The organism is Burkholderia semiarida (assembly GCF_029268935.1).
Lineage (GTDB): Bacteria > Pseudomonadota > Gammaproteobacteria > Burkholderiales > Burkholderiaceae > Burkholderia > Burkholderia semiarida.
The window spans coordinates 599289-655247 of record NZ_JAHLCL010000003.1 but is presented as its reverse complement, the minus strand read 5'-3'; the positions used below and the strand labels follow the sequence as shown (position 1 = coordinate 655247).

53 protein-coding genes, 2 tRNA genes and 1 pseudogene (2 of these 56 running past the window's edge) are annotated in these 55959 nt (G+C 67.5%); 35 read left to right on the top strand and 21 right to left on the bottom strand.

What is annotated here, in order from left to right; genetic code table 11:
• On the top strand, positions 1-947 hold the 3' portion of the coding sequence (mnmE, locus tag KPB06_RS06770; protein ID WP_226094317.1) for a tRNA uridine-5-carboxymethylaminomethyl(34) synthesis GTPase MnmE. 448 nt of this gene lie to the left of the window's left edge; only the last 947 of its 1395 coding nucleotides appear in the window; its start codon lies beyond the left edge, outside the window; the stop codon is at positions 945-947.
• A 300-nt stretch (positions 948-1247) separates the two neighbouring features.
• Here mnmE and KPB06_RS06765 read toward each other — a convergent pair whose 3' ends face one another.
• The 4 genes from KPB06_RS06765 to KPB06_RS06750 all read right to left on the bottom strand — a co-directional run bounded on the left by KPB06_RS06765 (position 1248) and on the right by KPB06_RS06750 (position 3526).
• Positions 1248-1373, bottom strand: coding sequence for a hypothetical protein (locus KPB06_RS06765; RefSeq protein ID WP_256097665.1), 126 nt, complete (start codon positions 1371-1373; stop codon positions 1248-1250).
• A gap of 149 nt (positions 1374-1522) precedes the next feature.
• Positions 1523-2881: a sensor domain-containing diguanylate cyclase gene (locus KPB06_RS06760; protein WP_275905539.1), complete on the bottom strand. Its 1359-nt coding sequence runs from the start codon at positions 2879-2881 to the stop codon at positions 1523-1525.
• 109 nt (positions 2882-2990) lie between these two features.
• On the bottom strand, positions 2991-3239 hold the full coding sequence (locus KPB06_RS06755; protein ID WP_060966488.1) for a DUF2795 domain-containing protein: 249 nt from the start codon (positions 3237-3239) through the stop codon (positions 2991-2993).
• 116 nt (positions 3240-3355) lie between these two features.
• A complete protein-coding gene (locus tag KPB06_RS06750; RefSeq protein WP_006489933.1) occupies positions 3356-3526 on the bottom strand; it encodes a hypothetical protein in 171 nt (56 codons plus the stop codon).
• Between the two features lie 149 nt (positions 3527-3675).
• Between KPB06_RS06750 and speG the strand changes: the two genes are divergently transcribed.
• The 3 genes from speG to KPB06_RS06735 all read left to right on the top strand — a co-directional run bounded on the left by speG (position 3676) and on the right by KPB06_RS06735 (position 5816).
• Complete coding sequence (speG, locus tag KPB06_RS06745; RefSeq protein ID WP_059573584.1) at positions 3676-4233, top strand: spermidine N1-acetyltransferase; 558 nt, start codon at positions 3676-3678, stop codon at positions 4231-4233.
• Positions 4234-4723: 490 nt separating this feature from the next.
• Positions 4724-5071 (top strand): surface attachment protein Sap1, encoded by a 348-nt coding sequence (sap1, locus tag KPB06_RS06740; protein WP_059573585.1) that lies wholly within the window; start codon positions 4724-4726, stop codon positions 5069-5071.
• Positions 5072-5261: 190 nt separating this feature from the next.
• Complete coding sequence (locus tag KPB06_RS06735; RefSeq protein ID WP_059573586.1) at positions 5262-5816, top strand: YaeQ family protein; 555 nt, start codon at positions 5262-5264, stop codon at positions 5814-5816.
• A gap of 21 nt (positions 5817-5837) precedes the next feature.
• Here KPB06_RS06735 and KPB06_RS06730 read toward each other — a convergent pair whose 3' ends face one another.
• Positions 5838-6251: a VOC family protein gene (locus KPB06_RS06730; RefSeq protein ID WP_059573587.1), complete on the bottom strand. Its 414-nt coding sequence runs from the start codon at positions 6249-6251 to the stop codon at positions 5838-5840.
• Between the two features lie 429 nt (positions 6252-6680).
• Here KPB06_RS06730 and ada point away from each other — a divergent pair, with 429 nt between their 5' ends.
• The 3 genes from ada (at position 6681) to gshA (ending at position 10805) form a co-directional block, all read left to right on the top strand.
• Positions 6681-7772, top strand: a complete 1092-nt coding sequence (ada, locus tag KPB06_RS06725) for a bifunctional DNA-binding transcriptional regulator/O6-methylguanine-DNA methyltransferase Ada (protein ID WP_099316939.1) — start codon at positions 6681-6683, stop codon at positions 7770-7772.
• Positions 7769-8728 carry a DNA-3-methyladenine glycosylase family protein gene (locus tag KPB06_RS06720; protein WP_060010883.1) on the top strand — a complete coding sequence of 320 codons (960 nt, stop codon included), beginning with the start codon at positions 7769-7771 and terminating at the stop codon, positions 8726-8728. The genes ada and KPB06_RS06720 overlap by 4 nt, the downstream gene beginning before the upstream one ends.
• 463 nt (positions 8729-9191) lie before the next feature.
• On the top strand, positions 9192-10805 hold the full coding sequence (gshA, locus tag KPB06_RS06715; RefSeq protein WP_060010885.1) for a glutamate--cysteine ligase: 1614 nt from the start codon (positions 9192-9194) through the stop codon (positions 10803-10805).
• 72 nt (positions 10806-10877) lie between these two features.
• On the opposite strand, the gene KPB06_RS06710 is transcribed toward gshA, so the two are convergent.
• Entirely contained in the window at positions 10878-11195 is a 318-nt protein-coding gene (locus tag KPB06_RS06710) for a DUF4148 domain-containing protein (protein WP_060010887.1), read from the bottom strand.
• Positions 11196-11600: 405 nt separating this feature from the next.
• On the opposite strand from KPB06_RS06710, the gene KPB06_RS06705 reads away from it, so the two are divergent.
• Both KPB06_RS06705 and KPB06_RS06700 read left to right on the top strand, forming a co-directional pair.
• Positions 11601-13241, top strand: coding sequence for an L-lactate permease (locus tag KPB06_RS06705; protein WP_059573592.1), 1641 nt, complete (start codon positions 11601-11603; stop codon positions 13239-13241).
• Between the two features lie 290 nt (positions 13242-13531).
• Positions 13532-14257, top strand: a complete 726-nt coding sequence (locus KPB06_RS06700; protein WP_059573593.1) for a phosphonate utilization associated transcriptional regulator — start codon at positions 13532-13534, stop codon at positions 14255-14257.
• Positions 14258-14431: 174 nt separating this feature from the next.
• Here the strand turns inward: KPB06_RS06700 and KPB06_RS06695 are convergent, their stop codons facing one another.
• From KPB06_RS06695 to KPB06_RS06685, 3 genes and pseudogenes are all read right to left on the bottom strand, one after another.
• Positions 14432-14797 carry a hypothetical protein gene (locus KPB06_RS06695; RefSeq protein WP_179231734.1) on the bottom strand — a complete coding sequence of 122 codons (366 nt, stop codon included), beginning with the start codon at positions 14795-14797 and terminating at the stop codon, positions 14432-14434.
• Between the two features lie 691 nt (positions 14798-15488).
• A complete protein-coding gene (locus tag KPB06_RS06690) occupies positions 15489-16877 on the bottom strand; it encodes an FAD-dependent oxidoreductase (protein ID WP_060010889.1) in 1389 nt (462 codons plus the stop codon).
• A gap of 90 nt (positions 16878-16967) precedes the next feature.
• Positions 16968-17190 (bottom strand): annotated as a pseudogene (locus tag KPB06_RS06685) (2-aminoethylphosphonate--pyruvate transaminase); the annotation flags it as partial.
• Positions 17191-17332: 142 nt separating this feature from the next.
• On the opposite strand from KPB06_RS06685, the gene phnA reads away from it, so the two are divergent.
• The 5 genes from phnA (at position 17333) to KPB06_RS06660 (ending at position 22468) form a co-directional block, all read left to right on the top strand.
• Positions 17333-18571, top strand: coding sequence for a phosphonoacetate hydrolase (gene phnA / locus KPB06_RS06680; protein ID WP_059573646.1), 1239 nt, complete (start codon positions 17333-17335; stop codon positions 18569-18571).
• 29 nt (positions 18572-18600) lie between these two features.
• The gene (gene phnY / locus KPB06_RS06675) at positions 18601-20055 is read left to right on the top strand and encodes a phosphonoacetaldehyde dehydrogenase (protein ID WP_060010891.1); all 1455 of its coding nucleotides are present in this window, start codon (positions 18601-18603) and stop codon (positions 20053-20055) included.
• Positions 20056-20235: 180 nt separating this feature from the next.
• On the top strand, positions 20236-21018 hold the full coding sequence (locus KPB06_RS06670) for an amino acid ABC transporter substrate-binding protein (RefSeq protein WP_060010892.1): 783 nt from the start codon (positions 20236-20238) through the stop codon (positions 21016-21018).
• Positions 21019-21032: 14 nt separating this feature from the next.
• Entirely contained in the window at positions 21033-21713 is a 681-nt protein-coding gene (locus KPB06_RS06665; RefSeq protein ID WP_059573598.1) for an amino acid ABC transporter permease, read from the top strand.
• Entirely contained in the window at positions 21710-22468 is a 759-nt protein-coding gene (locus KPB06_RS06660; protein WP_059573599.1) for an amino acid ABC transporter ATP-binding protein, read from the top strand. The genes KPB06_RS06665 and KPB06_RS06660 overlap by 4 nt, the downstream gene beginning before the upstream one ends.
• A gap of 25 nt (positions 22469-22493) precedes the next feature.
• Here the strand turns inward: KPB06_RS06660 and KPB06_RS06655 are convergent, their stop codons facing one another.
• On the bottom strand, positions 22494-23309 hold the full coding sequence (locus tag KPB06_RS06655) for an alpha/beta fold hydrolase (protein ID WP_059573600.1): 816 nt from the start codon (positions 23307-23309) through the stop codon (positions 22494-22496).
• Positions 23310-23390: 81 nt separating this feature from the next.
• Between KPB06_RS06655 and KPB06_RS06650 the strand changes: the two genes are divergently transcribed.
• Positions 23391-24005 (top strand): CGNR zinc finger domain-containing protein, encoded by a 615-nt coding sequence (locus KPB06_RS06650; protein ID WP_060010894.1) that lies wholly within the window; start codon positions 23391-23393, stop codon positions 24003-24005.
• 39 nt (positions 24006-24044) lie between these two features.
• Here KPB06_RS06650 and KPB06_RS06645 read toward each other — a convergent pair whose 3' ends face one another.
• Both KPB06_RS06645 and KPB06_RS06640 read right to left on the bottom strand, forming a co-directional pair.
• Positions 24045-25097 carry a DUF3592 domain-containing protein gene (locus tag KPB06_RS06645; protein WP_060010897.1) on the bottom strand — a complete coding sequence of 351 codons (1053 nt, stop codon included), beginning with the start codon at positions 25095-25097 and terminating at the stop codon, positions 24045-24047.
• Positions 25098-25283: 186 nt separating this feature from the next.
• Positions 25284-25359 (bottom strand) — tRNA-Lys (locus KPB06_RS06640).
• A gap of 190 nt (positions 25360-25549) precedes the next feature.
• Between KPB06_RS06640 and KPB06_RS06635 the strand changes: the two genes are divergently transcribed.
• Both KPB06_RS06635 and KPB06_RS06630 read left to right on the top strand, forming a co-directional pair.
• Positions 25550-25954, top strand: a complete 405-nt coding sequence (locus KPB06_RS06635; RefSeq protein ID WP_059573603.1) for a PaaI family thioesterase — start codon at positions 25550-25552, stop codon at positions 25952-25954.
• 8 nt (positions 25955-25962) lie between these two features.
• A complete protein-coding gene (locus tag KPB06_RS06630; RefSeq protein WP_059573647.1) occupies positions 25963-26829 on the top strand; it encodes a patatin-like phospholipase family protein in 867 nt (288 codons plus the stop codon).
• A 48-nt stretch (positions 26830-26877) separates the two neighbouring features.
• On the opposite strand, the gene KPB06_RS06625 is transcribed toward KPB06_RS06630, so the two are convergent.
• Positions 26878-27891, bottom strand: a complete 1014-nt coding sequence (locus KPB06_RS06625) for a D-2-hydroxyacid dehydrogenase family protein (RefSeq protein ID WP_059573604.1) — start codon at positions 27889-27891, stop codon at positions 26878-26880.
• A gap of 428 nt (positions 27892-28319) precedes the next feature.
• On the opposite strand from KPB06_RS06625, the gene KPB06_RS06620 reads away from it, so the two are divergent.
• The gene (locus tag KPB06_RS06620; protein WP_059573605.1) at positions 28320-29369 is read left to right on the top strand and encodes a LysR family transcriptional regulator; all 1050 of its coding nucleotides are present in this window, start codon (positions 28320-28322) and stop codon (positions 29367-29369) included.
• A 127-nt stretch (positions 29370-29496) separates the two neighbouring features.
• Here KPB06_RS06620 and KPB06_RS06615 read toward each other — a convergent pair whose 3' ends face one another.
• The 3 genes from KPB06_RS06615 to dprA form a co-directional block, all read right to left on the bottom strand.
• Positions 29497-32094, bottom strand: coding sequence for a DNA topoisomerase III (locus KPB06_RS06615; protein WP_059573606.1), 2598 nt, complete (start codon positions 32092-32094; stop codon positions 29497-29499).
• Positions 32095-32287: 193 nt separating this feature from the next.
• A complete protein-coding gene (locus KPB06_RS06610; protein WP_060312278.1) occupies positions 32288-32668 on the bottom strand; it encodes a thioredoxin family protein in 381 nt (126 codons plus the stop codon).
• 36 nt (positions 32669-32704) lie between these two features.
• A complete protein-coding gene (dprA, locus tag KPB06_RS06605; protein WP_257220446.1) occupies positions 32705-34018 on the bottom strand; it encodes a DNA-processing protein DprA in 1314 nt (437 codons plus the stop codon).
• 192 nt (positions 34019-34210) lie between these two features.
• On the opposite strand from dprA, the gene def reads away from it, so the two are divergent.
• The 14 genes from def (at position 34211) to KPB06_RS06535 (ending at position 47056) form a co-directional block, all read left to right on the top strand.
• Positions 34211-34714: a peptide deformylase gene (gene def / locus KPB06_RS06600; protein WP_059573609.1), complete on the top strand. Its 504-nt coding sequence runs from the start codon at positions 34211-34213 to the stop codon at positions 34712-34714.
• Positions 34715-34748: 34 nt separating this feature from the next.
• On the top strand, positions 34749-35741 hold the full coding sequence (gene fmt, locus KPB06_RS06595) for a methionyl-tRNA formyltransferase (RefSeq protein ID WP_060010902.1): 993 nt from the start codon (positions 34749-34751) through the stop codon (positions 35739-35741).
• Positions 35742-35861: 120 nt separating this feature from the next.
• Positions 35862-36503, top strand: coding sequence for a LysE family translocator (locus KPB06_RS06590; RefSeq protein ID WP_275905538.1), 642 nt, complete (start codon positions 35862-35864; stop codon positions 36501-36503).
• A 100-nt stretch (positions 36504-36603) separates the two neighbouring features.
• Positions 36604-37461, top strand: a complete 858-nt coding sequence (gene htpX / locus KPB06_RS06585) for a zinc metalloprotease HtpX (RefSeq protein ID WP_006485774.1) — start codon at positions 36604-36606, stop codon at positions 37459-37461.
• 233 nt (positions 37462-37694) lie between these two features.
• A complete protein-coding gene (gene rsmB, locus KPB06_RS06580) occupies positions 37695-39086 on the top strand; it encodes a 16S rRNA (cytosine(967)-C(5))-methyltransferase RsmB (RefSeq protein ID WP_275905537.1) in 1392 nt (463 codons plus the stop codon).
• Positions 39083-39673 (top strand): DUF4390 domain-containing protein, encoded by a 591-nt coding sequence (locus KPB06_RS06575; RefSeq protein ID WP_060312271.1) that lies wholly within the window; start codon positions 39083-39085, stop codon positions 39671-39673. The genes rsmB and KPB06_RS06575 overlap by 4 nt, the downstream gene beginning before the upstream one ends.
• Positions 39663-42077: a sensor histidine kinase EsaS gene (esaS, locus tag KPB06_RS06570; RefSeq protein WP_059573612.1), complete on the top strand. Its 2415-nt coding sequence runs from the start codon at positions 39663-39665 to the stop codon at positions 42075-42077. Before KPB06_RS06575 ends, esaS begins: the two co-directional genes overlap by 11 nt.
• Positions 42078-42779 carry a response regulator transcription factor EsaR gene (esaR, locus tag KPB06_RS06565; RefSeq protein WP_059573613.1) on the top strand — a complete coding sequence of 234 codons (702 nt, stop codon included), beginning with the start codon at positions 42078-42080 and terminating at the stop codon, positions 42777-42779.
• A 60-nt stretch (positions 42780-42839) separates the two neighbouring features.
• Positions 42840-42915, top strand: a tRNA-Phe gene (locus KPB06_RS06560).
• 351 nt (positions 42916-43266) lie between these two features.
• A complete protein-coding gene (gene queC / locus KPB06_RS06555) occupies positions 43267-44001 on the top strand; it encodes a 7-cyano-7-deazaguanine synthase QueC (RefSeq protein ID WP_059573614.1) in 735 nt (244 codons plus the stop codon).
• Positions 44002-44077: 76 nt separating this feature from the next.
• On the top strand, positions 44078-44710 hold the full coding sequence (gene queE / locus KPB06_RS06550) for a 7-carboxy-7-deazaguanine synthase (protein ID WP_006482565.1): 633 nt from the start codon (positions 44078-44080) through the stop codon (positions 44708-44710).
• Between the two features lie 18 nt (positions 44711-44728).
• Positions 44729-45181 (top strand): 6-carboxytetrahydropterin synthase QueD, encoded by a 453-nt coding sequence (gene queD, locus KPB06_RS06545; RefSeq protein WP_059573615.1) that lies wholly within the window; start codon positions 44729-44731, stop codon positions 45179-45181.
• A 346-nt stretch (positions 45182-45527) separates the two neighbouring features.
• On the top strand, positions 45528-46313 hold the full coding sequence (locus KPB06_RS06540) for an HpcH/HpaI aldolase family protein (RefSeq protein WP_059573616.1): 786 nt from the start codon (positions 45528-45530) through the stop codon (positions 46311-46313).
• On the top strand, positions 46310-47056 hold the full coding sequence (locus KPB06_RS06535) for a tetratricopeptide repeat protein (RefSeq protein WP_059573617.1): 747 nt from the start codon (positions 46310-46312) through the stop codon (positions 47054-47056). Before KPB06_RS06540 ends, KPB06_RS06535 begins: the two co-directional genes overlap by 4 nt.
• Before the next feature lie 85 nt (positions 47057-47141).
• Here KPB06_RS06535 and rodA read toward each other — a convergent pair whose 3' ends face one another.
• The 5 genes from rodA to KPB06_RS06510 form a co-directional block, all read right to left on the bottom strand.
• Positions 47142-48290 carry a rod shape-determining protein RodA gene (gene rodA, locus KPB06_RS06530; protein WP_059573618.1) on the bottom strand — a complete coding sequence of 383 codons (1149 nt, stop codon included), beginning with the start codon at positions 48288-48290 and terminating at the stop codon, positions 47142-47144.
• Between the two features lie 11 nt (positions 48291-48301).
• Positions 48302-50581, bottom strand: coding sequence for a penicillin-binding protein 2 (gene mrdA, locus KPB06_RS06525; protein WP_059573619.1), 2280 nt, complete (start codon positions 50579-50581; stop codon positions 48302-48304).
• A 101-nt stretch (positions 50582-50682) separates the two neighbouring features.
• The gene (gene mreD, locus KPB06_RS06520; RefSeq protein ID WP_006477476.1) at positions 50683-51195 is read right to left on the bottom strand and encodes a rod shape-determining protein MreD; all 513 of its coding nucleotides are present in this window, start codon (positions 51193-51195) and stop codon (positions 50683-50685) included.
• Positions 51192-52256 (bottom strand): rod shape-determining protein MreC, encoded by a 1065-nt coding sequence (gene mreC, locus KPB06_RS06515; RefSeq protein WP_059573620.1) that lies wholly within the window; start codon positions 52254-52256, stop codon positions 51192-51194. Before mreC ends, mreD begins: the two co-directional genes overlap by 4 nt.
• Before the next feature lie 138 nt (positions 52257-52394).
• A complete protein-coding gene (locus KPB06_RS06510; RefSeq protein WP_004189550.1) occupies positions 52395-53438 on the bottom strand; it encodes a rod shape-determining protein in 1044 nt (347 codons plus the stop codon).
• Positions 53439-53804: 366 nt separating this feature from the next.
• On the opposite strand from KPB06_RS06510, the gene gatC reads away from it, so the two are divergent.
• From gatC to gatB, 3 genes are all read left to right on the top strand, one after another.
• Positions 53805-54104, top strand: coding sequence for an Asp-tRNA(Asn)/Glu-tRNA(Gln) amidotransferase subunit GatC (gene gatC, locus KPB06_RS06505; RefSeq protein ID WP_059573621.1), 300 nt, complete (start codon positions 53805-53807; stop codon positions 54102-54104).
• Between the two features lie 69 nt (positions 54105-54173).
• Positions 54174-55664 carry an Asp-tRNA(Asn)/Glu-tRNA(Gln) amidotransferase subunit GatA gene (gatA, locus tag KPB06_RS06500; protein ID WP_011546474.1) on the top strand — a complete coding sequence of 497 codons (1491 nt, stop codon included), beginning with the start codon at positions 54174-54176 and terminating at the stop codon, positions 55662-55664.
• Between the two features lie 4 nt (positions 55665-55668).
• Positions 55669-55959, top strand: the 5' end (the start) of a protein-coding gene (gatB, locus tag KPB06_RS06495) for an Asp-tRNA(Asn)/Glu-tRNA(Gln) amidotransferase subunit GatB (RefSeq protein WP_059573622.1). Its footprint extends 1185 nt past the window's final position; 291 of the gene's 1476 nt are visible here — the first part of the coding sequence; its start codon is at positions 55669-55671; its stop codon lies beyond the right edge, outside the window.

Sequence of the window (55959 nt, the reverse complement as noted above, 5' to 3'; positions counted from 1 at the left end):
CCGCGCGCTCGGCCGGGCGTTCGCTCGACGGCGCGTTCTCGCGGCAGATCCATGCGCTCGTCGACGACGTGATCACGCTGCGGATGCTGGTCGAGGCGACGCTCGATTTTCCGGAGGAGGAAATCGACTTCCTCGAAGCGGCCGACGCGCGCGGCAAGCTCGCGAAGATCCGCGCGCAGCTCGCGCACGTGCTCGGCGATGCGCGGCAGGGCGCGCTGTTGCGCGAAGGGCTGTCGGTCGTGCTCGCGGGGCAGCCGAACGTCGGCAAGTCGTCGCTGCTGAATGCGCTGGCGGGTGCCGAGCTGGCGATCGTCACGCCGATCGCCGGCACGACGCGCGACAAGGTGGCGCAGACGATCCAGGTCGAAGGGATTCCGCTGCACATCATCGATACGGCCGGGTTGCGCGAGACGGAGGACGAGGTCGAGCGGATCGGCATTGCGCGCACGTGGAGCGAGATCGAGCGTGCGGACGTCGTGCTGCATCTGCTCGATTCGCGCACGGGGATGACGCCGGACGACGAAACGATCGCGGCGCGGTTTCCGGCCGGCGTGCCGGTGGTGCGCGTGCTGAACAAGACGGATCTGACCGGCGTGCCCGCGTGCGTCGAGCATCCGGCGGCGGAAGGCGATCTGACCGAGGTGCATCTGTCGGCGAAGCGCGGCGACGGGATCGACATGCTGCGCGCGGAGCTGCTGCGGATCGCCGGGTGGCAGGCGGGGGTCGAGGGCGTGTATCTCGCGCGCGAGCGGCATCTGATCGCGCTGCGGGCCGCGCAGGAACATCTCGCGCAGGCGGCCGATCATGCGGAGCAGCGCGCGCAGTCGCTCGATCTGTTTGCCGAAGAGCTTCGGCTCGCGCAGGAGCAGCTCAATGCGATTACCGGGGAGTTCACGTCGGATGATCTGCTGGGGGTGATTTTCAGCAGGTTTTGTATCGGGAAGTGACGCTCGCGCATTTGAAGTTCGAGAGTCCTTCGTGGCGCGTCATGCGTCTTTAAACGAGAAACGCGCTCACGATCGCTTCCCCGTTTGCATTGCTCGGCCTGTCATAAAATCCGCTGGCCGGTAAATATCACAACGTCGAATCCGCGCGTCAAAACAAATAGACGGCGCGCACTGGATCCGGATTTGGCACACGCCGTGAGGCTGGGCATCGTATGGCGCATACGGCGATCTCAACGATGTCGATCACGCCGGCTCGATCGCACGCAGGCCCGGATCGCTATGTCCGGACCTTCGCCCGCATCAATCCCAATGACGATGATGGTGATAATACCCACCCCCACCGTAATACCCGCCACCGTCAGGCACCACGATACAGCCGCTCAACAACACGGCGACGCCGGCAATCAGCAAAAGGGCCTTCTTCATCGCGTTCACCTGCTCGGATTCAATATGAAACCCAGCATAGCGAGCGGCTCCGGCCGAGGCTGTAAGCGATCGTATCCCCGCGCCGCAATCCGTAACGGCGGATTATTCCGGTCAAAATGACCGTAACAATTGGCCAAACAGCAGACGTTTCAGGCGACGACGACCCGGTTTCGCCCCGTGTCCTTCGCCCGATACAGCGCGGCATCGGCGGCCTCGATCAACGCGTCGGGCGTCGACAGGTCGTCGGCCGACACGGTCGCGCAGCCGATGCTGACGCTCACTCGCCCGGCCGGCGAATCGGGCATCGCGAGGTCGAGCCGCAGCACGGCTTCGCGCGCTTCGTCGGCCACCACCCGCGCACCGTGCGCGCCGGTATTCGGCAGCACGATCGCGAACTCCTCGCCGCCGTAGCGCGCGACGATATCGGTCGGCCGCCGCACCGCGCCGACCAGTGCATTCGCGACGGCGATCAGGCACGCATCGCCCTTCACGTGACCGAACGCATCGTTGTACGCCTTGAAGTGGTCGACGTCGACCATCAGCAGCGACAGCGGTTCGCCCTGCCGCCGCGCCTGCAGGAACAGCGTATGGAAATGGTCGTTGAAGTGGCTGCGGTTGAACGCACCCGTGAGCCCGTCGCGCGCGGACGAGCGAATCAGCGTCGCGTGCGCTTCGAACAGTTGCTGATACAGCATCGTCACTTCCCATGCGAGCACGCACACGAGCACGCCCGGCGTGAACATGCTGAACACGCGCGCGACATACCAGCCGAGCGTGAAGCGATGGGTGGACAGCAGGTTCAGCGTCGTATCGGTGAGGCACGCGAGCACCGCGATCGCGAGCCACAGGTCGAGCGTCGTGCGCAGCCGGCCGGTGACCAGCACGGCCACGAGCGCGAGCACGTTGAGGATCCATACGACGAGCGCGGTGCCGTTGACGGGCAGCACGGCCGTGTCGCGAGGCGGATGGAACGCGGGCGGCAGCGACACGTTCAGCGCGAGCACGCACAGCAGCGCCGCCGCGACGGCCGGGCCGCCGACGAGCGCGAGCGTCCAGCGGCGTGTTTCTTTCGCACCGACCGGCGCGCGCGTCAGCCGCTCGCGCGCGAACAGCGCGGCCATCACGAAGCACGGAAAGCCGGCATGCCAGAAGACCCACATCCATGCGGCGCTTTGCGGGCGCGCGCCGAGCAGGCCGTGCGGCGCGAACACGCCGGGAAAGGTCAGCAACTGCAGCGCGACGGCGAGCGCGGTGAACGCATAGGCGCCGCCGAGCGCACCGAGCACGGGCTGGCGCGTCACGGTGAACTGCGCGCCGAGGAAGAACGCCGCGATGCTCGCGGTCGTGAACACGGTGAGCGCGCACATCGGCATGAACGGCTCGACGGCCGGCAGCGCGACGTTCGCGTGCGGCACGGCGATCCCGAGCGTGAGCAGGATGACGAGCGCCGTCAGCGCGCCGAACCACAGCTGACGTTGCGTCGTGTGCTGGATCAGGATGCCTTCCATGGAGTCCCCCGGGCACGCGCGCGAAACGCCCGATCTTGCGCCGGGCGGCGCGCTCCCCGATCGCGGCGCGACCGGTGCGGCCCGATCCTATCGCGTTATTGGCATCCGCTCAAATGCCGAGCCCCGGGCCGAAGTTGCCGGCAATCCAGCGCGTGACGGCGTCGACGTCCGCGTAGTCCTGTTCGGGCAGGCCGTCGAGCATCGCCAGCACTTCGTTGCTGGCGCCGGCGTCGCGTGCGGCATCGACGATCGCATCCTTGTTCGCGGGATAGCGGACGGCCGCCAGCACATCGGCGATCTGCAGGTCGATCGTTTCGTTCGGGATATCGTGCGGAGGAAGGGCGGGCTTGTCGTTCACGTCGGTGTCTCGCGGGGTGGGGCGGGAATCGGGTCGAAGCGCAAGGGTCGTGCCCGCATGTTACCCGGCCTGGGGTGGCCGGCCCTGCGCATGCGGCGGATCGACGATGATCGAAGTCAATGCCCGCGTCGCACGCGGCGCCACGGATGCTTCCAGTCGATGTGCGGTGCGTTCTCGTCGCGCGGATGCTGGCGACGATGCTCCTGCCAGAGTTCGTCGGAAAACAGCGCAGCCACGATGACGAGCGGCAGCACGAGGAAAATTCCGAGGATGACTTGCTCGATCACGATAGCCTCCTTGCGGTGGCAGGAACCCTTGTTCCCATTCTAGGCTCTGAACTTCGCCCGCGTTCAATTTCTTACAGTGCGAAACGGGCCGGAACGCGGCCGCGCCGCAGGCATTCCGCGCATGCGGCGACATCAAAAAGGACACCAACATGCAACTTCAGAACGATACCCACACGCTCGCGCTACGGCCGCTGGAACGCCAGGACCTGCGCTTCGTCCACGAGCTGAACAACGACGCGAAGATCATGCGCTACTGGTTCGAGGAGCCGTACGAAACCTTCTCGGAACTGTCGCAACTGTACGACCGTCACGTGCACGATCAGCGCGAGCGCCGTTTCGTCGCGGTCGATGCGCGGGACGAACTGGTCGGCCTCGTCGAGCTGATCGAGCTCGACTACATCCACCGCCGCGGCGAGTTCCAGATCATCATCGCGCCGCAGTGCCAGGGGCGCGGCTATGCGGGCCAGGCGACGCGCCTCGCGATCGAATACGCGTTCAAGGTGCTGAACATGCGCAAGCTGTACCTGATCGTCGATACGTCCAATGCGGCCGCGATCCACGTGTACGAGAAATGCGGATTCCAGCACGAAGCCGAATTGAAGGAAGAATTTTTCGGAAATGGCGCGTATCACAACGCTTATCGCATGTGCATCTTCCAGCGCGATTATTTCGAGCGCCAGCAAACCGGATTGAATAAAGCAGGGTAAACACCACACGGACGAAATGCGCTTGCGACGGGGCACCGAGCGCGCCGAATAGAGGCGGCGATCTACGGATAAATACGGATGCGCCTATATCTGGCATTTTTCTTGTATCGGGTAAAGGCGCTGCCGCGCTGCGGTAAAAGTCGAATCATTTTGGATGACTTTATGTGCAACGCATCAAAATGAGCCGAATAGCGAAATGGATTATCCAAACCGTTCAATCGCCGCATTGTAACTTCGCTGAAAGCCTTGTCGGATAACGCTTTCCGCCGGGCGGCGCGGGCTCCTCCGCGATTCGGCAGCGTTTGCCGGACGCGCGCCGCCCGCGAAAAGCGGGCCGCGCACGGGGTGCGACAATCCGCCGCTATTGCGGTCGCACAACAAATGTGCTTGCTATCGTTTGCCGGTCTTCTAAAGTGAAAAACGCGGGTTCACGATCACCTTTAAACACATAGCTAACCCAGCCTGGTGCCCGCAAGCCTGGAGACAGAACATGATCAAGCGTACCGGTGTCCTTTTTGCCCTTGTCGGCGCGTTTTGCGCGGTGTCGATCGCCCAGGCCGGCGGCGATTCGGCCGTCAAGCCGAAGCAGGAAATCCAGCTGACGAAGAACGCATGGGGCTGCCTGTCGAAAGACAATCTGGACTCCGTACTGAGTCACGAACGTGACGGCAAGTCGCAGGCGAAGCAGCAGTATTTCGACGACTTCCGCTGTCTGTCGGTGCCGGAAGGCCAGCGCTTCCGCGTGGTGTCGGTCGATCAGGGCGACGTGCAGTTCGTCAGCGCCGACAACAGCGACCAGCAAGGCCTCTGGGCCGATTCACGCTTCGTCAAGCAGTAACCGTCCATTCCCCGCGCAGTCGCACGACGCGCGAGCGCGCCGGCCCGACGAGCCGGCGGCGCGAACCGAACGCGGCCCGGCCCAATGCCGGGCCGTTGCGCTGTGGGGCGCGCATGACGCGCGCCGGACGGCCCGCATTCGGTATCATCACGGCCCGACCGAACCGAATGCCCGCCCGGGCCGTATCCGCATGGCGCTGAAATCCACGATCTACAAAGCCGAATTGCAAATCGCCGACATGGATCGGCATTACTACGCCGATCACGCGCTGACGGTGGCGCGCCATCCGTCGGAAACCGACGAACGGATGATGGTGCGCATCGTCGCGTTCGCGCTGTTCGCGCACGAGCGGCTCGAATTCTGCAAGGGGCTGTCGGACGTCGACGAGCCCGACTTGTGGCAGAAGGACCTGACGGGCGCGATCGACGTGTGGATCGAGGCCGGTCAGCCCGACGAACGGCGCATCTCGAAGGCGGCCGGGCGTGCCGGGCAGGTCACGGTGATCGCGTACGGCGGCAAGACGTCGGATATCTGGTGGCAGGGCGTGCGCAGCAAGGTCGAACGGCTGCGCAACGTGCAGGTGCTGTCGCTCGCCGACGGCGTCGCGGCCGCGCTCGGGCGGCTCGCGGCGCGCACGATGCGCCTGCAGTGCACGGTGCAGGACGGCGCCGCATGGATCTCGAGCGCGGACCACGATCCGGTCGCGGTCGAGTGGGCGGTGCTGAAGGCGCGCGCGGACGCGTAACGGCTCGCGCGTCGGCCGCGTTCAGCCGAGCGCGGCCGGCGGCCCCTTGAATTCGACCATGTTGCCTTCGGGATCGAACAGGTAGATCGACGGCCCGTAGCCGCCGGCGCCGTAGCGTTCGGCCGGCGCGCCGGGCCGCGCGCCATGCGCGGCGAAATGGGCGATCAGTGCGTCGGGATCGAACGGCTCGACGCGCAGGCACAGATGGTCGAGGTTGCGCCCGGCGCCGGGCGGGCCGCTGTCGGGGCGGTCGATCGGGCCGCCGACCGTCAGCAGGTCGATCAGCGCATCGCCGGCTCGCAGTTGCACGAGGCCCAGATCGGGCTGTTCCTTCTCCACATGGCAGCCGACGGCGTCGCAGTAAAAGCGCGTCATGGCCGCCATGTCGGTCACGCGCAGCACGATGTGATCGATTCCGCGGATGGTGGGCTTCATGGGCGGGACTCCTTCGCAGTCGACGAGCATCGAGTGTAGACGCATCGCGCCTGCGCTGCCGGCCGGAACGCGGCACAATCGACGGACGAAAAAAAGCCCGTTCGCGCAGAGCGGAACGGGCTTAATCCATATCAGGAGGAGACATGGAGGAGACAGTTCCAACTATACACACGGCGATGGTGCGACGCAATATTCCGATTGCAAAAAAACGTCAGGACGGCGATTTGTCGCATCCGCACTGCAGCAAAACGGTGACGGGACGATGACGGAAACGGCGCGCGAGCAGCCGCCGCGCGCGTTTCGTCGCATTTATCCCTATGGATGTGGCCCCGATTCGCCGACACGAATCACAGAGCAAGATCCAGGGCGCGACGGCATGTGCCGATGGCTAGAGTAGGCACCATCTACACTAGAGAGTGCGAGGTTCAGATGAAAACCGCCTATCCGACCGACGATGCCCGCTGGGGCGCCGTGACCGAGCGCGATCCGCACGCGGACGGCGCGTTCTTCTATGGCGTCAGCACGACCGGCGTGTTCTGTCGCCCGACCTGCGCGTCGCGGCAGCCACGCCGCGAGAACGTGTCCTTTTTCACCGATCCGGCGGCCGCGCGCGCGGCCGGTTTCCGGCCCTGCAAGCGTTGCCAGCCGGAAGGGCTGCCGCGCGAGCTGGAAATCGTCAATCGCGCGTGCGCGGTGCTCGACGCGCACGCCGAGCGGCTCACGCTGCAGCAGTTGAGCGACGCCGTGCACGTGAGCCCGTTCCACCTGCAGCGGCTCTTCAAGCGCGTGGTCGGCGTGTCGCCGCGGCAGTACCAGGCCGCGCAGCGCGGCGCCGCGCTGCGGCAGGCGCTCCAAGACGGCCAGCCGGTCACGCAGGCGGCCGTCGACGCGGGGTTCAACTCGCCGTCGCGGCTCTATGCGTCGGTGTCGCGCGAGCTCGGGATGGCGCCGTCCGCGTTTCGCCGCCAGGGCGCCGGCCTGCGGATCGACTACGCGACCGCGTCGACGTCGCTCGGCACGGTGCTCGTCGCCGCGACCGAACAGGGCATCTGCCGGATCGCGTTCGGCGACGACGCGGCGTCGCTCGTCGTCGAGCTGAAGAGCGCGTTCGCGCGGGCCGAACTCGTCGAATCGTCGGCCCGGCTCGCGCCGTTCGTCGCGCAGATCCGCGCGTATCTCGACGGCACGCGGCACGCGTTCGACCTGCCGCTCGACATCGCGCCGACCGCGTTCCAGCAGCGCGTGTGGGAAGCGCTGACGCATATCCCGTACGGCGAAACGCGCAGCTATTCGGAGATCGCCGAGGCGCTCGGCTCGCCGCGCGCGGTACGGGCGGTCGCGTCCGCGTGCGCGTCGAATCCGGTTGCGCTCGCGATCCCGTGCCACCGGGTCGTGCAAAAGGGCGGCGTGCTCGCCGGCTATCGCTGGGGCGTACGCCGCAAGGCGACGCTGCTCGCGGCCGAGGCGCGCCATGTTCACAACGATGAAGCCAAAGCCGAGACGGAGGGCAGTGCGGTTTGAGCATCGACACGATAACGATCACGTCTGTCGCGAACGGCGGCCCGGTGCCGCCGTCCGCGCAGATGGAACTGCGCTACAAGGCGCCGTACGACTGGGCGCGCGTGCTGCGCTTCTTCAGCGGGCGCGCGATTCCGGGCGTCGAGCAGGTGGCCGGCGGCGCGTATCGCCGCATCGTCGATCTGCACGGCGAGGCCGGCCGGCTCACCGTCACGAAGCACCCGCGCAAGCACTGCCTGATCGCGACCGTCGAAGGGGCGGTCGCGCGTCACGTCGACGACGCATTCGCCGCACGTGTCGCGACGATGTTCGACCTCGGCGCCGATCCGGCCGCGATCGGCGGCGGGCTCGCGCGCGATCCATGGTTCGCGCCGCTCGTCGAGGCCGCGCCGGGCTTGCGCGTGCCGGGCGCATGGTCGGGGTTCGAGCTGGCCGTGCGCGCGATCGTCGGCCAGCAGGTGAGCGTGAAGGCCGCGACGACGATCGTCGGCCGGCTCGTCGAACGGGCCGGCGAACGCGTGATTCATGAAGGCGACGGCGCGCCCGCGTGGCGTTTCCCGACGCCCGACGCGCTGGCCGCGTGCGATCTCGACAAGATCGGGATGCCCGGCAAGCGCGTGGCGGCGCTGACCGGCGTGGCGCGCGCGGTGGCGGCCGGCGACGTGCCGGTCGATCGCGCCCATGCCGATCTCGCGACGCTGCGCCGCGCGTGGCTCGATCTGCCCGGCATCGGCCCGTGGACCGTCGAATACATCGCGATGCGCGCGTGGCGCGACCCCGATGCGTGGCCGGCATCCGATCTGGTGCTGATGCAGTCGATCGCCGCGCGCGACCCGGCGCTCGACCGGCTCACCAGCCAGAAGCGCCGCACCGAAGGCTGGCGGCCATGGCGCGCGTATGCGGCGCTGCATCTGTGGAACGAAGTGGCCGACCGGGCGGGCGGCGCGCGCGGCGGGTAACTGCGGCGGCCGGCCGGGTGCGACCGCCAGCAGGCAGTGCCGCAACCCGTTGCGCACGCGATGCCGGCATGCGGCGAGTGCAGGCGTGACGCGGCCCGTCATGGCGATGCCACGCATTCGGCGCCGCCCCGATGCTGCGCGTGCGATGTCCGCGCACGCGTCGCTTCCCGATCCATTCAGCGGCATGGTTGCACCCGCGCGCCACGCGTTCGCCGTTCACGGTCCGTCAGACGAATTCCGCTGACCGGCGTGCCGACCGGCGTTGTCCGGAACCGGCGATGGAGGCCGGGACTGGCGCGTCCGGCCCGTCCGGTGGCCCGCTCAGGCCCGTGCGCCGGACCCGGCGCCACCTCAAGCGCGGGTTCCGGCGAGATGTTAAAGTGCCCGCTACCAACGAAGCGACCAACAATCCAGCCGGCCGCGCGCGGCGTTCTGCGCGCGGCCGTCACGCACTTGCGTCTCCATGTCGAACACCATGACTTACCGCCAGTCCGAACTGCTGCTGAAACGCCTCGACGCGCTGAGCTCGGGCCCGACGCGGCAGCATCTGCCCGACGGCCTGCGCGGCATCGAGAAGGAAAGCCTGCGCGTGACGCGCGACGGGATGATCGCGTTCACGCCGCATCCGCGCGCGCTCGGTTCGGCGCTCACGCATCCGGCGCTGACGACCGACTATTCCGAAGCGCTGATCGAACTGATCACGCCCGCGGAGCGCGACGCCGCGCTCACGCTCGAACGCCTCGACGATCTGCATCGCTACGTGTATGCGTCGCTCGGTGACGAGATCCTGTGGAACGACTCGATGCCGGGCCTGCTGCCGGCCGACGACCAGATCCCGATCGCCGACTACGGCACGTCGAACATCGGTCGCCTGAAGACGGTGTACCGGCGCGGCCTCGCGTATCGCTACGGCCGCACGATGCAGTGCATCGCCGGCATCCACTACAACTACTCGCTGCACGAGGAAGTGTGGCGGCGCCTGCATGCGGAAGAGGAATCCACGGCGACGCTCGTCGATTACCAGTCGGAACGCTATCTCGCGCAGATCCGCAACTTCCGCCGCCGCAGCTGGCTGCTGATGTACCTGTTCGGCGCGTCGCCGGTGCTCGACACGAAGTTCCTGCGCGGCAAGCCGCACAAGCTCGACACGTTCGACGCCGATACGCTGTACCGGCCGTATGCGACGAGCCTGCGGATGAGCGATCTCGGCTACTCGAATACGACGGCCCAGGCCGCGCTGCACGTCGACTACAACACGCTGCCCGGCTATCTCGACGCGCTGTCGAAGGCCGTCAGCGAGCCGTATCCGGCGTACGAGGCGATCGGCACGCATCGCGACGGCGAGTGGATCCAGATCAACACGAACGTGCTGCAGATCGAGAACGAGTTCTACTCGACGATCCGGCCGAAGCGCGTCACGTATTCGGGCGAGCGGCCGCTGCATGCGCTCGCGTCGCGCGGCGTGCAGTACATCGAAGTGCGCTGCCTCGACATCGATCCGTTCGAACCGACCGGCATCGCGCTGGAGACCGCGCGCTTCATCGATGCGTTCCTGCTCGCGTGCGCGCTCGACGAAAGCGCGCCGCTTGATTGCGACGCGTACAAGGAAGCGAACGCGAACTTCGGCAGCGTGACGCTGGACGGCCGCAAGCCGGGGCTCACGCTGACGCGCGACGGCCAGTCGGTCACGCTGCAGCAGTGGGCCGACGAGCTGATGGCCGATATCGAGGTCGTCGGTCGCCGGCTCGACGAAATCCGCGGCGGCGACGCGCATGCGCGCGCGATTGCCGCGCAGCGCGAGAAGCTCGCCGATCCGGAGCGCACCCCATCCGCGCGCGTGCTGCGCACGATGCGCGAGAACGGCCAGTCGTTCCTCGCGTTCGCGCTCGCGCAGAGCGAAGCGCATGCCGCGCATTTCCGCGCGCGCCCGCCGTCGGCCGAGACGCTGCGTACCGAGCAGGCGCTCGCCGCGAAGTCGCTCGCCGAGCAGGCCGAGCTCGAAGCGAAGGAGGCCGGATCGTTCGACGCATTCGTCGCCGCCTATCGCGCCTATACGCTGAACCGCTTCAGCGTGTGACGATCGCGCACGCGGCCGGCGCAGAATGCTGCGCCACGCCGCGATGCGACGGCCATCCGGTTCCATCGGCGATCAGTGATGGGCGTACGTGCCGCGATCGACCACGTGCGGCAGCGCCGGCTTGCCCGATTCCGTGCGGGCCCGGGCAGCGCCGCCGTAACCGGCCACGTCGCCTTCACCGCGCGCCTGCGCGGCACGCTGCAGGATCGCCTGCATGTTGCCCGGAAAGTCGGGACTGCTTGCGAGGCTCGCCCGGTAGCCGGCAGCCTGCAGCTCCACGAGTTCCTGGCGGACCTGCGCGCGCGTGAGCGTCGACGCGGCTTGCGCGTGAGCGGCGAACGCCGCGCCGATCAGCACGAATGCGCATGCCGCGTGTTTCATCGTCTTCATCGTGTGTGCTCCGTGAGGTTCCGGCGCCGCGCCATCGCCGGCGCGGCCGGAAACGATGCAGCCAGTCTAGGGTCCGGATGCCCAACGAAACATCGTCGCGGCTGGCAGTCACCTTTTCCGGTCGCGCAACATTGCGCGCACCGGTGAGCCGGCCGCGACGGGTTTCCTGTCGAGCGCGACAGCGGCGCGCCATCTGCCGGCCATCGTGCGGCGGGCCGCCCGCATCGGGCTTCTCCCCCTTGTACAAGCGTGCCGCGCCTCCTAACCTCTTTTAAGCGACCGATCGGTTGGCCGCGCAACGTCGTTGCGCATGCAAGCGCCCGATCGCGGCCGTGACTGCAGGACATCGCCTTGTACCGAACCCGGCGCATCGACATGCGAATTCGGGTCGACTCTGGAGACACGATGAATCCCACCGACGCCCTACCGCCCGGCATCGTCTTCGCGCAACCGTTGACGCCCGTCGCGCACTCGCTGCTCCTGTCGTTTCTCGTCGCCGTGATCCCGATCGCGGTCGCGCTGATCGCGCTCGGCGTGCTGCGCCGCCCCGCGTGGCAGGCGTCGCTCGCGGGGCTCGTCGCGGGCCTCGCGGTCGCGATCGGCGCGTGGGGGATGCCGGCCGGCCTCGCGTTCAACGCGGTCGGCGCCGGCATGGCGCTCGCGGTCGTGCCGGTGATGTGGATCGTCTTCAACGCGCTGCTGCTGTACAACATCGCGGTGAAGTCGGGCCGCTTCGATCAGTTCCGGCAGTGGATGCTCGACAACCTGCCCGACGACCGCCGCCTCGTGCTGCTCGTCGTCGCGTTCTCGTTCGGCTGTCTGCTCGAAGGGATTTCCGGCTTCGGCACGCCGGTCGCGATCACGAGCGCGCTCCTGATCGCGCTCGGCTTCCCCGCGCTCGAAGCGCTCACCTATACGCTGCTGTTCAACACGGCGCCGGTCGCGTTCGGCGCGCTCGGCGTGCCGATCACCGTGCTCGGCGCCGTCACGTCGCTGCCGCCCGCGACGCTCGCGCAGATGGTCGGCCGCCAGTTGCCGTTCTTCGCGCTGCTGCTGCCGTTCTACGTGGTCGGCGCGTATGGCGGGCTGCGCTCGATCTCGAAGCTGTGGCCGGCGCTGCTCGTGTCCGGCGGCAGTTTCGCGCTCGCGCAGTTCGTCACGTCGAACTACCTCGGCTATCAGCTCACCGACGTGCTGTCGTCGCTCTCGTCGCTGATCGTGACGATCGGCTTCCTGCAGGTGTGGAAGCCGCAGCCCGATCCGCAATACGCGCTCGCGCGCAGCGTGCCGGCCGCCGCCGGCGCCGCGCGCGCGGGCTTCGGCGGCTGGCTGCCGTGGCTCGTCGTGTCGGTGGTCGTGATCGTGTGGGTGCACGCGAACATCGCGGCGATCGGCGACGTGAAGATCAAGTGGCCGGGCCTGCACAACGCCGTGTACGTGTCGCTGTACCACAAGCCGTATGCGGCGATCTGGGATTTCCAGCCGCTCGGCACCGGCACCGCGATCCTCGTGTCGGCGATCATCACGGCCGCGCTGACGCGCACCGGCCCCGGTGCGTTCGTCGAATGCGTGGTGAAGACGTGGCGGCAAACGTGGATCGCGATCGTCACGGTGATGATGATCGTCGGGCTCGCGTACCTGCTGAACTACTCGGGCATCAGCTACACGCTCGGCACCGGCGTCGCGTCGACGGGCGCGCTGTTCCCGCTGGTGTCCGCGTCGCTCGGCTGGATCGCCGTGTTCCTGTCCGGCAGCGACACGTCGGGCAACGCGCTGTTCGGCAACCTGCAGGTCGTGGCCGCTCGGCAGCTCGGCCTCGATCCGGTGCTGATGGCCGCGACCAATTCGTCGGGCGGCGTGATGGGCAAGATGATCTCGCCGCAGAACATCGCGACGGGTGTGTCGACGACGGACCTGAAAGGGCAGGAGGGCGTCGTGTTCGCCCGCACCTTCTGGCACAGCGTGATTCTCACGCTGTTGCTCGGCGTGCTGGTGTTCCTGCAGCAGCACGTGCTGACATGGATGATTCCGGCGCTGCCGAAGTGACGCACGGCGCCGCGACAGAAGGAAGGCACGAGGAAAACAACGAGGGAAGGCGCGGGAAAAGCGCCACGTACCATGCGGGAACGGCGAGCGCGCGGCGGCTCAGCGCGCGTTCGCCCGCCGCGTACCGCACGGCGGCGGCGTGCCGGTTGCAGGTTGGTTGCGCTCCGGCGCGCAGGATGGGCTTTTGGCGACTGAAAACTGTGGACAATATGCCGGGGCGACGGTATACAACGATCATTCGCCGATACGGCGCCCCCGTTTTCACCGACAGCTCCGCCGCCTGCCCGACCATGACTGCCCCGAACGCGCTCAGCGCCATCGAACTCCTGCAAAGCCAGTCGCTCGCGATGATCGTTCAGGACATGCTCGAGCGCGCGATCGTCTCCGGCGAATACGCGCCCGGCGAAAAGCTCAACGAAGTCGATATCGCGACGAAGCTGAACGTGTCGCGCGGCCCGGTGCGCGAAGCGTTCCGCGCGCTCGAACAGGCCGGCCTGCTGCGCAACGAGAAGAACCGCGGCGTGACCGTGCGCGTCGTGCCGCTGCGCGAGGCCGAGGAGATCTACGAAGTGCGCGCGATGCTCGACGAGTCGGTCGCGCGCGCGCTGGCGAAGCGCATCTCGCCCGACACGCTGAAGGTGCTGAAGGGCATCGTCCAGTCGATGAAGGACGCCGCGAAGGCGCACGACGTCACGCGTTATACCGAGCTGAACGTGCAGTTCCACGACGCGATGGTGGTCGGCGTCGGCAATACGCATCTCGTCGATACCTACCGGCGGCTCGTGCGCCAGCTCGGCCTGCTGCGCCAGGCGGCGATCGAGGCCGAGGAGGATGCGATCGCGGTGTCGGCGGCCGAGCACGACAGGATCGTCCAGGCGCTCGCGGCCGGCGACGAGGAAAAGGCCGTCGCGCTCGTGCGCGAGCACGTCGCGCATGGTCTCGCCCGGATGCGCCGCATGCATGAGCAGGGGTTGCCCGCGACGGGCAAGGCGGCGCGGGAGAAGGCGGGCGCGTGAATTGCCGCGTTAGCGGTTACCGCACATTGACGACGCACGGAGTGGGCCAACTGAATCACGGTCTTCGATAGAGATGCCGGCTGGCGCATCCCCGTTGCAGGGCAGAGCCCGACGGCCAGCTCTGCGCAGGACATCGATGATGTTCGTCCGAATGCGATGATCGCTCGCCGCCGATCATTGGCCGCGCTGCTTATCAAAGAAGTCGTCGAGTACCCAACCCGTTCCGGATTCGCAGCGCACTTGCGTGTACGCGTAAATCTTCGCAGCCCGATCCGTCACCGGGACGCAGGATTCGCCTTTCCTGACCGTGAAGATCGGATGCGTTCTGTCGTCGTTTGGCTCGGCGAAGGCTGGCATGTCACGAAGTGCCGCCCATTTCTCGTCTTTATATTTCGAGCACGCACCGATCATCATCGTGAGCGCGACAACTAGCAGCAGGCGTGTCATTTTTTCGGATACCGTCGGATTCCAATCAGGCGTTTCGAATGGCGCAGACCGGTCATCAAATCCGCAGGCGCTATGATACTCGGGAGTTGCCATCTCGGGTCGTGAGCCAGAATTCCCGCTTTGCCAAGTACTTCGGCTATGTTCGAGGAGCAATTGTTGTCGACGAGAGAGTATGGTTTGTTTTCGTGTAGCCGGCGTTTTATCTCGGAAACGATGATCCTTTTCTCATCCCTGGATGTATGAAGGAGATAGCCGATCGTATCGCGTTGCATCTTGGTCTGCTGGCGATTTAAGTAGTTCAGGATGCTATCTACGTCCCATCCCGGGTGCGCTCGGCCATATACGACCCCATCGACTGCAATCGCGACATGTCCGAACTGCGACCCTCTCGAGACGGATCGGGAATCGCTAATCAAGATTTCAATGGTTGTTGATGAGTGCATGAAAGAAAAGGCGGGATTCTATTTTTCGGATTGTTTGAATCCTATCATGCTGTTTTTGATAATAAAATCGAGATAATGAAATGACAAAAATAAAGCGTATGGATTGGTGCGCCGTTTTATAAGTTTTATTTTAGCTGGGACATGTCTTGTCGATGCGTGATTGTCCTCATGGGGGATTTTGCGTTTCGAAACAAAAGCGGCGCCTGGAATCGGACTTTTTCTATTAGCGGGATTTCCCCACCTGTTGTTCGGTCGATGTGCGGATTCGACAGAGGCTGGCGACATGATGGTGCCGGGGAGCCGCCGGCCTCTCCCGTTTCTCGCCGCATTCGCCCCGCCCGTTACGCCTTGTCCGCCTTCCCCGCCGCACTCGCCAACTTCGCGAGCCACGTATCGACGACCGACGGCTGCCGGTTCTCGTCTTCCGCGCGCTCCTTGCGGCGGATCGCATTGCGCACGACATGCGCGCCGACATAGCGAATCGGCTCCGGCGGAAACCGGCCGAGCGGGCCGCGCACGAGCGGGCTGCGCGTCCACGCGTTGTCGAGGCCGAGCACGAGCGACGACAGGATCTGCCCGCCCATGTAGGTCGGCCCGACGCCGTTGCCCGAATAGCCGAAGCCGTAGAACACGTTCGGCGCGTCGTCGAGGCGGCCGAAGAACGGGAAGCCCGTTACCGAGCGGTCCGACGGCCCGTTCCAGCTTGCGGTGATCGGCACGCCCGCAAGCGACGGAAAAAATGCGCGCAGGCTCTGCGTGAGCTGCGCCTCGTACGGCGAGCGCCGGTCGAACACGGGCGCGATGCGGCTGCGCCACGAGAACGTGTTGCCGCCCTTGCCGAGCATCAGCCGCCCGTCGGCCGTCGTGCGGTAGTAGTAGACGAAGATCCGCGAATCGAGCACCGACACGCCGTCCACGAGCCCCGTCCGCTCCAGCAATGCCGGGCATTTCTCGGTCATCACCATGTCGCTCGACACGACCGCGATCGTGCGTTCGAACTGCGGGAAGCGGCTCGCCATCCACGCGTTGATCGCGAAGACCAGCTTGCCTGCGTGCACGCTGCCGGACGGCGTCTGCACGGCGGCCGGCTGCCCCGGCGTGAAGTCGACGAGCGGCGTGCGCTCGTAGATCCGGATGCCCATATCGAGCGCGACGCGGCGCAGGCCGCGCACGAGCTTGCCGGGATGCACGGTCGCGGCGATCGGCGAGTACACGCCGTCGAGATTGCGTGCGGAGCCCGAGCGGCGCGCGACTTCGGCGGGCGGCAGATGTTCGTAGCTGTGGATGCCGCACGCGGCGAGCGCGTCGAGCACCGGCGCGAGCGTGCCGACCTGCGCGCGCGACGTCGCGGTGTACAGCGTGCCGTCGAGCCGCAGTTCCGCATCGATGCCGTGCGTGCGGCAGAAGTCGGCGATGTGCTGGACGGCCGCTTCCGACGCCCTCACGAGCCGGATCGCCTCGGCTTCGCCGAACAGGCGCCGCAGCGTCAGGAATTTCGCGGACCACGTGAGCAGGCAGCCGCCGTTGCGGCCGCTCGCGCCGGCGCCGCACAGGTCGGCTTCGAGGATCGCGATATCGAGCGCGGGGTTGTGCCGCTTCGCCTGGATCGCGGTCCAGAGGCCCGTGAAGCCGCCGCCGACGATGCACACGGCGGCCTGCGTCGCACCTTGCAGCGCGGGGGCGAGATCGCCGTCGTTGAACAGTGCTTGTTCGATCCAGAAGGGGCGCATCGGAGCATTCGTCGATAAAGGGCCGTGCGGCGCACAGCCGGAAAAACGGGCGGCCGCATGCGTATGCGGTCGGTACGTCGCGTCACATCGTCATGCAGCCGCTTCGGCCGATAGGCGGCTGCGGCGCACATCCATCGCCTTCAGCGTGTCGGCGATCGCCGCGACAGCGCGCGGAATCGCGGCTTCGCCGACGCGACCGATGCAGCCGACGCGGAGCGTCTGCACCTTCGGTCCGCTTGCCCGGATACGGAATGTAGTCGCCCTTTTTGACCTCCTGATAACACCGCTTGAAGTCGTCATTCGGATCGTCCGGGCGCCATCGCCTTGCTTCCTGCTTTTTGCATGTTGTTGACAATCTACAAATCGTCCATTTTAATGTCAAGCATCGAAACACCCCTTCGGCGCGGCTCGGGCGCCGACGGCTCACAGCTTCGACAGGAAAAGGAATGAACGTCATGACTGAAACGCCCGTCTCCGTGGAAGTGAACGGCCGTCGCTACAACTGGATGAGCCGGCCCGTGGTGGTCGTCTGCGTCGATGGCTGCGCGTATGAATATCTGGAAGAGGCCGCCGAGGCGGGCGTCGCGCCGTTCCTGCGCACGCTGCTGAAGCCCGGCACGGCACTGAAGGGCGAATGCGTGGTGCCGAGCTTCACGAACCCGAACAACCTGTCGATCGTGACCGGCGTGCCGCCGGCGATCCACGGGATCAGCGGCAACTACTTCTACGATCGCGACACCGGCGCCGAGGTGCTGATGAACGATCCGAAGTACCTCGTCGCGTCCACCGTGCTCGCGGCCTTCGCCGAGCGGGGCGCGCGCGTCGCGGTCGTCACCGCGAAGGACAAGCTGCGCCGTCTGCTCGGCAAGGGGCTGAAGGGCATCTGCTTCTCGTCGGAAAAGGCCGACGAAGCGAGCGTCGAGGAAAACGGCATCGACAACGTGCTGGAGCTGGTCGGCAAGCCGGTGCCGAGCGTGTACAGCGCGGCGCTGTCGGAATTCGTGTTCGCGGCCGGCGTGCGCCTGCTCGAGACGCGCCCGATCGACCTGATGTACCTGTCGACCACCGACTACGTGCAGCACAAGTGCGCGCCAGGCACGGAAGGCGCGAACGCGTTCTACGCGATGATGGACACGTACCTGAAGCGCCTCGACGAGCTCGGCGCGATCGTCGCGATCACCGCCGATCACGGGATGAACGCGAAGCACGACGACGCGACCGGCGAGCCGAACGTCGTCTACCTGCAGGAACTGTTCGACGAATGGCTCGGCCACGATGCGGCGCGCGTGATCCTGCCGATCACCGATCCGTACGTCGTGCACCATGGTGCGCTCGGTTCGTTCGCGACCGTCTATGTGCCGGCAACGGCCGATGCCGAAGCGCTGCGCGCGCGGCTCGCCGCGGTCGACGGCATCGACGTCGTGCTGACGGGCGCCGAAGGCTGCGCGCGCTTCGAGCTGCCGCCCGCGCGGATGGGCGACCTGATCGTGATCTCCAGGCAGGACGTCGTGCTCGGCACGCGCCGCATCAAGCACGATCTGTCCGGCCTCGACGTGCCGTTGCGCTCGCACGGCGGGATCTCCGAGCAGATCGTGCCACTGATCTTCAGCAAGCCGGTCGCGACCGACGTCGCGGGCCGCGCGCGGCTGCGCAACTTCGACATCATCGATATCGCGCTCAACCATCTGCAGTGATGCACGCGCATCCGTGGGGAGATACAGGCATGAACGCCTTTGCAGCATCGACGGCGGTGCGCGAGATTCGTCGCGAGGCACTGCGAATCGACGGCGAGCGGATTCAGCGGGATGCGGTGATCGACGTGCGCAACCCGTACGACGGCGCACTGGTCGGCACCGTGCCGAAGGCGACGCTCGACGACGTGCGCCGCGCATTCGCGGTCGCGCGTGCGTACCGGCCGACGCTCACGCGCCACGATCGCGCGGCGATCCTGCGCCGCGCGGCCGACATCGTGCGTGCTCGCACCGCGGAGATCGCGGCGCTGATCACGGCCGAGGCCGGTTTGTGCATCAAGGATTCGACGTACGAAGCGGGCCGCGTGGCCGACGTGCTGACGTTCGGCGCCGGCGAAGTGCTGAAGGACGACGGGCAGATCTTCTCGTGCGATCTGACGCCGCACGGCAAGAAGCGCCGCGTGTACACGCAGCGCGACCCGCTGCTCGGCGTGATTTCGGCGATCACGCCGTTCAACCACCCGATGAACCAGGTCGCGCACAAGGTCGTGCCGTCGGTCGCGACCAACAACCGGATCGTCGTGAAGCCGTCGGAGAAGGTGCCGCTGTCGTGCTACCTGTTCGCGGACATCCTGTACGAAGCCGGCTTGCCGCCGCAGATGCTGCAGGTGATCACCGGCGACCCGAAGGACATTGCGGACGAATTGATCACGAACCCGGCGATCGACCTGATCACGTTCACCGGCGGCGTGTCGATCGGCAAATCGATCGCCGCGCGGATGGGCTATCGGCGCGCGGTGCTCGAACTCGGCGGCAACGATCCGATCATCGTGATGGAAGACGCTGATCTCGACGAGGCGAGCACGCTCGCGGTGTCGGGCTCGTACAGGAATTCGGGGCAGCGCTGCACGGCGATCAAGCGGATGCTCGTGCACGAGGCAGTGGCCGATCGCTTCACGGAACTCGTCGTCGAGAAGACGCGCGCATGGTCGTACGGCAACCCGTCCGATCCGTCGGTCGACATGGGCACCGTGATCGACGAAGCGGCCGCGCGGTTCTGCGAGCAGCAGGTGAACGACGCGATCGCGCGCGGTGCGCGGCTGCTGGTCGGCAACGTGCGCGACGGCGCGCTGTATTCGCCGACCGTCGTCGATCGCGTGACGCCCGACATGCCGCTGGTCAAGCATGAAACCTTCGGGCCGGTGTCGCCGATCCTGCGCTTTCGCGACATCGACGAAGCGATCCGGATGTCGAACAGCACCGACTACGCGCTGTCGTCGTCGGTGTGCACGAACCGCTTCGACCACATCACGCGCTTCATCACCGAGCTCGAAGTCGGCAGCGTGAACGTGCGCGAGGTGCCCGGCTATCGGCTCGAGCTGACGCCGTTCGGCGGCGTGAAGGATTCGGGGCTCGGATACAAGGAGGGTGTGCAGGAAGCGATGAAGAGCTTCACGAACACGAAGACGTATTCGTTGCCATGGTAAGCGACGTGTAAGGGGCCCGGGCCGGCATGGCAGCTGGTGCGGGCGTTATTCGATCGGCTCATATCGTTAGCCGATTTGCGTTTTTGCCGGGCCTTCCCGCATCGGTAGAATTCGCGGACCTCTCGAACGGCGCAGGCGTGCCGGCGGGATGATTCTCTCCAATCATTCGGGGTCCGCACCATGAAATTCCTCCGCTCCATCCTGGTCGTCGCGCTGCTGCAGGCCGCCGCGGCCACCAGCGCGCTGGCTGCCGACGACCTGTCGCAGATCAAGTCGGCCGGCGTGTTCCGCATCGGTACCGAAGGCACCTACGCGCCGTTCACGTACCACGACGAGACGGGCAAGCTGACGGGCTTCGACGTCGACATCGCGACCGCGATCGCGCAGCGTCTCGGCGTGAAGCCGCAGTTCGTCGAAGGCAAATGGGACGGGCTGATCGCGGGTCTCGACGTGAACCGCTACGACGCGGTCGTGAACGAAGTGTCGATCACCGACGCGCGCAAGGCGAAATACGATTTCTCGACGCCGTACATCACGTCGCACGCGGTGCTGATCGTGCGCGCGGACAACACGACGATCCGCTCGTTCGACGACCTGAAGGGCAAGAAATCCGCGAACACGCTGACCAGCAATTTCGGCAAGCTCGCGGCCGCGCACGGCGCCGACGTGGTGCCCGTGCAGGGCTTCAACGAATCGATCGACCTGCTGACGTCCGGACGCGTCGATGCGACGATCAACGATTCGCTGTCGTACCTCGATTTCCGCAAGCACAAGCCCGACGCGAAACTGAAGATCGCGGCGACCGACACGAGCGGCGCGGGCGACGCGTCCGGCGTGCTGCTGCGCAAGGGCAGCCCCGCGCTGGTGGCCGCGATCGACAAGGCGCTCGCGGACATCAAGGCGGACGGCACCTACGCGAAGATCTCGCAGAAGTACTTCGGCCGCGACGTGTCGCAGCCGTGACGCGAGGCTGAACGATGCCGGCCTGGCTGCACCTGATGGCGGAATCGCTGCGCCCCCTGCTCGTTGCAGGGCTCGTGTTTACGGTTCCGCTCACGCTCGCGTCGTTCGCGATCGGCCTTTTGCTCGCGTTCGGCGCAGCGCTCGCGCGGCTGTTCGGGCCGCGCTGGGCGCAGGCCGTCGTGCGTTTCTATATCTGGCTGTTCCGCGGCTCGCCGTTGCTCGTGCAGTTGTTCGTGATCTTCTACGGGCTACCGAGCGTCGGCATCGTGCTCGATCCGCTGACGGCCGCCGTGATCGGCTTCTCGCTGAACGTCGGCGCGTACAACGCGGAAGTGATTCGCGGCGTGATCGAATCGATCCCCAAGGGGCAATGGGAGGCCGCGTACTCGATGTCGATGACGCGCGCGCAGGCGCTGCGCCGCGCGATCCTGCCGCAGGCCGCGCGCGTCGCGCTGCCCGCGCTGTCGAATTCGTTCATTTCGCTCGTGAAGGACACGTCGCTCGCGGCCGTGCTGACGGTACCCGAGATCTTCCAGGCCGCGCAGCGCATCGCGGCCGTGACCTACGAGCCGCTGATTCTCTATACCGAAGCCGCGCTGATCTATCTGCTGTTCAGCTCGGTGCTGTCCACGCTGCAACGTCGCCTCGAAACCCGCTTCGGCCGGCATGCGCTGTTCCACGCGGAGTTGCGATGATCCGTCTCGAGCGCATCGACAAGTCGTTTGGCTCGCATCGCGTGTTGAGCGGAATCGACCTCGCATTGCAGCCGGGGAGCGTAACGGCGCTGATCGGCCCGTCCGGCAGCGGCAAGAGCACGCTGCTGCGCTGCGTGAACCTGCTCGAAGTGCCGGAGGCGGGCGCGCTCGCGGTCGGCGATGCGCGCATCGCATTCGTGCCGGGGCGCCGGCCGTCGCGCGACGCGGTATTCGCGGTGCGCAGGCAGACCGGCATGGTGTTCCAGAACTTCCAGTTGTTTCCGCACCTGAGCGTCGTGCAGAACGTGATGGAGGGGCTCGTGACCGTGCAGCGCTGGCCGCGCGAGCAGGCGCGCCAGCGGGCGCTCGCGCTGCTCGACAAGGTGGGCATCGCGGGCAAGGCCGACGCATGGCCGGCCACGCTATCGGGCGGACAGCAGCAGCGCGTGGCGATCGCGCGCGCGCTCGCGCCGTCTCCGCAGGTGCTGCTGTGCGACGAGCCGACATCGGCGCTCGATCCGGAACTGTCCGTCGAAGTGGTCGAGGTGCTGCGCCAGCTCGCGCGGGAAGGCACGACGATGCTGATGGCCACGCACGACCTGCGCCTGGCCGCGTCGATCGCGCATGATGCGGTGTTCCTCGCCGATGGCCGCATCGTCGAAGCCGGCGCGTCGCGCGACCTGTTCGGCCGGCCGCGCGACCCGCGTACCGCGAAGTTCGTCGCGACGCTCGCGCAAGGCGTGCCGGTGTTCTGACGACGCGACGCGAGGTGGCTGGCGGTCAGCGTGGCGCGTGCGCGTCGAGCACCGCGGCGACGATCGCCTCCGGCGCATCTTCCTGAACCAGATGGCCCGCGTGCGGGACGCGGATCAGCTTGCCGTTCGCGACGCGATCGGCGAGCGCCTGCCCTTGCTCGAGCGGAATCCATGCGTCGTCCTCGCCCCACACGATGCGCACCGGAAAGTCCGGCGGCGCGTAGCGGGCTTCCGCTTCCTCGATGTAGCGCTGGCGCATCTGCGCGATCTGACGGTAGAACGCGGCCTGGCCGGCCGGCGTGAGCCACGGTGCACGGTAGATCGACAGTGCTTCGTCGCTCAGCGGTCGTGCGACCGCCTGGCCGATATAGGCCGACACGAGCGCACGGTGCGCGTACGCGGGCAGGCCGGTGAACGCGGCTTCGTGCTGCGCGACGTGACGCACGAACGGCGACCCTTGCGGCGCGATCGCGACCGGGTTCACGAGCGTGAGATCCGCATACGCGATGCCGTCGAGGAAGTGCGCGCGCAGCACCGTGGCGCCGCCGTAGTCGTGCGCGAGCACACGCGGCCGCGCGAGTGTCCATTCGTTCAGCAGTGCGCCGAACAGCGCGTTCTGGCGGCCGAGCGACACGTCCGCGTCCGGCATGTCGGACTGGCCGTAGCCGAGCAGGTCGTAGACATACACGCGATGGCGCCGCGCGAGCCACGGCGCGATCCGGCGCCATACCTGCGACGAAAACGGCGTGCCGTGCACGAGCACGAGCGGCGGGCCTTCGCCGAGCGTGCCCCATGCAATCCGGTGGCCTTCGAAATTGAAGCGGTTCGGGAGTTCGAGCATCGGCTTCTCCGTGCTAACCTGTTTTGGTTGTTAACAGGTTACGCCGGATTTTCCGGATATGAAACCGATAGGTGCAAATAAATGGTTACTCGATCCGACCCGGCACGGCACGGGCACGAATGGCGCGCGGCCGATTTCGTCGGCGGCCATCCGGCGCTCGACTTCCTCAACACGGTGGCCGACACGGGCAAGACGCGCGACGAGGACAAACTCGTCGACTGGCCGGCCGTGCGTGCGTGGGCCGGGAAAGCGGGGTTGCTGGCGCCCGACGATCTGGCGCGGCTGCTGCGTCATCCGCGCCAGGATGGCCCCGAGGAGCTGGCGGCGCTGCACCGCTTTCGCGACGACGCGTACGCCGCGATCGTGCACCTGACGGCCGCGGGCGGCGGCGGCGCGGGCGCGCGCGCTGCCGAGCGGCTTGCGCTGGCGATCCGCGAGGCGATCGGGCGGAGTGCGTTCGATGCGGTTGGCGGCCGCTTCGCGTGGCGACCGGACGCGCGCGCTGCGTCGCGCTGGATCGATGCGGCTGCGCTCGGTTTCGAGGATCTGATGCGCAGCGACGATTTCGCGCGCGTGCGGCAATGCGGCCGGTGTACGTGGTTCTTCGTCGATCGCGGCCGCGGCGTCGGGCGGCGGTGGTGCGACATGCGCACGTGCGGGAACCGCGCGAAGGTGGAGGCGTTCAGGGAGCGGTGACGCGCGGCGCGGCGGTTGCCGCACCGCGCCGCGCGTGGGTCATCGAGCGGCCTCGGCTTCGTGCGGCCGATGGTCGGGCCATAACGTCGCGGCGGCGAACAGCCCGGCCGCCAGGAATGGCGCGCCGATCGCGAACAGGATGGCCGTGAGGCCCCAGCGATCCCAGAAGCGATCGACGAGCGCACGCTCGGGCGTGACGGGATCGTACAGCACGTCGACCGCATCGCCTTTGTGGAGGCCCGGAGGCGACGCCGCGGAGCCCTGGGCGAATGTGATCAGCCGCCCGCTGTCGGTCGTGAACGCGACGATGGCCGAATACAGCGACGTGCGCGACCGCGACGGCCGCCCGTTTTTCGCGATCTCGACCACATGGCCGGTCGAACGCGCATAGTGGTGGACGATTTGCCACTGACGCAGCCCGGCCGCGCCGGCGCCGGCGAGGAAACCCGTGCCGATCGCGATCGGAATCAGCGCGATCGCGACATCCCAGCGGCGCCGTGCCGGCTTGCGTTCGACGTGGCGCGGCGCCGGGCCCGACTGCCGGCGGCGTCGCTCGCCCGCGAGCAGCAGGCCGCCGATGGCGAACGACGCGACGGCGAGCAGCGCCGGCACGGCCACCGGAAGCCAGCGTTGCGCAAAATCGTCGATCAGCGCGGGGCGCTCCGGGTGGTCGGGGTCGAGCAGGATGTCGACGTTCTCGCCGATGTCGTACGCGGGCACCGCGGATGCAGTATTGCCGGCGACTTCGCGGCGCCGGCCGTCGTTCGCGAGATACGCGACGATCGGCCGGTACGCGCGCATTGCATCGCTGTCCTGGACGATGCGCACGACCGTGCCCGGCGCGCGGACCAGGCGGTCGGGTTCCCGGCCGGCCGTGACGGCGAGCACGCCGGCCAGCACGAACAGCACGACACCGATCATCAGTGCGACCAGCGCGTCCTTACCCGGCATGACGCGATCCGGTTCTGGCGTCGCGCGGATCGGGGCCGGCCCGGGTGAGCGGCCCATCGCGACGGACAGGCCGATATCGGCGCAACCATGCCCTCTGAATGGTCGCGTCTCGTTCACATGCTTCCATGTCTGACGTCCCATGTTCTCTCAGTGCCGGCGGGCAAATGACGAACCCCGCGCCGGTCGTGTGATATTTGTCGGACGATTCTAGCGGAAACGATGCGCGACGGGCGTGCGGCGGCGTACCGCGAAAGGCGCGCGCTGCGAATACGGCGCGCCAAAACGGAAAAGGCCGGTCAGCTTTCGCTAACCGGCCTTTGAAATTCCTGGTGGGGCGTGAGTGACTCGAACACTCGACCTACGGATTAAGAGTCCGCTGCTCTACCAACTGAGCTAACGCCCCCAACAGAAGAAAGATTATGCCGGGGTTTTCGGGACATGGCAAGCCCTTTCTGCGAATTTCCCGAAAATATTTCGTCACGCCGGCGGCGGTTGCCGGCGCAGTAACGAGCGGTCGCAGTTTGCGCGCTCCCGGTATGATGACGCCACACGCGTTGCGCGGCGGTCGCGCAACGTTTTCTGGACATTCGAAGATGGACGAAAACGCAGTCCGCGAATTGCTGGATCGCCTGCTGGCCCCGTGGGTCCGCTCGCTGGGTCTGGTCCCCGTGTCGATCGGCGACGACAGCGTCACGTTGCGCCTGCCGTTTTCCGGCGAGTTCCGCCATTCGGGCGGCGTGATCTGCGGCCAGGTGTTCACGGCGGCCGCCGACACCGCGATGGTGGTCGCGATCTCGGCTGCGCTCGGCGAATTCCGGCCGATGACGACGGTGTCGCTGAACACGAACTTCATGCGTCCCGTGCGCAAGGGCGACGTGCTCGTCACCGCGCGCGTGCTGCGGATGGGGCGCAACCTCGTGTTCGGCGAAGTCGAGCTGTTCGACGAGGACGGCAAAATGGCCGTCCACGCGACGTCGACCTACGCGCTCCTCAGTTGAGCGGCGCGATGTTCGACCAGATCGTCTTTGCGGGCGGCGGCAATCGGTGCTGGTGGCAGGCCGGCTTCTGGGACGTCGCGCAGCCGGCCCTCGGCCTGCGCCCGCGGGTGATCACCGGCATCTCGGCCGGCGCGGCGACCGCCTGCATGCTGTATACACGCGACGCCGCATGGGTGATGCGCTATTACGAGGAGGCGCTGCGCCACAACCGGAAGAATGCGTACTGGGGCAACCTGTTCGGGCGTGAGCCGGTGTTTCCGCATTACCGGATCTATCGTCAGGCGCTGCTCGACATCTACGGCGAGCCGTTCGCGAAGCTCGCCGCGGCGCCGGAAATCCGCATCGGCGTGTCGCACGTGCCGCGCTGGCTCGGTGCGCGCAGCGCGGTCGCGGCCGGCCTCGTCGCGTACAACATCGAGAAGTACGTGCGCAAGACGCTGCACCCGACGCTCGGGCGCACGCTCGGCTTTCGGCCCGAATTCGTGCGCGCGCAGGCCTGCGCGCACGTCGACGAACTCGCCGACCTGATCCTCCAGTCGTCCTGCACGCCGCCGTTCACGCCGGTGCTGCGGCGCGGCGGCCGGCCGGTGCTCGACGGCGGGATGGTCGACAACGTGCCGGTCGATGCGCTCGATCCGTCTCCGGGCGACGTGCTGGTGCTCGTCACGCGGCTGTATCCGCGTCCGCAGATGTTCACGGTCGCGCATGGCGACCAGCGGCGGCTGTACGTGCAGCCGTCGAGCAAGGTGCCGATTTCGAGCTGGGATTACACGAGCCCGTCGCAGATGCGGCATGCGTACGATCTCGGGCGGCGCGACGGCGAGCACTTCCTCACGCGCGTCGACGCGATGACGGGCGGCCGCGTGGCCGCCTGACGGCGGGAATCGGGCAACGGGGCCACGCGACGCGCGCGGCCCGCGCGATCAGCGCTTGCGGATCGGCGTCAGCGCTTCGGGGTTGGCGACGCTCGACATGTCGCCGTCGTCGAACGCGAGAATGTTGCGGAATGCGGCACTGAAATACAGTTCGTAGCTTTCGCGTTCGACGTAGCCGATGTGCGGCGTGCAGATCACGTTTTCCATCCGCAGCAGGCTGTAGCCCTGCAGGATCGGCTCGCTTTCGAACACGTCGATCGCGACCATCCCCGGCCGGTTGTGCGACAGCGCGTTGACGAGCGCGTTTTCCTCGAGCAGCTCGGCGCGGCTCGTGTTGACGAGCAGCGACGTCGGCTTCATCCGCATCAGGTCTTCCTGCTTCACGATCCCGCGCGTGTCGTCGTGCAGGCGCAGATGCAGCGACAGCACGTCGCTCTGCTCGAACAGCGCTTCGCGGCTCTCGGCGGCCGTGTAGCCGTCGGCGCGCGCGGCCTCGAGCGAATGCTCGCGGCCCCAGATCAGCACGTTCATCCCGAACGCCTTGCCGTAACCGGCGACGAGCCGGCCGATCTTGCCGTAGCCCCAGATGCCGAGCGTCTGGCCGCGCAGCACCTGGCCGAGGCCGAAGTTCGGCGGCAGCGCCGACGTCTTCAGGCCCGACTGCTGCCAGGCGCCCTGCTTCAGGTTCGCGACGTACTGCGGAATGCGGCGCTGGGCGGCCATCACGAGCGCCCAGGTCAGCTCGGCCGGCGCGACGGGCGAACCGGTGCCTTCGAGCACCGCGATGCCGCGGTCGGTACACGCGTCGAGATCGATGTGGCTCGACACGCGGCCGGTCTGGCTGATCATGCGCAGGTTCGGCAGCTTCGAGAGCAACTGCGAGGTAATCGGGGTCCGTTCACGAATCAGCACGAGCGCCTCGACTTCCGCCAGACGGCTGGCGAGCTGTCCCAAGCCGCGCACCGTATTGTTGAAGACCTTTACGTCGTGGCCGGCGAGCATCTCGAAGCAGTTCAGTTTGCGGACGGCGTCCTGGTAGTCGTCGAGGATGGCAATTTTCATGGTGAACGGGGTGTCGCGCGTTGAAAGCGGGCACGGGCGGCGGCGCATCTTGCGCACCTGTTCCGCCCGGCCGGGGCCGACATGATGCTACGCCGGCCGCCTTCGTGGGGTCTTTTTAACAGGTTGTTACGCTCCGCCGCAATGGGCGCCAGCCACCCCCGGCACTGCTCGCGCGCCGTGCGCAAGGGTGCGCTGTTGTGTCGCATCAAACACGTCCTTCCTGATTCGGCCGTTTACTCGACGAGGTTCACCCAATTGTTGCTCGCAGCAGAATAATTGGATCAACTATCCGCGGAAGGCGAGGATTTTTGACTATTTTTATCGTCAACCGGCCCGTTGTTGAGCAACTCTGCATCATTTCCGCTGTCGTAGGAGAATTACGCATTTGCTTCATCTTTTTGAAGTTGTAACAGCGGCAGGAGTCGTTTATGGATCATTTGCAGTCGATGCGCGTGTTCGTCAAGGTTGCAGATCTCGGCAGTTTCGCGCGGGCCGCGAGCGCAATGGATATCTCCAACGCGGTCGCGACGCGCCATGTCGCCGATCTGGAAGGCCGGCTCGGCACGCGTTTGCTTAACCGCACCACGCGCAGCCTCTCCCTGACGGAGTCGGGTCAGGTCTATCTGGAGCGTGCCCGCCAGATCCTCGACGAGCTCGAGGACGTCGAGCAGATGGTCGTCGCGCGCAATCACGAGCCGGTCGGCACGCTGCGCATCGTGGCGCCGGTCGTGTTCGGCCTGCACAACCTCGCCCCCGTACTGCAGTCGTACACGGAGAATTTCCCGAAGGTGGTGCCGGATCTCACGCTGGTCGACCGGCAGGTCGATCTCGTCGAGGAAGGCTTCGACGTCGGCATCGTCGTCACGCGCCAGATGCGCAGCGCGAGCATCGTCACGCGGCGCCTGACCACCGGCTGCATGACCGTGTGCGCGACGCCCAGCTATCTGGAGAAGCACGGCGTGCCGACGCATCCGGAACAACTCGCCGAACACCCGGCGCTGAGCCTGCCGACCGAATACTGGGGCGACGAGCGCGTGTTCACGGGGCCGGACGGCGAAGTGCGCGTGCGCCCGACCAACGTGATCGTCGCGAACAACACGGCGATGCTGCGCCAGTTCGCGTTGCTCGGGATGGGCGTCGCGATCCTGCCGAGCTACCTGATCGGCAGCGACATCGCGCGCGGCGCGCTCGTGCGGCTGCTGCCGGATTTCCGGCTGCCGCAGGTCGAGATCAACATCGCCTACCCGAGCCGGCGCCATCTGCCGGCGAAGGTGCGTACGTTCATCGATCATCTCGTCGAGCATTTCAGTCACTCGACCGACGCGACGATGGGCGAGCAATGGGCCGCGCAGGGCGCGACGCCGCCGCCGATCGGCGTCGAGATGCGTGCCGAGCAGCCCGAGACGACCGATCCGAACCTGCAACCGCGTCTTGCGCGCTCGCCGCGCACGCGCGTGGCGATGCCGTCGCCGCTGTAACGGCCCGGCGCCCGCCCGGTAGCAAGACGGCCGGCACGAAGAAAAAACGCGGATCGATCGATCCGCGTTTTTTATGGGTGCGCGCCGGAGCCGGACGCGCCGCAAGCGGCGCGCGGCGGCCGGGCCGTCACGAACCCGTCTTGCGGGCCGTCGTCTTGCGTGCGGCGGTCTTGCGGGCCGGCGCCGGTTTCTCTTCGGCGCCTTCGGTCACGGTTTCGGCATCCTTCGTCGCCGATTTGGCCGTCTTCTTCGCGGCGGCCGCCTTCGGCTCCTTCTTCTCGAACTCGAAGCCGATCTTGCCGTCCGGCTGCTTCACAAGGAACGCCTTGAAGTTGCGGCCGGTACGCGACGACTTGAAGTTCGGCAGCAAGTCCGTGCGGCCGTCGGCCAGCAGCTTGCCCATCTGCTCGCGCGTGATTTCCTGCTGCAGGATCACCTTGCCCGAGCGGAAGTCGCAAGTCTTCGGGTTCGCCACCGAGTGCTCGCACACGTAGCTCATCCCGTGTTCGAACACGCGGCCCTTGCACTTCGGGCACGCGCCGACCGGTTCCTGCGCGGAGAAGTCGGGCGCTTCGCCTTCCTCGCCGCCCTGGTCCTGGCCGAAATCGAACTCGAGCTTGTAGTTCTTCGTCTCGTCGTCGAACGACAGCTTCAGGATCGCCGAGAACGGGCGGCCCATCTTGCTGCGGAACCCGGACAGCGGCCCGATTTCCTTCTTCTGCAGCAATTCCTCGACTTCCGGGATCTCGAACTGCCGGCTGCCCGGGATCTTCGAGATCGAGAAGTCGCACTTCGTGCACGCGAAGCGGCGATAGTTTTCCTTCACCTGGCCGCCGCAGTTCGGGCACGGCGTCTGAAGGGTCGCGTAGTCGCCGGGGATCGTGTCGGAATCGTATTCCTTCGCGCGCTTGACGATCTGCTGCGTCATGCGGGCGATTTCCTGCATGAACGCGTCGCGCCCGAGATTGCCGCGCTCCATCTGCGACAGCTTGTATTCCCATTCGCCGGTGAGCTCGGGCGCGGTGAGTTCCTTCACGCCGAGGCCGCGCAGCAGCGTCATCAGCTGGAATGCCTTCGCGGTCGGGATCAGTTCGCGGCCCTCGCGCAGCAGGTACTTCTCGCCGAGCAGGCCTTCGATGATCGCCGCGCGCGTCGCCGGCGTGCCGAGACCCTTCGCGGCCATCGCCTCGCGCAGCTCGTCGTCCTCGACCAGCTTGCCCGCGCCTTCCATCGCGGACAGCAGCGTCGCTTCCGAGTAGCGTGCGGGCGGCTTCGTCACGAGCGCGACGGCGGCGATTTCGTCCGTCTTCACCTTCTCGTCCTTCTGCACCGGCACGAGGTTCGCGTCGGCGCCTTCGGCATCGCGGCCGTACACCTGCAGCCAGCCCGGCTCGACGAGCACCTTGCCTTCGGTCTTGAAGTGATGGCCCGCGACTTCGGTGATCCGCGTCGTCACGCGGAATTCGGCCGCCGGGAAGAACACCGCGAGGAAGCGCTTCACGACCATGTCGTACAGCTTCTGCTCAGGCTCGGACAGCGACTTCGGCGCCTGCAGCGTCGGGATGATGGCAAAGTGGTCGCTGATCTTCGAGTTGTCGAAGATCCGCTTGTTCGGCTTCACCCAGCCCTTGTCGAGCACCTGCTTCGCATGCGGCAGATAGTTGTGGCTCTCCTTGAGCATCTCGAGCGTGGACTGGACCGTCGAAAGATAGTCTTCCGGCAGCGCGCGCGCATCGGTACGCGGATAGGTCAGCACCTTGTGCTTTTCGTACAGCGCCTGGGCGAGGCCGAGCGTATTTTTCGCGGAGAAGCCGAAGCGGCTGTTCGCCTCGCGCTGCAGGCTCGTCAGGTCGAACAGCAGCGGCGAGAGTTGCGTCGACGGCTTCGATTCCTCGGACACCGTGCCGATCTGGTCGCGGCAGGCGGCGACGATCGTTTCGGCGGCCGGCAGGCTCCAGAGGCGGGAGTCGCGCTTTTCCGGATCGAATTCGTCGCGCTTGAATTTCGGGTCGAACCACTTGCCTTCGTAGAAGCCGCCCGCGCACGCGAATTCGGCCTTCACTTCCCAGTAGTCGCGCGGGACGAAGCGGCGGATTTTCTCTTCACGTTCGACGACGATCGACAACGTTGGCGTCTGAACGCGGCCGACGGTGGTCAGGAAGAAGCCGCCGCCCTTGCTGTTGAACGCGGTCATCGCGCGCGTGCCGTTGATCCCGACGAGCCAGTCGGCTTCCGAGCGGCAGCGTGCGGCGTCGGCGAGCGGCTGCATGTCCGAGTCGCTGCGCAGATTCGCGAAACCGTCGCGGATCGCCTGCGGCGTCATCGATTGCAGCCACAGACGCTGGACCGGCTGCTTCGCCTTCGCGTGCTGCGCGATCAGGCGGAAAATCAGCTCGCCTTCGCGCCCCGCGTCACATGCGTTGATCAGGCGGTCGACGTCCTTGCGCTTCATCAGCTTCGTGAGCACCTTGAGGCGCGACTCGCTTTTTGCGATCGGGTTCAGGTCGAAATGCGGGGGAATGACGGGCAGATGCGCGAAGCTCCATTTCCCGCGCTTGACCTCGTACTCCTCCGGGGCGGCGATTTCCAGCAGGTGGCCGACAGCGGACGAAAGGACGTAATCGTCGCTCTCGTAATACTCGTCATGCTTGGTAAAGCCGCCCAAAGCGCGTGCGATGTCGTTCGCGACAGAAGGCTTTTCCGCAATGATCAGTGCTTTGGACATGACAGGTGTGTGTTGGTAGACCGGGTTCGCCGGCGTGGGTCCCTTTTACGACCGCTTTATAGCACACGCGGCAGCGACGGCGGCTCGGCGTGTAAAAAGCGGCTCATCATAGAGGGGGGCCGCAACGGCGGCAAGCGTCCGGCGCGGCGCAGCGCGCGAACCTGCGCGAAACCTGCCGCGCCGGCCCGCGAATTCAGGCTTCGACGGTCAGGACGTCGCGCAATTTCGGTGCGTGCGGCGCACCGGGCACCGCGCTCAGGTCGGACAGCATGCGCTCCACGATCGCCGCGTGCGGGAGTACCGTGCCGAAGAAGCGCGCGGTGTGGGCATCCTCGATCAGGATGGTCGGGAAGTTCTCGACGTCGAGATCGTCGAGCCGGTCGGCATGGGTTTCGATGTCGATCCAGGCGAAGCAGGCATCCGGATGCGCGTCGGCGAGCTGGTCGAAGGCGGTCCGGTAGTCGCGGCACGTGCCGCACCACTCGGCGCACAGGCAGGCGACCAGCAACGTGCCGGGATCGGCGAGGCGCTCGGCGATCCGATCTGCGTCGGTGTCGAGATTCAGCGCGGGCATGGCATTCCTTGGGTAGCGTCGGCGGCCGGGCCGCCCCTATGGCGGGGAATGTAGCACGCTCCGCGCGGACGGGGTGGGCGCCGCGTCAAGCCGCGCGAACCGTCCGCCGGCGACGCTCGCGACGCGGCCGGCCAGTTCCAGCGCGAGCAGCGCGCCATGCAGCACGTCGTCGGACAGGCCGCTGTGCTCGGCCAGCCATTCGTACGTCACGGGGCCGTATCCCAGGGCAGCGAGCACCGCCTGTTCCGACGGGGTGACCGGTGACGCGGCTTCGATCCGGGGCGATGCGGCGGCCGCGACGGCACGATTCGCCGGCGCGCCGCCGGCCGTTTCGGGTTCGCCGCTTTCGCCGGCGTTCGGGCCCGGGTTGGCGGCCCGTACCGTGCCGGCTGGTGCGTGCGCCGCCGGCTCGCCCAGCCCGTATTCCTCGAGCACGTCGAACGGCGCTGCGGTGAGCTTCGCGCCATCGCGGATCAGCGCGTGGCAGCCCTGCGCGAGCGGCGCGTGGATCGAACCGGGCATCGCGAACACATCGCGCCCCAATTCGTTCGCGAGCCGCGCGGTGATCAGCGAGCCCGAGCGCGGGGCGGCCTCGACGACGAGCACGCCGAGCGCGAGCGCGGCGATCAGCCGGTTGCGCTGGGGAAAATGCGCGGCGCGGGCCGGCGTGCCGAGCGGCCATTCCGACACGATCGCGCCGTGCGCGGCGATCTCGTGGGCGAGCGCGCGGTGCCGCGCCGGATAGACGAGATCGGCGCCGGTCGCGATCACCGCGACCGTGCCCGAGCGGCCGTCGAGCCCGCCACGATGCGCGGCGCCGTCGATGCCGAGCGCAAGGCCCGACACGATCGTGAGGCCCGCGTCGGACAGCCCGCGTGCGAAATGCGTGGCGTCGGCGAGCCCCTGCGGCGTCGCGTGGCGGCTGCCGACCACGGCGAGGCCGCGGGCGTGCAGCAGATCGAGCCGCCCCTTTACATATAGCAGCGGCGGCGGATCGTGCAGATCGCGCAGCCGCGGCGGGTAGGCCGGATCGCTCAGCGTGACGAGCACGTTGCCCGGCCCGTCGAGCCAGGCGAGTGCGGCGTCGGTGCGCGTATCGAGATCGTCGCGCTCGCTCGCGCGCACGGCCTGCGCGGCGGCGGGGCTGGCCACGGTGGCGATCGCCTCGTGGGACGCGCGCAGCAACGCCGCCGGCGAGCCGAACGCAGCAAGTAAAATCTGCAGCACGGCGGGCGGGAGGCCGGGCGCATGCGCGAGCTGCAGCCAGGCGCGCAGCGCGGCGGGCGTCAGCGCTTGCGGCGACATGAGACGGCCCTCGAATGCGGCGGCCAGCGCAGCGCGTGACGCCATGATAAAATTTTCATCATCCGAAATACTCGACAGGGCCGTGCGCGCAGGCGCCCGGCCGATTGCAGGAGGCGCGATCCGCGGCATTGATATGCCACGCATCCGCCTCATCTTCATTGCATCGCGGCGGCGGCGCCAGCCGGCCGGATGGCCGATGCGGCGCGCCGCCCCATCGAATACCGAACACCGAACACCATGGCTTTGCTCAATATTCTTCATTACCCCGACAAGCGGCTGCACAAGGTCGCGAAGCCCGTCGACAAGGTCGACGACCGGATCCGCAAGCTCGTCGCCGACATGGCCGAGACCATGTACGCGGCGCCCGGCATCGGCCTGGCGGCCACGCAGGTCGACGTGCACGAGCGCGTGATCGTGATCGACGTCTCCGAGGAGAAGAACGAACTGCGCGCGTTCATCAACCCGGAAATCGTGTGGTCGAGCGACGCGAAGCAGACCTATGAAGAAGGCTGCCTGTCGGTGCCCGGCATTTACGACGAAGTCGAGCGGCCCGACCACGTGCGCGTGCGCGCGCTCAACGAGCACGGCGAGGCATTCGAGCTCGACTGCGAAGGGCTGCTGGCCGTGTGCGTCCAGCACGAGATGGATCACCTGATGGGCCGCGTGTTCGTCGAATACCTGTCGCCGCTCAAGCAGACGCGTATCAAGACGAAGATGAAGAAACTCGAACGCGCGATGTGATGCGCGCACGCCCAGCCCGACCCCGAACGCTGTCATGACCCATACGTTGCGCGTGATTTTTGCCGGCACGCCGGAATTCGCCGCGGCTGCCCTTGCCGCGATCCACGAGGCCGGTTTCCCGGTGCCGCTCGTGCTCACCCAGCCCGATCGCCCGGCCGGCCGCGGGATGAAGCTCCAGGCGAGCGCCGTGAAGCGCTACGCCGTCGAGCACGGGATGACCGTCGCGCAGCCGCCGTCGCTGCGCCGCGCGGGCAAGTACCCGGCGGAGGCGGCCGACGCGATCGAGCTGCTGCGCGCGACGCCGCACGACGTGATGGTGGTGGCCGCGTACGGCCTGCTGCTGCCGCAGGAAGTGCTCGACATCCCGCGCGCCGGCTGCATCAACATTCACGCGTCGCTGCTGCCGCGCTGGCGCGGCGCCGCGCCGATCCATCGCGCGATCGAGGCCGGCGACGCCGAGACGGGCGTCACGCTGATGCAGATGGACGCCGGCCTCGACACCGGCGCGATGATCGACGAGGCGCGCACGGCGATCGCGCCCGACGATACGACTGCGACGCTGCACGACCGTCTCGCCGCCGACGGCGCGCGGCTGATCGTCGACGCGCTCGTGCGGCTCGAGCGCGACGGCACGCTGCCGGCGACGCCGCAGCCGGCCGACGGCGTGACCTACGCGGAAAAGATCGGCAAGCACGAAGCGGCGCTCGACTGGCGCAAGCCGGCCGACGTGCTCGCACGCCAGGTGCGGGCGTTCGATCCGTTCCCGGGCGGCGTCGCGACGCTCGACGGTGCGGCCATCAAGCTGTGGGCGGCCGAGCCCATGGCGGCGCGCGGCACGATTGCCGACGCGGCGCCCGGCACGATCGTCGAAGCCGCGCCGGAAGGCGTGGTGGTTGCGTGCGGCAGCGGCGCACTGCGCGTGACCCAGTTGCAGAAGCCGGGCGGCAAGCGGCTGCCCGCGCGCGAATTCCTCGCCGGTTCGCCGCTCGCCGCCGGCCAGCGTTTCGCGCTGCCCGACGCCGACTGACACGGCCCGAGCGCCATTCGACCCGGTCTGCCGGCCCGGCGCAACTGGCCGGACGGCCGAGTCGCGCGGTGCGGCAGGCGCGCGTAGAATTTCCCTGCGCTTTCCGGTTTCGAGGTCTTCATGTTCGGCATCACCCATTTCGGCTTCTTCGTGTTCGCGGTTTTCCTGCTGAACATCACGCCCGGCCCCGACACGGCCTACATCGTCGGCCGCAGCGTCGCGCAGGGGCGCGGCGCGGGGCTGATGTCGGCGTTCGGTATTTCTGCCGGCTGCTGCGTCCACGCCCTTGCGTGCGCATTCGGGCTCACTGCGCTGCTGGCGGCATCGGCAACCGCGTTCACGGTGATCAAGCTGGTCGGCGCCGCGTACCTGATCTATCTCGGCGTGCGGATGGTCATCGCGAAGCCGTCCGCCGCGCCGTCGGGCGCGGAAGCCGTGCAGGTCCCGGCCGCCAGGCCGCTGCGCCAGCTGTTCATGCAGGGCTTCTGGACCAACGTGCTGAATCCGAAGGTCGTGCTGTTCTTCGTGTCGTTCTTCCCGCAGTTCGTATCGGCCGACAGTCCGCACAAGGCATGGGCGTTCCTGACCCTCGGCGCGGTGTTCGTCGCGATGAGCACGGCCTGGACGAGCCTGGTCGCGTGGGTGGCGGGCACTGTCACGCAGCGCTTTTCCGGCAAGCCGGGCGTCAAGAAGTGGCTCGATCGCACGGTCGGCAGCGCTTTCGTCGGGCTCGGCCTGCGTCTTGCCGCTTCGCAACGCTGAGATTGAATTTTTCCGGCGAGACCTTATCTAACAAATCGCTTACAATTTTCCGCCGTGCGCTGTGAAGCGCGGCGGGTCCCCTGACGGATAAGGAGTGGGTATGTTCAATTGGGTCAAAACGGCGATGCTGATGGCCGCGATCACGGCCCTGTTCATCGTGATCGGCGGGATGATCGGCGGCTCGCGCGGCATGACGATCGCGCTGCTGTTCGCGCTCGGCATGAATTTCTTCTCGTACTGGTTCTCGGACAAGATGGTGCTGCGCATGTACAACGCGCAGGAAGTCGACGAGAACACGGCGCCGCAGTTTTACCGGATGGTGCGCGAGCTGGCCACGCGCGCGAACCTGCCGATGCCGCGCGTCTACCTGATCAACGAGGACGCGCCGAACGCGTTCGCGACGGGCCGCAACCCCGAGCACGCGGCGGTTGCCGCGACGACGGGCATCCTGCGCGTGCTGTCGGAGCGCGAGATGCGCGGCGTGATGGCGCACGAGCTCGCGCACGTGAAGCACCGCGACATCCTGATCTCGACGATCACGGCGACGATGGCGGGTGCGATCTCGGCACTCGCGAATTTCGCGATGTTCTTTGGCGGGCGCGACGAGAACGGCCGGCCAGCCAACCCGATCGCGGGTATCGCGGTCGCGCTGCTTGCGCCGATCGCAGGCGCGTTGATCCAGATGGCGATTTCGCGGGCGCGCGAGTTCGAGGCCGACCGCGGCGGCGCGCAGATTTCCGGCGATCCGCAGTCGCTCGCCACCGCGCTCGACAAGATCCATCGCTATGCGGCGGGCATCCCGTTCCAGGCGGCCGAGGCGCATCCGGCCACCGCGCAGATGATGATCATGAACCCGCTGCACGGCGGCGGCCTGCAGAACCTGTTCTCGACGCACCCGGCCACCGAGGAGCGCATCGCGCGCCTGATGGAGATGGCGCGCACCGGCCGCTTCGATTGACCTCCGGCATACCGCGCGGCCGTTGCCGCGCGGAGGCCGCCCCGCCACCCCGCATGCTCCGCGCTGCGGGGTGTTTCATTTGCGTGCGCCGTAAAGGGGCCAAAGGGGCGGCATGGCCGCACGCTACAATGCGCGGTTTGGGATCGCCAGGCCGTCTGGCGGCTGCGATCCCGCCGTTTGCCGCATTTGTTTGCCGCAGCTGATTGCCGCGCCTGTTTGCCGATTCCGCACCGATGACACGACCCCGTTCTTCCGCTTCGACTCCTTCCGGCCGCCCGGCGCGCTTGGCCGCGCTGTATCTGGCGCCCGATTCGCTCGGCTTCGCGCTCGACGCGGCCGCGCAGGCGGTCGATGCGGTGCGGCGCGGCACCGCATTGCCGGCGGCGCTGTCGGCGGTGTTCGCGCAGATGCCGTCCGGTGCGCAGGCGCTCGCGCGCGGCGCGACGCAGGACGTCGCCTACCGGACGATGCGTCGCCTCGGCAGCGCGGACTGGCTGATCGGCCGGTTCGTCAGCAAGGCGCCGCCCGCGCACGTACACGCGGTGCTCGCCGGCGCATTCGCGCTGCTGCTCGACCCGGCGGACGAGGCCGCGTACCCGGCGTTCACGGTGGTCGACCAGGCCGTTACCGTCATCGGTGCGCGGCGCGAATTCGCATTCGCGAAGGGGATGGTCAACGCGGTGCTGCGCCGTTTTCTGCGCGAGCGCGACGCGCTCGTCGCGACGATGCAGGACGACCCGGTCGCGCGCTGGAACTACCGCGCATGGTGGGTCGATGCGGTGAAGCGCGCATGGCCCGACGCGTGGCAGGCGATTCTCGCGGCCGGCGAGCGTCAGGGGCCGCTGACGCTGCGCGTGAATGCGCGCAGCGCGAGCGTCGACGCGTATCTCGACACGCTGCGCGCGAGCGGGATCGACGCGACCGCGATCGGCCGGCATGCGGTGCGGCTCGCGTCGGCGCTGCCGGTGGATCGTATTCCGGGATTCGCTGACGGCGTGGTGTCGGTGCAGGACGCCGGCGCGCAACTCGCGGCCGAATGGCTCGGCGCGCGCGACGGCATGCGCGTGCTCGACGCATGCGCGGCGCCCGGCGGCAAGACGGGCCATATTCTCGAACTCGCGGACGCGGAAGTCGTGGCGCTCGAAAGCGACGCGACGCGCGCGGCGCGTATCGGCGAGAATCTCGTGCGGCTGTCGCTCGCGGCGGAGGTGCGCGTCGGCGACGCGGGCGCGCCGGACGCGTGGTACGACGGGCGCCCGTTCGATCGCATCCTGGCCGACGTGCCGTGCTCGGCGTCCGGCATCGTGCGGCGGCACCCCGACATCCGCTGGCTGCGCCGCGAGGCCGATATCCCGGCGCTGGTCGCGGAGCAGCGCCGCATCCTGTCGGCGTTGTGGCCGCTCGTGAAGCCGGGCGGCGAACTGCTGTACGTGACCTGTTCGATCTTCCCCGAAGAAGGCGAATTGCAGGCCCGCTGGTTTGAAGCGGCCTGTGAAGATGCGGTACGATTGGACGCCCCCGGCCAGCTGCTGCCGGGTGGCGCGCACGGACGGGCGGCCGCCGGCGCACTCGACCAGAACACCGATCACGACGGATTTTTCTACGCGCGGTTTCAGAAACGGTGACGATCAAACACCTTTTTCCCTTTCGGCTCGCGGCCGTCTTGCTGGTTGCGTTGACGCTATGCGTGGCCATCGTCCGGCCGGCGCATGCCGAATCGATCGCCGTGCAGCGCGCGTCGCTCCAGGCCGACGGAAGCGGCTGGAGCCTCGACGCGCGTTTCGACTTCGAGCTGAATCCGAACCTCGAGGATGCCGTCAACAAGGGCATCCCGCTCTACTTCACGACCGACTTCGAGCTGAGCCGCGCGCGCTGGTATTGGTTCGACGAGCAGCCGGTGTCCGTCACGCAGACGATCCGCCTGTCGTTCCAGCCGCTCACGCGCGAGTACCGCGTGTCGACGGGCGGCCTGCAGCTCGGTTTCCCGTCGTTGAAGGATGCGCTCGCGGTCGTCCGGCACATCACGTCGTGGCACGTGATCGATCGCAACCAGGTGCGCGCGGGCGAAACCTACACGGCATCGGTGCGGATGCAGCTCGATACGGCGCTGATGCCGAAGCCGTTCCAGGTCGATGCCGTGAACAACCGCGACTGGACGCTCGGGTCGGACTGGAAGCGCTTCAACTTCACGGTGACCGAACGTGCTAAATAAAGTACGCCGCGCGGCCAGTGGGAAGAGCCTCCTCGTCCGCGTGATCGTCTCGACCGTCGCGCTGACCGCGCTGCTGCTGCTCGTGCTGCTCGCGGCCGCGAGCGCGAACACCGAATTCTTCGACCGCTACTACTCGTGGCTGTACGCGACCAACATCGTCGTCGCGCTCGTGTTCCTGCTCGTGGTGCTCGGGCTGATCGGGATGATCGTCGCGCGCCTGAGGAAGGGCAAGTTCGGCACGCGGCTGCTCGCGAAGCTCGCGGTGTTCTTCGCGCTCGTCGGCGTGGTGCCGGGCGGGATCATCTACATCGTGTCGTACCAGTTCGTGTCGCGCAGTATCGAGTCGTGGTTCGACGTGAACGTCGAGACGGCGCTGACGGCCGGCCTGAACCTCGGCCGCGGGATGCTCGATGCGTCGCTGTCCGATCTGCAGACGAAGGCGCGGCTGATGTCCGACCAGCTCGCGAGCGTCGACGCGAACACGAACGGCACGACGCTCACGCTGCTGCGGCTGCGCGACCAGTTCGGCGTGCAGGACGCGACGATCGTCGAGCCGAGCCGCGGCGGCTCCGGCGCGGCGCCCGACCTGCACATCGTCGCGCAGGCGTCGGGCAATTTCGCGGCGCTGATTCCGGACGACCTGCCGACGCCGCTGATGCTGAGCCAGGCGCGCGAACACGGCGCGTATGCGGCGATCGAGGGCGAAGTCGACGGCGACCCGCGCGCGCACGGCGCGAAGGGCGCGCTGCGGCTGCGCGTCGTGCGGCCGATTCCCGATGCGACGACGTCGCTGCTGCAGCCGGCGGAGCGGTTCCTGCAGCTCACGCAGCCGGTGCCGCCCGGGCTCGCGCACAACGCGGACGCCGTGCAGCGCGCGTACCGCGAGTACCAGGAAAAGTCGCTTGGCCGCACCGGCCTGCGCAAGATGTACATCGGCACGCTGACGCTCGCGCTGTTCCTCGCGACCTTCATCGCGATGATGCTCGCGCTCGCGCTCGGCCAGCAGCTCGCGCGGCCGCTGTTCCTGCTCGCGCAGGGCACCAAGGAGATCACGGAAGGCGACTACACGCCGAAGCGCGAGATCAAGACGCGCGACGAGCTCGGCTTCCTCACGCAGTCGTTCAACGCGATGACGCGCCAGTTGTCCGAGGCGCGGCTCGCGGTCGAGAAGAACCGCATCGCGCTCGAGCATTCGAAGACGTATCTCGAGAGCATCCTCGCGAACCTGACGGCCGGCGTGTTCGTGCTCGACCGCCAGTTCCGGTTGACGACGGCCAATCGCGGTGCCGAGCGGATCTTCCGGCAACCGTTCAACACGCTGATCGGCACGACGCTCGACCGGATCGGCGTGGCCGCCGGGTTCGGCGCGATGGTGCGCAAGGCATTCGCCGATCGCGAAGCGGCGTCCGACGGCGGCAGCGGCGATCGCGGTCACTGGCAGCAGCAGTTCGCGATCGAGGTGCCGGGCGAAACCGATCCGCTGACGCTGCTCGTGCGCGGCACGCGGCTCGTGTCGACGGTCGAGGGGCAGGCCGACGATCCGCAGACGTCCGGTTACGTCGTCGTGTTCGACGACATCTCCGACGTGATTTCCGCGCAGCGGTCGGTCGCGTGGGGCGAGGTCGCGCGGCGGCTCGCGCACGAGATCAAGAATCCGCTGACGCCGATCCAGCTGTCGGCCGAGCGGCTGCAGATGAAGCTGTCGGACAAGCTCGCGCCGTCCGACGCGGACGTGCTCAAGCGCGGCGCGACGATGATCGTGAACCAGGTGGCCGCGATGAAGCGGATGGTCGACGATTTCCGCGAATACGCGCGCACGCCGCCGGCGGTGCTCGCGAACCTGCAGTTGAACGACCTGGCGAGCGAGGTGCTCGGGCTGTACGGCGTCGGCGAAGGCAAGAGCCCGATCGTCGCCGAGCTCGCGCCGTCGCTGCCGGTGATTCGCGGCGACGCGACGCAATTGCGCCAGGTGATTCACAACCTGCTGCAGAATGCGCAGGATTCGGTCGCGGAGTCCGCGCATCCGCGTGTGTTGATCGAAACCAAGACAGTAGAATATGGCGACCCCGACGCCGAAGGCAAAACGCGCGTCGCGGTACGTCTGACCGTGTCCGACAACGGGCCCGGTTTTCCGGCACGCATCCTGACCCGCGCGTTCGAGCCTTACGTGACGACGAAGGCGAAGGGCACGGGGCTCGGGCTGGCCACGGTCAAGAAAATCGTTGACGAGCACGGCGCGCGGATCGATCTGCGCAATCGCATGCACGGCGAGACCGTCGAGGGTGCGCAGGTGTCGATTCTCTTCCTGCAGATGGCGAGCGATACGCCAGGCGCCGAACCGGGCGCGCAGGACGGGGCGACGCCCGCCAAGACAAAAGCAAGTGAGCAGACAAAGGCAGCGTAAATGGCAACCATCCTGGTGGTAGATGATGAAATGGGCATCCGGGAATTGCTCTCGGAGATCCTCAGCGATGAAGGACATGTCGTCGAGGCGGCGGAGAACGCGCAGGCCGCGCGGGAATACCGGCTGAAGCAGGCGCCCGATCTCGTGCTGCTCGATATCTGGATGCCCGATACCGACGGCGTCACGCTGCTCAAGGAATGGGCGGCGCAGGGGCTGCTGACGATGCCCGTGATCATGATGTCCGGGCACGCGACGATCGATACGGCCGTCGAGGCGACGAAGATCGGCGCGCTCGATTTCCTCGAGAAACCGATCGCGCTGCAGAAGCTGCTGAAATCGGTCGAGCATGGTCTCGCACGCGGCGCGGCGCCCGTATCCGCGAATGCGGCGGCGAAGGCGGGCGGCGGCCAGCCTGCGGGCCCGGCGGCGGTCGCGTCCGCGGCGGCGCTGCCGACGCTCGGCGACGACATGGCGTCGGCGCTCGGCCTCGCGGGCCAGACGGCCGCGATCCCGTTCGACATCCCGCTGCGCGAAGCGCGCGATGCGTTCGAGCGCGCGTACTTCGAATATCACCTCGCGCGCGAGAACGGCAGCATGACGCGCGTCGCCGAGAAGACGGGCCTCGAGCGCACGCACCTGTATCGCAAGCTCAAGCAGCTCGGCGTCGAGCTCGGCAAGAAGCCGCCCGAAGGCGCGCTGTAAAATTTTTTGCGAAAGCACTTGCTCAGGGATGAATAGCTCGATATACTTTCATTCTTCGTTGGCCCGGTAGCTCAGTTGGTAGAGCAGCGGATTGAAAATCCGCGTGTCGATGGTTCGATTCCGTCCCAGGCCACCAGCATTCAAAACCCCAAGAATCGGAAGGTTCTTGGGGTTTTTCGTTTGTGGTGGGTATCGCGTGTCGTGGGCCGCGGGCCCGGCAGCATTCGTCGGGGCATGATAAAATCCGTGCCCGCTCAATGACTTAGCGCATCGCTTCATGCGCATGGCCGGCCGCCCGCGGCGCGCCTGCCGTGGCGCGCGGCAACGATGCCGCGCGATGAGCGGTATAAGCGCGCCGCCGCATTCTCGGCCGACCGCGCTGCCTATACTGGTCGAGCCGGCGCAGGCCGGCCGTGTCGGGCCGCCCGGCGGCAGCCGGCCTCGGGGCGCAGCGCGACGCGAGCCTACACATTCACGGAGTATCACGGTGATTCGGACAGACGCTAAAGACGGCGCGCTCGTGTTGTTTTCCGGCGGGCAGGATTCCGCCACGTGCGTGGCATGGGCCCTCGAACGCTACCAGACGGTCGAGACGCTCGGCTTCGATTACGGCCAGCGTCATCGCGTCGAGCTCGAGTGTCGCGAAGGCGTGCGCGAAGCGTTGAAGCGCAAGTTTCCGGCGTGGTCGGACCGGCTCGGCGACGATCACATGATCGACCTGTCGGTGCTCGGCGCGATCAGCGATACCGCGATGACGCGCACGATCGAGATCGAGACGGCGGCGAACGGCCTGCCGAATACGTTCGTGCCGGGCCGCAACCTGATGTTCATGACGATCGCCGCGGCGATCGCCTATCGCCGCGGGCTGCGCGTGCTGGTCGGCGGGATGTGCGAGACCGATTTCTCGGGCTATCCGGACTGCCGCGACGACACGATGAAGGCGCTGCAGGTCGCGCTGAATCTCGGCATGGATACGCGCATCGTGCTCGAGACGCCGCTGATGTGGCTCGACAAGGCGCAGACGTGGCAACTCGCCGAACAGCTCGGCGGCGACGCGCTCGTCGAACTGATCCGCGTCGAGACGCACACGTGCTACGTGGGCGAGCGCGCGGAGCTGCACGACTGGGGCTTCGGCTGCGGCGAATGCCCGGCCTGCAAGCTGCGCAAGCGCGGCTACGAAGCCTACCTGAAGGGCGAGCGGGTGACCGAAGCGCCGCTGTGACGCGGCTCGCGCGGGCAGCGCTTGATGGACAACGGATTCTGATCGACAACGAGCGGCGCGAGCCGGACGAAGCACGATGACTTACGCGGTCAAGGAAATTTTCTACACGTTGCAGGGCGAGGGCGCGAACGCGGGCCGGCCGGCCGTGTTCTGCCGGTTCGCCGGCTGCAATCTGTGGTCGGGCCGCGAAGAGGACCGTGCGGAGGCCGTGTGCCGCTTCTGCGATACCGACTTCGTCGGCACCGACGGCGAGAACGGTGGCAAATTCAAGGACGCCGCCGCGCTCGTCGCGACGATCGCGGGCCTGTGGCCGGAAGGCGAAGCGCACCGCTTCGTCGTCTGCACGGGCGGTGAGCCGATGCTGCAGCTCGACCAGCCGCTCGTCGACGCGCTGCATGCGGCCGGCTTCGAGATCGCGATCGAGACCAACGGCTCGCTGCCGGTGCTCGAATCGATCGACTGGATCTGCGTGAGCCCGAAGGCCGATGCGCCGCTCGTCGTCACGAAAGGCAACGAACTGAAGGTCGTCGTGCCGCAGGACAACCAGCGGCTCGCCGACTACGCAAAGCTCGATTTCGAGTATTTTCTCGTGCAGCCGATGGACGGCCCGTCGCGCGACCTCAATACGAAGCTCGCGATCGACTGGTGCAAGCGTCATCCGCAGTGGCGGCTGTCGATGCAGACCCACAAATATCTGAACATTCCCTGAGCCACGGCTTTTGACATCGTGCTGATTACCCGAAAACTCGAATTCGACGCGGGCCACCGCATCCCCGATCACCGCAGCCAGTGCAGGAACCTGCACGGCCATCGCTACGTGCTCGAAATCACGCTGCGCGGCGATCTCGTCGATACGGAAGGGGCGCCCGACCGCGGCATGGTGATGGATTTCGCCGATGTGAAGGCGCTCGCGATGGAGCACCTCGTCAGCAAGTGGGACCACGCGTTCCTCGTCTATGCGCGCGACGAGGTCGTGCGCTCGTTCCTCGAGCAGATGGCCGACCACAAGACCGTCGTGATCGACCGGATCCCGACCGTCGAGAATCTCGCGGCGATCGCGTTCGACATCCTCGCGAACGTGTACGACGCGCACTACGGCGTGAACCTGCGCCTCGAGCGCGTGCGGCTGTACGAAACGCCGAACTGCTGGGCCGACGTCGAGCGCCAGCCCGGCCGCTGATCCTGCCTGCCCCGGCAGCCCCGCCGTGCGGCGCGGGCTGCCCGTCGATGCGCTTTCGCGCGCCCACGCCCCCGCGGTCTCGCCGCCGCCAGTCCCGCGCCGGTACGGCTTCCCCCGTCGGTTCCCGCATCGAGCACCCCGCCGCGCTATGATCGTCGTGCGGCGCCGAAAAACGCTCGCGTGACCCATTGCGCGGCCCGCGCTGTCAGATCGGCCGTCCCGGGCCGACTCACGTTCTCGGGCGCGCGATCCGCCGCCGCCGTGCTTCGCTTGCCCGGCGGCGGGCGTTTCGCTTCGCCTGTTGCTTGTCCCGTTCGATTGCCGTTCCGCTCCGGAGGCCGTATCGATGAGCACGCTCACCAATTCCCTCAAACAACGCCTGCGCGACGGTGACGAGCCGCTGTACGGCCTGTGGCTGTCGCTCGGCAGCGACTCGGCCGCGGAAGCGCTCGCGCACGCCGGTTACGACTGGCTCTGCATCGACATGGAGCATGCGCCGAACGACAGTCGCGACGTGGCGTCGCAACTGCGCGCGATCGCCGCCGCGCACCTGCCGAGCGAGCCGGTCGTGCGCGTGCCGGCGCGCGAGCCGTGGCTCGTGAAGCGCGCGCTCGACGCCGGCGCGCGCACGCTGATGTTCCCGTGTATCGAGACGCCCGACGCCGCCGCGCACGCGGTGCGGCTCACGCGCTTCCCGTCTCCCGAAACGCCCGACGGGCTGCGCGGCGTCGCGGGCATGGTGCGCGCGGCGGCGTTCGGCATGCGACGCGACTACCTGCAGACGGCGAATGCGCAAGTCGCGGTGGTCGTGCAGGTCGAATCGGCGCGCGGCGTCGACGAAGTCGAGCGGATCGCGGCGACGCCGGGCGTCGATTGCCTGTTCGTCGGTCCGGCCGACCTCGCGGCGAGCCTCGGGCATCTCGGCGATATCCGCCATCCGGACGTCGAAACCGCGATGGCGCGCGTGCTCGCGGCCGGCAAGCAGGCGGGCGTCGCGGTCGGCATCTTCGCGGCCGATACGGCGGCCGCGCGCCAGTACCGCGAGGCCGGCTATCGGATGATCACGGTGTCGGCCGACGTGAGCTGGCTATTGCGCGCGGCGCGACAGGCGTTGCAGGAGGTACGGTCATGAACGGCGCAGACGGTGCGTGCCGCAGGCGCGCGCGGATCGGGGCGATGGTCGGCCTGTGGGCCGTGTGGGCGGCGGCCGCCGCGCAGGGCGCGCCGCAAGCGAAGCCCGATCCGTCGCGCGAGACGCAATCGGCGGTCGCCGACTACAACGCAGGCGACTATCGCGCGGCGCTGGTGCAGTTCCACGATGCGGCCGAGCGCGGCGATCGCCTCGCGCAGTTCAATTACGCGATGATGCTGCTGACGGGCGAAGGCGTGACGGCGAACGTCGACGAAGGGCTGCGCTGGCTGAAGCGCGCGGCGGAAGCGAACATGTCGCATGCGCAGTACGTGTACGGCCGGATGTTCGACGACGGCGAGTTCGTCGCGCGCAATCCGGCCGAAGCGCACCGCTGGTTCCTGCGGGCCGCGAAGCAGGGGCACGTGCAGGCCGCGCTGTCGCTCGCGAACCAGTTTCTCGACGGGCGCGGCACGCCGCGCGACAACCGGCAGGCGTTCACGTGGTACAAGCAGGCCGCCGACGCCGGCGAGCCCACCGCGCAGTACGTGACCGCATCGTTCTACGAGCACGGCGGCGACGGCGTCACGCAGAACCTGAACATCGCACGGGCGTATTACGCGGCGGCCGCCGCGCAGGGCGACGAGACGGCCGGCCTGAAATTCAAGGAGCTGAGCGCGCGGCTGAAGGCGCCGGCATCGGGCGCCGGCGTGGGGCAAGACAAGCCGCGCGCGCCGCCGCAGTAAGCGGCCGCATTCGGCGGGCCCGATGCAAAACGGCGCGTCGCGGCGCCGTTTGCGTGTGCTGCGCGGTGCGGTGCGGGCCGCGCGATCAGCTCTTCATCAGCCGCCGCTGCCGGCCGACGCTCATGATCATCCCGATCGCGATGCCGAGCGTCGTGAGCGCGGTGCCGCCGTAACTCATGAACGGCAGCGGCACGCCGACGACCGGCAGCACGCCGCTCACCATCCCGATGTTGACGAACGCGTAGACGAAGAACGCGAGCGTGAGCGAGCCCGCGAGCAGCCGGCCGAACTGTGTCGCGCCCTGCGCGGCGATGTAGAGGCCGCGCGCGATCAGCGCCATGTACAGCGCCAGCAGCACGAGCCCGCCGGCGAGCCCCCATTCCTCCGAGAACACCGCGAAGATGAAGTCGGTGTGCTTTTCGGGGATGAATTCGAGGTGGGCCTGCGTGCCTTTCAGGTAGCCCTTGCCGAGCACGCCGCCCGAGCCGATCGCGATCACCGCCTGGATCGTGTGGAAGCCCTTGCCGAGCGGGTCGGACGTCGGGTCGAGCAGCGTGCACACCCGGTGCTTCTGGTAGTCGTGCATCAGCGGCCACTGCACTTCGGGCTGGCAGATGCGTTCCTCGAACACGGCGATCGAGCCGACCGCGATCACGCCCGCGACGAGCACCGGCACGATCAGCTTGAACGACAGGCCGGCCAGATAGATCACGAAGAAGCCGGCCGCGAACACGAGCAGGCCGGTGCCGAGGTCGGGCTGCTTCGCGATCAGCCCGACCGGCACCATCAGGATCCCGAACGCCGCGACGAAGTCGTACCAGCGCAGCCCGCCTTCGCGGCGCTGGTAGTACCACGCGAGCATCAGCGGCGTCGCGATCTTGAGGATTTCCGACGGCTGGATCACGACGCCGACGTTCAGCCAGCGCTTCGCGCCCTTCTTGGTCATCCCGAACAGCGCGACGGCGATCAGCAGCGTGACCCCGAACGTGTAGAGCGGGACCGCGAAGCGCATCAGCGTGGTCGGCGGGATGTTGGCGATCACCCACATCAGCACGAAGGTCAGCAGGATGTTGCGCAACTGGTCCTCGACGCGGCCCGGTACGTCGATCGACGCGCTGTACAGCGTGACGATGCCGACGCACAGCAGCAGGAACACGATGAGGGCGAGCGGGCGGTCGAAGCCCGCGAACATCTGCTTGATCTTGTCGAGCCAGGCGCGCTTGTCGAATTGCATGCCTTTCTCCGTTAATGAGCGGTGCCGGCGTCCGCCGCTTTCGCGGGGGCCGTCGCACGATGGTTGTCGTCCCGCGGCGCGGCGACGGCAGGCTGCGCGTCGCTGGCGGGCCGGCGCGGGCGGTGCGGGCGCCGGATCGGCGGCAGGCTCGCGGCCATCGGCGCCGCGGCGCTCGCGTCGGCCGGCGCCGTGGCGCTGGCGCCTGCCGCGCCCGAGGCGCCCGAGGCGCCCGTGGCCGCGTCGGCCGCGCTGGCTGCCGACGGCACGACGGGCTGCGGCAGCGCGGTGAAGCCGGCCGCGATCGTGGCCGGCTTCGATGTGTCGCCGACCACGGGCGCGCTCACCGGCTCGGTGGCCGACGCCGCGGCGGCCACGGCCGCGGCTTCGTTCTTCGGGTTCTGGCGCTCGACCAGGTAGTAGTCGAGCACGCGACGCGCGACCGGGCCGGCGGCCTGGGCGCCCCAGCCGCCGTTTTCGACGACCAGCGCGACGGCGATCTGCGGGTGGTCGACCGGCGCATACGCGATGAACAGCGCGTGGTCGCGCAGGTGCTCGGCGAGCAGGTGGCCCTTGTAGTTCGAGCCCTGCAGCGAGAACACCTGCGCGGTGCCGGTCTTGCCGGCGGCGAGGTACTGCGCGCCGCGGAACACCTTGTACGCGGTACCGGACGGGTTCTCGATCACGTTCTCCATCCCGCGTTTCACGACGTCGATGTCGGCTGCCTTCAGCGGGATCACGTCGCTTTCCTTCGGCACCGTCAGGTGGCGGGCACGCGTGATCGGATCCTCGACTTCCTTCACGAGGTGGGGCTTCATCACGACGCCGTTGTTCGCGAGCGTCGCGGTCGCGTGCGCGAGCTGCAGGATCGTGAACGAGTTGTAGCCCTGGCCGATCCCGAGGCTGATCGTCTCGCCGTCGAACCACTTCTGCTGCGCCGGCTTCTTGAACGCCTTCTTCTTCCAGTCGGTCGACGGCAGGATCCCGCGCGCCTCGCCCTGGATGTCGATGCCGGTGATCTGGCCGAAGCCGAACGGCTTCATGAAGTTCGCGATCGCGTTCACGCCGAGGTCGCGCGCGAGCATGTAGAAGTAGGTGTCGTTCGACACCATGATCGCCTTGTTCATGTCGACCCAGCCCTGGCCCGAGCGCACGTCGTTGCGGAACGTGTGGCCGCCGAACGTGAAGTAGCCCGGGTCCTGGAAGCCCCAGCCCGGCGTGCGCTTGCCGAGCGTCAGGCCCGCGAGCGCCATGAACGGCTTGTACGTCGAGCCGGGCGGGTAGGTGCCGTGCAGCGGGCGGTTCAGGAGCGGCTTGTCGGGCGAGTTGTTCAGCTCGTCCCAGGTCTGCTGGTCGATGCCGTCGACGAACGAGTTCGGGTCGAAGCTCGGCGACGACACGAACGCGAGCACGTCGCCCGTCTTCGGCTCGATCGCGACGAGCGCGCCGCGCTTGCCGGCGAACGCCTGCTCGGCGACCTGCTGCAGCCCGATGTCGAGCGACAGCACGAGATTGTTGCCGGGCGTTGCCTGCGTGCGCGACAGCGTGCGCACCGGCCGGCCGCCGGCCGTCACCTCGACTTCCTCGAAGCCCGTGAGCCCGTGCAGCTCGGTTTCGTAGCTCTGCTCGACGCCGATCTTGCCGATGTAGTCGGTGCCCTTGTAGTTGTTCGCGTCGCGACGCGGATCGTAGTGTTCCTGGTCGCTGTCGTTGTCGTCGCTCATCGCGTCGATGCGATCCTGGTCGCGCTTCGAGATCCGGCCGATATAACCGATCACGTGCGCGGCCGTCATGCCGAGCGGGTACTGGCGGAACAGCCGCGCGCGCACGTCGACGCCGGGGAAGCGGAAACGCTGCGCGGTGAAGCGCGCGACTTCGGCGTCGGTGAGCCGCGTGCGGATCGGCAGGCTCTCGAAGTTCTTCGAGTCTTCCTGCAGCTTCTTGAAGCGGCGGCGGTCGCGGGCGTCGATCGGGACGATCTCGGACAGCTTGTCGATCGTGTTGTCGAGCGTGTCGTCGAGCTTCGACGGCGTGATCTCGAGCGTGTACGCCGAGTAGTTCTTCGCGAGGATCACGCCGTTGCGGTCGGTGATGATCCCGCGGTTCGGCACGATCGGCGCGACCGAGATGCGGTTTTCCTCGGCCTGCAGCGCGTATTTGCCGTGCTGCATCAACTGCAGATAGAAGAAACGGCTCGCGAGCAGCCCGAAGCAGACGAACACGAACACGCCCGCCGCCGCGACGCGCAGGCGGAACCTCGAGAGCTGCTGTTGGGTGTCGTTGAATTCGGTCATTTACTGGCAATCTGGCCCGCGCGCGGGCGAGGGCGAGGTGCCGCCCCGGAGCGCGGCGCGCGGCGGGCGTGGGGGCGGCGGGTATTCAAGGTCGGTCCGGCTCAGATCGGGCGCGTATCGTCCGGGTCGACCGGGCGGCGTTGCGGCATCAGCAGCAGATGGCTCGCGATCGGCCACAGCGCGGCTTCGACGAAACCGTCGACGAGGTAGCGCCAACCGGGGAACGCGGCGCCCATCAGCAGGCGGATCACGAACGGCACGAGCTGCGCGGCGACGAGCAGCGGCGTGACGTACAGCACCTGCACGCCGATCGGCATCCACAGCACGCGGCGGTGGATCGTGATCGCGCCGTACGACAGCAGCGTATAGGCGAGCGCATGCTCGCCGAGCAGCCCCGCGTCGTGCACGTCCATCAGGATGCCGAGCGCGAACGCGACGCCCATCCCGACCTTGCGCGGCTGGTGGATGTTCCAGAACAGCAGCACCAGCGCGACGAAGTCGGGCACGCCGGGCAGGCGGCCCCACGGCATCAGGTTCAGCAGGAACGCGGCGGCGAGGCTGAAGACGATGAAGTACGGATTGACCGGCTGCAGGATGTATTGCGGGCGGTTCATCGCTGGGCTCCAGATTGCCCGGCGGCGGGCTTCGCGGGCGCGGCGGCGGGCTGGGCCGGCGCCGGCGCCGGCTTCGCGCCGGGCTGGGCCGCGGCGGCCGGCTTCGCGTTCGCGTCGGCCTTGTCGGTTTTCTCGGCCTTCTCGCCCTTTGCGGCGGCTTTCGCGCCCTTCTTGCCCTTCGCGTTCTTCTCGGCGGCGGGATCGGGCTCGGCCGGGCGCGGCGGGATGTCGTTCCGGTAATGCAGCACGAGCATCTGGCGCGCGCCGCGCACGGCCGCGACCGGTGCGCAGGTCACGCGCGCGAACGCGGTATCGGCGAGCTTGTCGACGCGCACGACCTTCGCGACCGGCAGGCCGGGCGGATAGACGCCGTCGAGGCCGCTCGTGACGAGCTCGTCGCCGGCGACGAGATCCGCGCTCGTCGGCACGAAGCGCAGGTCGAGCGAATCGCCCTTCGGCGTGCCGTAGATCACGCTGCGCAGGCCGGTGCGCAGCACCTGCACGGGAATCGCGAGATCGCGGTCGGTGACCAGCGTGACTTCGGATTGCAGCGGGAACACGCGCGTGACCTGGCCGACCACGCCGTCCTCGCTGACGACGGGCGAGCCGTCCTGGATGCCTTGCTGCGAGCCTTGGCCGATCACGATCTTCTGCGTGAACGGGTCGCTCGTGTCGTACTGGATCTCGACCGGCGTCGATTGCGTCGCGATGTGCTGGCGCAGCTCGAGCACCGCGCGCAGATGGATGTTCTCCTGCGCAAGCACCGCGGCCTGGTTGGCCTGCGTGGACAGTTGCAGGTTGCGCTTGCGGAGGTCGTCGTTCTCGTGGCGCAGCGACGCGCCGGTGACGGCGATGTCGGCCGCGCCCATGAACAGGTCGCGCGGCACGAGCGCCGCGCGTTGCAGCGGGTACAGCACGGTGCCGAGTACGCCGCGCACGATTTCGAGCGTGCTGAAGCGCGCGTCCGACACGAGGAGCGCGATGGCGAGGGCGACGAAGAAGATGAGCCGCGCGAGCGCGGGCGGACCTTGCTTGAAGAGGGGCGGCGGACTGTATTCCATGGTCGGCGCCGGGCGCGTGTGATCGGTTAAATAATGCTCAGACGCGCAAACGGCGCGGCGGTTCGTTCTGAACGAGCGATCCGGCCACGCCGCGGGTGCGTCATATCAAACGGGACTGCCTAGGCGATCACTGGGCGATCACTCGTACGAGAAGATGCTGCCCAGCTTGTCCATGCGCTCGAGCGCCATGCCCGAACCGCGCACGACGCAGGTCAGCGGATCTTCCGCGACGAGCACCGGCAGGCCGGTTTCTTCCGCGAGCAGGCGATCGAGGTCGCGCAGCAGCGCGCCGCCGCCCGTCAGCATCATCCCGCGCTCGGCGATGTCGGCGCCGAGTTCCGGCGGCGTCTGTTCGAGCGCGATCTTCACCGACGACACGATCTGGTTCAGCGGATCGGTCAGCGCTTCGAGGATTTCGTTGCTGGAGATCGTGAAGCTGCGCGGGATGCCTTCCGACAGGTTGCGGCCCTTCACTTCCATTTCCTTGACTTCGGAGCCCGGGAACGCGGAGCCGATTTCCTTCTTGATCGCCTCGGCGGTCTGCTCGCCGATCAGCATCCCGTAGTTGCGGCGGATGTAGTTGACGATCGCCTCGTCGAACTTGTCGCCGCCGACGCGCACCGAGCCCTTGTAGACGATGCCGCCGAGCGAGATCACGCCGACTTCGGTCGTGCCGCCGCCGATGTCGACGACCATCGAGCCGGTGGCTTCGGACACCGGCAGGCCCGCGCCGATCGCGGCCGCCATCGGCTCCTCGATCAGGTAGACCTGCGACGCGCCGGCGCCGTGCGCCGCTTCCTTGATCGCGCGGCGCTCGACCTGGGTCGAGCCGCACGGCACGCAGATGATGATGCGCGGCGACGGCGAGAACATGCGCGACTCGTGCGCCGTCTTGATGAACTGCTTGATCATCTGCTCGGTGACGGTGAAGTCGGCGATCACGCCGTCCTTCATCGGGCGGATCGCCTCGATGTTGCCCGGCACCTTGCCGAGCATCTGCTTGGCTTCCTTGCCGACCGCCTGGATCGTCTTCTTGCCGTTGGGGCCGCCTTCCTGGCGGATCGACACGACGGACGGCTCATCGAGCACGATGCCCTTGCCGCGCATGTAGATCAGGGTGTTTGCGGTGCCGAGGTCGATCGCGAGATCGTTGGAGAAGTAGCTGCGCAAAAAACCGAACATTCAGAATCCTGTTTCGCTCTGGGCCGGCCCTGCATAGCGAGCGCTGAGGGCGGCAGCGGAAAAAATAACAGCCTCGGGAAGCGTGGCGGAAGCGGCCGCCGCGGCGCACGAAGCTGCGAGTGATGTCTACCGGGGATCGCACGAAGCACGCACGGCTTGCCGAAACAAGGCGAAACGGTGCGGGAAAAGGCTGCCGGGTTTGGGTCGAACGCGTAATGATACCTTATAATTTCACGGTATTTGAATCGAAACGGGCGGTATTTTTGCCGCTTCGGCCCCGATTTTTGAGGGTGGGATCGCACCCTCCAACCCCCCGCCGCAGTGCTGCTTCGATGCACTGCGCAGCCTTGTTTTTCCGGTGATCGCATGGCCCTGACCCTGACCGATGTGAAACGCATCGCGCACCTGGCGCGACTCGAAATGGCCGACGCCGACGCCGAGCACATGCTCGGCCAGCTCAACGAATTCTTCGGCCTCGTCGAGCAGATGCAGGCGGTCGACACCGCCGGCATCGCGCCGCTCGCCCACCCGATCGAACAGATCCAGGCAGTCGCGCAGCGCCTGCGCGACGACGCCGTGACGGAGCTCGTCAATCGCGACGACAACCAGCGTCCGGCGCCGGCCGTCCAGGACGGCCTCTATCTCGTGCCGAAGGTGATCGAGTAAGCATTCGATGACAAGCGCGCCGGCCGTCCAGCGCCGCGCGCTACCCAGAATTCCCAGGAAAACCACTCAATGCACGCAAAAAGCCTGACCGAACTGCGCGCCGCGCTCGCCGCCAAGGAATGCTCGGCCGTCGAGCTCGCGCAGCACTATCTGAAACGGATCGACGCCGCGCGCGACCTGAACGCGTTCGTCCACGTCGACGCCGACCTCACCCTCGCGCAGGCGAAAGCCGCCGACGCGGAGCTCGCGCGCGGCGCGGGCGGCGCGCTCACCGGCCTGCCGATCGCGCACAAGGACGTGTTCGTCACGCGCGGCTGGCGCTCGACCGCCGGCTCGAAGATGCTCGCGAACTACGAGAGCCCGTTCGACGCGACCGTCGTCGCCCGCCTGCAGGCGGCCGGCATGGTCACGCTCGGCAAGACCAACATGGACGAGTTCGCGATGGGCTCGTCGAACGAGAACTCGGCGTTCGGCGCGGTGAAGAACCCGTGGGACACGAACGCGGTGCCGGGCGGCAGCTCGGGCGGCAGCTCGGCCGCCGTCGCCGCGCGCCTCGCGCCGGCCGCGACCGGCACCGACACCGGCGGCTCGATCCGCCAGCCCGCGTCGTTCGCGGGCGTGACGGGCATCAAGCCGACCTACGGCCGCGTGTCGCGCTACGGGATGATCGCGTTCGCGTCGTCGCTCGACCAGGGCGGCCCGATGGCGCAGAGCGCGTCCGACTGCGCGCTGCTGCTGAACGCGATGGCCGGCTTCGACGAGCGCGACTCGACGAGCCTCGAGCGCGACGACGAAGATTTCACGCGTCACCTCGGCCAGCCGTGGGCGGCCGGCAACGACGCGGGCAAGCCGCTCGCCGGCCTGCGCATCGGCCTGCCGAACGAGTATTTCGGCGCCGGCCTCGCCGACGACGTGCGCGCGACGATCGATGCGGCGCTCAAGCAGTATGAAGCGCTCGGCGCGACGCTCGTGCCGGTGTCGCTGCCGAAGACGGAACTGTCGATCCCCGTGTACTACGTGATCGCGCCGGCCGAGGCGTCGTCGAACCTGTCGCGTTTCGACGGCGTGCGCTTCGGCCACCGCGCCGCGCAGTACGGCGACCTGCTCGACATGTACAAGAAGTCGCGCGCCGAAGGCTTCGGGCCGGAAGTGAAGCGCCGGATCCTCGTCGGCACGTACGTGCTGTCGCACGGCTACTACGACGCGTACTACCTGCAGGCGCAGAAGATCCGCCGCATCATCGCGAACGATTTCCAGGAAGCGTTCAAGTCCTGCGACGTGATCATGGGCCCGGCGTCGCCGACGGTCGCATGGGATCTCGGCGCGAAGGGCGACGATCCGGTGCAGATGTATCTCGCGGATATCTACACGCTGTCGGTGAGCCTCGCGGGCCTGCCCGGCATGAGCGTGCCGTGCGGCTTCGGCGCGGGCGCGAACGCGAAGCGCCCGGTCGGCCTGCAGATCATCGGCAACTATTTCAACGAAGCCCGGATGCTGCAGGTCGCGGACGCGTTCCAGCGCGCGACCGACTGGCACAAGCAAGTTCCGGCGGGGGTGTAAGCATATGGCTACTCAGTGGGAAGTCGTCATCGGTCTCGAGACGCACGCGCAACTGTCGACCGTCTCGAAGATTTTCTCGGGCGCATCCACGCAGTTCGGCGCTGAGCCGAACACGCAGGCGTGCCCGATCGACCTGGCGCTGCCGGGCGTGCTGCCGGTGCTGAACCGCGGCGCGGTCGAGCGCGCGATCCGCTTCGGCCTCGCGATCGGCTCGACCATCGCGCCGCGCAGCATCTTCGCGCGCAAGAATTATTTCTACCCCGATCTGCCGAAGGGCTATCAGATCAGCCAGTAC

What these genes read in the sequence shown, in the direction of transcription:
- KPB06_RS06710 (WP_060010887.1), bottom strand. Translation starts at nt 11,195, where the DNA reads ATGAAGACGATGAAACACGCGGCATGCGCATTCGTGCTGATCGGCGCG.
- mreC (WP_059573620.1), bottom strand. Translation starts at nt 52,256, where the DNA reads ATGGAATACAGTCCGCCGCCCCTCTTCAAGCAAGGTCCGCCCGCGCTC.
- gatC (WP_059573621.1), top strand. Translation starts at nt 53,805, where the DNA reads ATGGCCCTGACCCTGACCGATGTGAAACGCATCGCGCACCTGGCGCGA.
- sap1 (WP_059573585.1), top strand. Translation starts at nt 4,724, where the DNA reads ATGATCAAGCGTACCGGTGTCCTTTTTGCCCTTGTCGGCGCGTTTTGC.
- KPB06_RS06690 (WP_060010889.1), bottom strand. Translation starts at nt 16,877, where the DNA reads ATGCGCCCCTTCTGGATCGAACAAGCACTGTTCAACGACGGCGATCTC.
- KPB06_RS06535 (WP_059573617.1), top strand. Translation starts at nt 46,310, where the DNA reads ATGAACGGCGCAGACGGTGCGTGCCGCAGGCGCGCGCGGATCGGGGCG.
- KPB06_RS06650 (WP_060010894.1), top strand. Translation starts at nt 23,391, where the DNA reads ATGGTTACTCGATCCGACCCGGCACGGCACGGGCACGAATGGCGCGCG.
- KPB06_RS06655 (WP_059573600.1), bottom strand. Translation starts at nt 23,309, where the DNA reads ATGCTCGAACTCCCGAACCGCTTCAATTTCGAAGGCCACCGGATTGCA.
- KPB06_RS06510 (WP_004189550.1), bottom strand. Translation starts at nt 53,438, where the DNA reads ATGTTCGGTTTTTTGCGCAGCTACTTCTCCAACGATCTCGCGATCGAC.
- queE (WP_006482565.1), top strand. Translation starts at nt 44,078, where the DNA reads ATGACTTACGCGGTCAAGGAAATTTTCTACACGTTGCAGGGCGAGGGC.
- ada (WP_099316939.1), top strand. Translation starts at nt 6,681, where the DNA reads ATGAAAACCGCCTATCCGACCGACGATGCCCGCTGGGGCGCCGTGACC.
- KPB06_RS06630 (WP_059573647.1), top strand. Translation starts at nt 25,963, where the DNA reads ATGTTCGACCAGATCGTCTTTGCGGGCGGCGGCAATCGGTGCTGGTGG.
- speG (WP_059573584.1), top strand. Translation starts at nt 3,676, where the DNA reads ATGCAACTTCAGAACGATACCCACACGCTCGCGCTACGGCCGCTGGAA.
- KPB06_RS06705 (WP_059573592.1), top strand. Translation starts at nt 11,601, where the DNA reads ATGAATCCCACCGACGCCCTACCGCCCGGCATCGTCTTCGCGCAACCG.
- mrdA (WP_059573619.1), bottom strand. Translation starts at nt 50,581, where the DNA reads ATGACCGAATTCAACGACACCCAACAGCAGCTCTCGAGGTTCCGCCTG.
- gatA (WP_011546474.1), top strand. Translation starts at nt 54,174, where the DNA reads ATGCACGCAAAAAGCCTGACCGAACTGCGCGCCGCGCTCGCCGCCAAG.
- KPB06_RS06540 (WP_059573616.1), top strand. Translation starts at nt 45,528, where the DNA reads ATGAGCACGCTCACCAATTCCCTCAAACAACGCCTGCGCGACGGTGAC.
- def (WP_059573609.1), top strand. Translation starts at nt 34,211, where the DNA reads ATGGCTTTGCTCAATATTCTTCATTACCCCGACAAGCGGCTGCACAAG.
- KPB06_RS06700 (WP_059573593.1), top strand. Translation starts at nt 13,532, where the DNA reads ATGACTGCCCCGAACGCGCTCAGCGCCATCGAACTCCTGCAAAGCCAG.
- rsmB (WP_275905537.1), top strand. Translation starts at nt 37,695, where the DNA reads ATGACACGACCCCGTTCTTCCGCTTCGACTCCTTCCGGCCGCCCGGCG.
- mreD (WP_006477476.1), bottom strand. Translation starts at nt 51,195, where the DNA reads ATGAACCGCCCGCAATACATCCTGCAGCCGGTCAATCCGTACTTCATC.
- phnY (WP_060010891.1), top strand. Translation starts at nt 18,601, where the DNA reads ATGAACGCCTTTGCAGCATCGACGGCGGTGCGCGAGATTCGTCGCGAG.
- KPB06_RS06620 (WP_059573605.1), top strand. Translation starts at nt 28,320, where the DNA reads ATGGATCATTTGCAGTCGATGCGCGTGTTCGTCAAGGTTGCAGATCTC.
- esaR (WP_059573613.1), top strand. Translation starts at nt 42,078, where the DNA reads ATGGCAACCATCCTGGTGGTAGATGATGAAATGGGCATCCGGGAATTG.
- rodA (WP_059573618.1), bottom strand. Translation starts at nt 48,290, where the DNA reads ATGCAATTCGACAAGCGCGCCTGGCTCGACAAGATCAAGCAGATGTTC.
- phnA (WP_059573646.1), top strand. Translation starts at nt 17,333, where the DNA reads ATGACTGAAACGCCCGTCTCCGTGGAAGTGAACGGCCGTCGCTACAAC.
- KPB06_RS06665 (WP_059573598.1), top strand. Translation starts at nt 21,033, where the DNA reads ATGCCGGCCTGGCTGCACCTGATGGCGGAATCGCTGCGCCCCCTGCTC.
- KPB06_RS06660 (WP_059573599.1), top strand. Translation starts at nt 21,710, where the DNA reads ATGATCCGTCTCGAGCGCATCGACAAGTCGTTTGGCTCGCATCGCGTG.
- dprA (WP_257220446.1), bottom strand. Translation starts at nt 34,018, where the DNA reads ATGGCGTCACGCGCTGCGCTGGCCGCCGCATTCGAGGGCCGTCTCATG.
- KPB06_RS06730 (WP_059573587.1), bottom strand. Translation starts at nt 6,251, where the DNA reads ATGAAGCCCACCATCCGCGGAATCGATCACATCGTGCTGCGCGTGACC.
- htpX (WP_006485774.1), top strand. Translation starts at nt 36,604, where the DNA reads ATGTTCAATTGGGTCAAAACGGCGATGCTGATGGCCGCGATCACGGCC.
- fmt (WP_060010902.1), top strand. Translation starts at nt 34,749, where the DNA reads ATGACCCATACGTTGCGCGTGATTTTTGCCGGCACGCCGGAATTCGCC.
- KPB06_RS06610 (WP_060312278.1), bottom strand. Translation starts at nt 32,668, where the DNA reads ATGCCCGCGCTGAATCTCGACACCGACGCAGATCGGATCGCCGAGCGC.
- KPB06_RS06645 (WP_060010897.1), bottom strand. Translation starts at nt 25,097, where the DNA reads ATGGGACGTCAGACATGGAAGCATGTGAACGAGACGCGACCATTCAGA.
- KPB06_RS06760 (WP_275905539.1), bottom strand. Translation starts at nt 2,881, where the DNA reads ATGGAAGGCATCCTGATCCAGCACACGACGCAACGTCAGCTGTGGTTC.
- KPB06_RS06635 (WP_059573603.1), top strand. Translation starts at nt 25,550, where the DNA reads ATGGACGAAAACGCAGTCCGCGAATTGCTGGATCGCCTGCTGGCCCCG.
- gshA (WP_060010885.1), top strand. Translation starts at nt 9,192, where the DNA reads ATGTCGAACACCATGACTTACCGCCAGTCCGAACTGCTGCTGAAACGC.
- KPB06_RS06695 (WP_179231734.1), bottom strand. Translation starts at nt 14,797, where the DNA reads ATGGCAACTCCCGAGTATCATAGCGCCTGCGGATTTGATGACCGGTCT.
- KPB06_RS06670 (WP_060010892.1), top strand. Translation starts at nt 20,236, where the DNA reads ATGAAATTCCTCCGCTCCATCCTGGTCGTCGCGCTGCTGCAGGCCGCC.
- KPB06_RS06735 (WP_059573586.1), top strand. Translation starts at nt 5,262, where the DNA reads ATGGCGCTGAAATCCACGATCTACAAAGCCGAATTGCAAATCGCCGAC.
- KPB06_RS06615 (WP_059573606.1), bottom strand. Translation starts at nt 32,094, where the DNA reads ATGTCCAAAGCACTGATCATTGCGGAAAAGCCTTCTGTCGCGAACGAC.
- KPB06_RS06625 (WP_059573604.1), bottom strand. Translation starts at nt 27,891, where the DNA reads ATGAAAATTGCCATCCTCGACGACTACCAGGACGCCGTCCGCAAACTG.
- KPB06_RS06765 (WP_256097665.1), bottom strand. Translation starts at nt 1,373, where the DNA reads ATGAAGAAGGCCCTTTTGCTGATTGCCGGCGTCGCCGTGTTGTTGAGC.
- KPB06_RS06590 (WP_275905538.1), top strand. Translation starts at nt 35,862, where the DNA reads ATGTTCGGCATCACCCATTTCGGCTTCTTCGTGTTCGCGGTTTTCCTG.